At 36.7% G+C, this 57,671-nt stretch carries 57 protein-coding genes, 1 pseudogene and 1 riboswitch (2 of these 59 cut by a window edge); of the genes and pseudogenes, 7 read left to right on the top strand and 51 right to left on the bottom strand.

The window, feature by feature from the left end:
* From C1N55_RS11650 to C1N55_RS11695, 10 genes are all read right to left on the bottom strand, one after another.
* Window positions 1-933 carry the 5' portion of an aromatic acid exporter family protein gene (locus C1N55_RS11650; protein WP_240758283.1) on the bottom strand. The gene continues 78 nt to the left of window position 1, outside the view, so 933 of the gene's 1,011 nt are visible here — the first part of the coding sequence; its start codon is at window positions 931-933; the stop codon falls past the left edge of the window.
* A gap of 203 nt (window positions 934-1,136) precedes the next feature.
* Window positions 1,137-1,577: a BrxA/BrxB family bacilliredoxin gene (locus C1N55_RS11655; RefSeq protein ID WP_137728987.1), complete on the bottom strand. Its 441-nt coding sequence runs from the start codon at window positions 1,575-1,577 to the stop codon at window positions 1,137-1,139.
* A 66-nt stretch (window positions 1,578-1,643) separates the two neighbouring features.
* On the bottom strand, window positions 1,644-2,726 hold the full coding sequence (meaB, locus tag C1N55_RS11660; protein WP_137728988.1) for a methylmalonyl Co-A mutase-associated GTPase MeaB: 1,083 nt from the start codon (window positions 2,724-2,726) through the stop codon (window positions 1,644-1,646).
* Window positions 2,726-4,876 carry a methylmalonyl-CoA mutase gene (gene scpA, locus C1N55_RS11665; RefSeq protein WP_137728989.1) on the bottom strand — a complete coding sequence of 717 codons (2,151 nt, stop codon included), beginning with the start codon at window positions 4,874-4,876 and terminating at the stop codon, window positions 2,726-2,728. The genes meaB and scpA overlap by 1 nt, the downstream gene beginning before the upstream one ends.
* Window positions 4,873-6,567, bottom strand: a complete 1,695-nt coding sequence (locus tag C1N55_RS11670; RefSeq protein WP_137728990.1) for a methylmalonyl-CoA mutase family protein — start codon at window positions 6,565-6,567, stop codon at window positions 4,873-4,875. Before C1N55_RS11670 ends, scpA begins: the two co-directional genes overlap by 4 nt.
* A 207-nt stretch (window positions 6,568-6,774) precedes the next feature.
* Complete coding sequence (locus C1N55_RS11675; RefSeq protein ID WP_137728991.1) at window positions 6,775-8,082, bottom strand: dihydrolipoamide acetyltransferase family protein; 1,308 nt, start codon at window positions 8,080-8,082, stop codon at window positions 6,775-6,777.
* A gap of 14 nt (window positions 8,083-8,096) precedes the next feature.
* A complete protein-coding gene (locus C1N55_RS11680; RefSeq protein ID WP_137728992.1) occupies window positions 8,097-9,080 on the bottom strand; it encodes an alpha-ketoacid dehydrogenase subunit beta in 984 nt (327 codons plus the stop codon).
* Window positions 9,080-10,090 (bottom strand): thiamine pyrophosphate-dependent dehydrogenase E1 component subunit alpha, encoded by a 1,011-nt coding sequence (locus tag C1N55_RS11685; RefSeq protein WP_137728993.1) that lies wholly within the window; start codon window positions 10,088-10,090, stop codon window positions 9,080-9,082. The genes C1N55_RS11680 and C1N55_RS11685 overlap by 1 nt, the downstream gene beginning before the upstream one ends.
* 124 nt (window positions 10,091-10,214) lie before the next feature.
* Window positions 10,215-11,633, bottom strand: a complete 1,419-nt coding sequence (gene lpdA / locus C1N55_RS11690; protein WP_137728994.1) for a dihydrolipoyl dehydrogenase — start codon at window positions 11,631-11,633, stop codon at window positions 10,215-10,217.
* 72 nt (window positions 11,634-11,705) lie between these two features.
* A complete protein-coding gene (locus C1N55_RS11695; protein WP_137728995.1) occupies window positions 11,706-12,800 on the bottom strand; it encodes a Leu/Phe/Val dehydrogenase in 1,095 nt (364 codons plus the stop codon).
* 284 nt (window positions 12,801-13,084) lie between these two features.
* Between C1N55_RS11695 and C1N55_RS11700 the strand changes: the two genes are divergently transcribed.
* A complete protein-coding gene (locus C1N55_RS11700) occupies window positions 13,085-13,315 on the top strand; it encodes a DUF2627 domain-containing protein (protein ID WP_137728996.1) in 231 nt (76 codons plus the stop codon).
* Between the two features lie 64 nt (window positions 13,316-13,379).
* Here the strand turns inward: C1N55_RS11700 and C1N55_RS11705 are convergent, their stop codons facing one another.
* The 3 genes from C1N55_RS11705 to C1N55_RS11715 form a co-directional block, all read right to left on the bottom strand.
* The gene (locus C1N55_RS11705) at window positions 13,380-14,126 is read right to left on the bottom strand and encodes a glycerophosphodiester phosphodiesterase (protein WP_137728997.1); all 747 of its coding nucleotides are present in this window, start codon (window positions 14,124-14,126) and stop codon (window positions 13,380-13,382) included.
* On the bottom strand, window positions 14,127-15,698 hold the full coding sequence (locus tag C1N55_RS11710) for a flagellar assembly protein A (RefSeq protein ID WP_137728998.1): 1,572 nt from the start codon (window positions 15,696-15,698) through the stop codon (window positions 14,127-14,129).
* A gap of 200 nt (window positions 15,699-15,898) precedes the next feature.
* Window positions 15,899-16,663, bottom strand: coding sequence for a LamB/YcsF family protein (locus C1N55_RS11715; protein WP_137728999.1), 765 nt, complete (start codon window positions 16,661-16,663; stop codon window positions 15,899-15,901).
* Window positions 16,664-16,913: 250 nt separating this feature from the next.
* Here C1N55_RS11715 and pxpB point away from each other — a divergent pair, with 250 nt between their 5' ends.
* Complete coding sequence (gene pxpB / locus C1N55_RS11720; RefSeq protein ID WP_137730631.1) at window positions 16,914-17,654, top strand: 5-oxoprolinase subunit PxpB; 741 nt, start codon at window positions 16,914-16,916, stop codon at window positions 17,652-17,654.
* Entirely contained in the window at window positions 17,645-18,646 is a 1,002-nt protein-coding gene (locus C1N55_RS11725) for a 5-oxoprolinase subunit C family protein (protein WP_137729000.1), read from the top strand. Before pxpB ends, C1N55_RS11725 begins: the two co-directional genes overlap by 10 nt.
* Window positions 18,647-18,927: 281 nt before the next feature.
* Here C1N55_RS11725 and C1N55_RS11735 read toward each other — a convergent pair whose 3' ends face one another.
* The 13 genes from C1N55_RS11735 to nusB all read right to left on the bottom strand — a co-directional run bounded on the left by C1N55_RS11735 (window position 18,928) and on the right by nusB (window position 32,030).
* The gene (locus tag C1N55_RS11735; protein ID WP_137729001.1) at window positions 18,928-19,323 is read right to left on the bottom strand and encodes a gamma-glutamylcyclotransferase family protein; all 396 of its coding nucleotides are present in this window, start codon (window positions 19,321-19,323) and stop codon (window positions 18,928-18,930) included.
* Between the two features lie 354 nt (window positions 19,324-19,677).
* Window positions 19,678-20,391 carry a S1 family peptidase gene (locus C1N55_RS11740; RefSeq protein WP_137729002.1) on the bottom strand — a complete coding sequence of 238 codons (714 nt, stop codon included), beginning with the start codon at window positions 20,389-20,391 and terminating at the stop codon, window positions 19,678-19,680.
* Window positions 20,392-20,639: 248 nt separating this feature from the next.
* Complete coding sequence (spo0A, locus tag C1N55_RS11745; RefSeq protein ID WP_137729003.1) at window positions 20,640-21,431, bottom strand: sporulation transcription factor Spo0A; 792 nt, start codon at window positions 21,429-21,431, stop codon at window positions 20,640-20,642.
* A 294-nt stretch (window positions 21,432-21,725) separates the two neighbouring features.
* Entirely contained in the window at window positions 21,726-22,676 is a 951-nt protein-coding gene (locus C1N55_RS11750; RefSeq protein ID WP_137729004.1) for a SpoIVB peptidase S55 domain-containing protein, read from the bottom strand.
* A gap of 173 nt (window positions 22,677-22,849) precedes the next feature.
* Entirely contained in the window at window positions 22,850-24,553 is a 1,704-nt protein-coding gene (gene recN, locus C1N55_RS11755; RefSeq protein WP_137729005.1) for a DNA repair protein RecN, read from the bottom strand.
* A gap of 104 nt (window positions 24,554-24,657) precedes the next feature.
* The gene (gene ahrC, locus C1N55_RS11760) at window positions 24,658-25,107 is read right to left on the bottom strand and encodes a transcriptional regulator AhrC/ArgR (RefSeq protein WP_137729006.1); all 450 of its coding nucleotides are present in this window, start codon (window positions 25,105-25,107) and stop codon (window positions 24,658-24,660) included.
* Window positions 25,108-25,210: 103 nt separating this feature from the next.
* The gene (locus C1N55_RS11765) at window positions 25,211-26,029 is read right to left on the bottom strand and encodes a TlyA family RNA methyltransferase (RefSeq protein ID WP_137729007.1); all 819 of its coding nucleotides are present in this window, start codon (window positions 26,027-26,029) and stop codon (window positions 25,211-25,213) included.
* Window positions 26,026-27,930, bottom strand: coding sequence for a 1-deoxy-D-xylulose-5-phosphate synthase (gene dxs / locus C1N55_RS11770; protein ID WP_137729008.1), 1,905 nt, complete (start codon window positions 27,928-27,930; stop codon window positions 26,026-26,028). The genes C1N55_RS11765 and dxs overlap by 4 nt, the downstream gene beginning before the upstream one ends.
* A gap of 207 nt (window positions 27,931-28,137) precedes the next feature.
* Window positions 28,138-29,022, bottom strand: a complete 885-nt coding sequence (locus C1N55_RS11775; RefSeq protein ID WP_137729009.1) for a polyprenyl synthetase family protein — start codon at window positions 29,020-29,022, stop codon at window positions 28,138-28,140.
* Window positions 29,023-29,024: 2 nt separating this feature from the next.
* A complete protein-coding gene (xseB, locus tag C1N55_RS11780) occupies window positions 29,025-29,255 on the bottom strand; it encodes an exodeoxyribonuclease VII small subunit (RefSeq protein ID WP_255502407.1) in 231 nt (76 codons plus the stop codon).
* 3 nt (window positions 29,256-29,258) lie between these two features.
* Window positions 29,259-30,611, bottom strand: coding sequence for an exodeoxyribonuclease VII large subunit (gene xseA, locus C1N55_RS11785; RefSeq protein ID WP_137729010.1), 1,353 nt, complete (start codon window positions 30,609-30,611; stop codon window positions 29,259-29,261).
* Window positions 30,612-30,758: 147 nt separating this feature from the next.
* Complete coding sequence (folD, locus tag C1N55_RS11790; RefSeq protein ID WP_137729011.1) at window positions 30,759-31,622, bottom strand: bifunctional methylenetetrahydrofolate dehydrogenase/methenyltetrahydrofolate cyclohydrolase FolD; 864 nt, start codon at window positions 31,620-31,622, stop codon at window positions 30,759-30,761.
* Between the two features lie 24 nt (window positions 31,623-31,646).
* Window positions 31,647-32,030: a transcription antitermination factor NusB gene (gene nusB / locus C1N55_RS11795; RefSeq protein ID WP_137729012.1), complete on the bottom strand. Its 384-nt coding sequence runs from the start codon at window positions 32,028-32,030 to the stop codon at window positions 31,647-31,649.
* Between the two features lie 172 nt (window positions 32,031-32,202).
* On the opposite strand from nusB, the gene C1N55_RS11800 reads away from it, so the two are divergent.
* Window positions 32,203-32,805 carry a hypothetical protein gene (locus C1N55_RS11800; RefSeq protein ID WP_137729013.1) on the top strand — a complete coding sequence of 201 codons (603 nt, stop codon included), beginning with the start codon at window positions 32,203-32,205 and terminating at the stop codon, window positions 32,803-32,805.
* A 133-nt stretch (window positions 32,806-32,938) separates the two neighbouring features.
* Here C1N55_RS11800 and glpK read toward each other — a convergent pair whose 3' ends face one another.
* The 15 genes from glpK to C1N55_RS11875 all read right to left on the bottom strand — a co-directional run bounded on the left by glpK (window position 32,939) and on the right by C1N55_RS11875 (window position 44,489).
* Entirely contained in the window at window positions 32,939-34,429 is a 1,491-nt protein-coding gene (gene glpK, locus C1N55_RS11805) for a glycerol kinase GlpK (RefSeq protein ID WP_137729014.1), read from the bottom strand.
* Between the two features lie 245 nt (window positions 34,430-34,674).
* Complete coding sequence (gene tlp, locus C1N55_RS11810; protein WP_137729015.1) at window positions 34,675-34,902, bottom strand: small acid-soluble spore protein Tlp; 228 nt, start codon at window positions 34,900-34,902, stop codon at window positions 34,675-34,677.
* Between the two features lie 163 nt (window positions 34,903-35,065).
* The gene (locus C1N55_RS11815; RefSeq protein WP_137729016.1) at window positions 35,066-35,470 is read right to left on the bottom strand and encodes an Asp23/Gls24 family envelope stress response protein; all 405 of its coding nucleotides are present in this window, start codon (window positions 35,468-35,470) and stop codon (window positions 35,066-35,068) included.
* A 137-nt stretch (window positions 35,471-35,607) separates the two neighbouring features.
* Complete coding sequence (locus C1N55_RS11820; RefSeq protein ID WP_240758284.1) at window positions 35,608-36,588, bottom strand: LLM class flavin-dependent oxidoreductase; 981 nt, start codon at window positions 36,586-36,588, stop codon at window positions 35,608-35,610.
* A gap of 260 nt (window positions 36,589-36,848) precedes the next feature.
* On the bottom strand, window positions 36,849-38,228 hold the full coding sequence (accC, locus tag C1N55_RS11825) for an acetyl-CoA carboxylase biotin carboxylase subunit (protein WP_137729018.1): 1,380 nt from the start codon (window positions 38,226-38,228) through the stop codon (window positions 36,849-36,851).
* 14 nt (window positions 38,229-38,242) lie between these two features.
* On the bottom strand, window positions 38,243-38,746 hold the full coding sequence (gene accB / locus C1N55_RS11830; RefSeq protein WP_137729019.1) for an acetyl-CoA carboxylase biotin carboxyl carrier protein: 504 nt from the start codon (window positions 38,744-38,746) through the stop codon (window positions 38,243-38,245).
* 176 nt (window positions 38,747-38,922) lie between these two features.
* Window positions 38,923-39,462 (bottom strand): SpoIIIAH-like family protein, encoded by a 540-nt coding sequence (locus C1N55_RS11835; protein ID WP_137729020.1) that lies wholly within the window; start codon window positions 39,460-39,462, stop codon window positions 38,923-38,925.
* Window positions 39,459-39,953 carry a hypothetical protein gene (locus C1N55_RS11840; protein ID WP_205758466.1) on the bottom strand — a complete coding sequence of 165 codons (495 nt, stop codon included), beginning with the start codon at window positions 39,951-39,953 and terminating at the stop codon, window positions 39,459-39,461. The genes C1N55_RS11835 and C1N55_RS11840 overlap by 4 nt, the downstream gene beginning before the upstream one ends.
* A gap of 244 nt (window positions 39,954-40,197) precedes the next feature.
* Window positions 40,198-41,109 (bottom strand): stage III sporulation protein AE, encoded by a 912-nt coding sequence (locus C1N55_RS11845; RefSeq protein WP_137729022.1) that lies wholly within the window; start codon window positions 41,107-41,109, stop codon window positions 40,198-40,200.
* A 14-nt stretch (window positions 41,110-41,123) separates the two neighbouring features.
* Window positions 41,124-41,501 (bottom strand): hypothetical protein, encoded by a 378-nt coding sequence (locus C1N55_RS11850; RefSeq protein ID WP_137729023.1) that lies wholly within the window; start codon window positions 41,499-41,501, stop codon window positions 41,124-41,126.
* A 7-nt stretch (window positions 41,502-41,508) separates the two neighbouring features.
* Complete coding sequence (locus tag C1N55_RS11855) at window positions 41,509-41,715, bottom strand: stage III sporulation protein AC (RefSeq protein ID WP_137729024.1); 207 nt, start codon at window positions 41,713-41,715, stop codon at window positions 41,509-41,511.
* A gap of 208 nt (window positions 41,716-41,923) precedes the next feature.
* Complete coding sequence (efp, locus tag C1N55_RS11860; protein ID WP_036202010.1) at window positions 41,924-42,481, bottom strand: elongation factor P; 558 nt, start codon at window positions 42,479-42,481, stop codon at window positions 41,924-41,926.
* A gap of 15 nt (window positions 42,482-42,496) precedes the next feature.
* A complete protein-coding gene (locus tag C1N55_RS11865; protein ID WP_137729025.1) occupies window positions 42,497-43,558 on the bottom strand; it encodes a M24 family metallopeptidase in 1,062 nt (353 codons plus the stop codon).
* Window positions 43,559-43,573: 15 nt separating this feature from the next.
* Window positions 43,574-44,002 carry a type II 3-dehydroquinate dehydratase gene (aroQ, locus tag C1N55_RS11870; protein WP_137729026.1) on the bottom strand — a complete coding sequence of 143 codons (429 nt, stop codon included), beginning with the start codon at window positions 44,000-44,002 and terminating at the stop codon, window positions 43,574-43,576.
* Between the two features lie 34 nt (window positions 44,003-44,036).
* On the bottom strand, window positions 44,037-44,489 hold the full coding sequence (locus C1N55_RS11875) for a hypothetical protein (RefSeq protein WP_137729027.1): 453 nt from the start codon (window positions 44,487-44,489) through the stop codon (window positions 44,037-44,039).
* Between the two features lie 183 nt (window positions 44,490-44,672).
* Between C1N55_RS11875 and C1N55_RS11880 the strand changes: the two genes are divergently transcribed.
* Together C1N55_RS11880 and C1N55_RS11885 are read left to right on the top strand one after the other, a co-directional pair.
* Window positions 44,673-45,557, top strand: a complete 885-nt coding sequence (locus C1N55_RS11880; protein ID WP_240758494.1) for a DUF1385 domain-containing protein — start codon at window positions 44,673-44,675, stop codon at window positions 45,555-45,557.
* A gap of 128 nt (window positions 45,558-45,685) precedes the next feature.
* The gene (locus C1N55_RS11885) at window positions 45,686-46,450 is read left to right on the top strand and encodes a TSUP family transporter (protein WP_137729029.1); all 765 of its coding nucleotides are present in this window, start codon (window positions 45,686-45,688) and stop codon (window positions 46,448-46,450) included.
* Window positions 46,451-46,498: 48 nt separating this feature from the next.
* Here the strand turns inward: C1N55_RS11885 and C1N55_RS11890 are convergent.
* A pseudogene (locus C1N55_RS11890) lies at window positions 46,499-49,071 on the bottom strand (vitamin B12-dependent ribonucleotide reductase).
* A gap of 239 nt (window positions 49,072-49,310) precedes the next feature.
* Complete coding sequence (locus C1N55_RS11895; protein ID WP_137729030.1) at window positions 49,311-50,144, bottom strand: lipoate--protein ligase family protein; 834 nt, start codon at window positions 50,142-50,144, stop codon at window positions 49,311-49,313.
* Between the two features lie 104 nt (window positions 50,145-50,248).
* On the opposite strand from C1N55_RS11895, the gene C1N55_RS11900 reads away from it, so the two are divergent.
* On the top strand, window positions 50,249-50,632 hold the full coding sequence (locus tag C1N55_RS11900; RefSeq protein WP_137729031.1) for a rhodanese-like domain-containing protein: 384 nt from the start codon (window positions 50,249-50,251) through the stop codon (window positions 50,630-50,632).
* 382 nt (window positions 50,633-51,014) lie between these two features.
* Here the strand turns inward: C1N55_RS11900 and gcvPB are convergent, their stop codons facing one another.
* From gcvPB to comGC, 8 genes are all read right to left on the bottom strand, one after another.
* Entirely contained in the window at window positions 51,015-52,484 is a 1,470-nt protein-coding gene (gcvPB, locus tag C1N55_RS11905; RefSeq protein WP_137729032.1) for an aminomethyl-transferring glycine dehydrogenase subunit GcvPB, read from the bottom strand.
* Window positions 52,477-53,823, bottom strand: coding sequence for an aminomethyl-transferring glycine dehydrogenase subunit GcvPA (gene gcvPA, locus C1N55_RS11910; protein ID WP_137729033.1), 1,347 nt, complete (start codon window positions 53,821-53,823; stop codon window positions 52,477-52,479). Before gcvPA ends, gcvPB begins: the two co-directional genes overlap by 8 nt.
* A gap of 23 nt (window positions 53,824-53,846) precedes the next feature.
* The gene (gcvT, locus tag C1N55_RS11915; protein ID WP_137729034.1) at window positions 53,847-54,950 is read right to left on the bottom strand and encodes a glycine cleavage system aminomethyltransferase GcvT; all 1,104 of its coding nucleotides are present in this window, start codon (window positions 54,948-54,950) and stop codon (window positions 53,847-53,849) included.
* Between the two features lie 274 nt (window positions 54,951-55,224).
* A riboswitch (glycine riboswitch) is annotated at window positions 55,225-55,318 on the bottom strand.
* A 133-nt stretch (window positions 55,319-55,451) separates the two neighbouring features.
* Window positions 55,452-55,964, bottom strand: a complete 513-nt coding sequence (locus C1N55_RS11920) for a shikimate kinase (protein WP_137729035.1) — start codon at window positions 55,962-55,964, stop codon at window positions 55,452-55,454.
* A gap of 201 nt (window positions 55,965-56,165) precedes the next feature.
* Window positions 56,166-56,621, bottom strand: a complete 456-nt coding sequence (locus C1N55_RS11930; protein ID WP_137729037.1) for a ComGF family competence protein — start codon at window positions 56,619-56,621, stop codon at window positions 56,166-56,168.
* Window positions 56,597-56,905: a hypothetical protein gene (locus C1N55_RS11935; protein ID WP_137729038.1), complete on the bottom strand. Its 309-nt coding sequence runs from the start codon at window positions 56,903-56,905 to the stop codon at window positions 56,597-56,599. The genes C1N55_RS11930 and C1N55_RS11935 overlap by 25 nt, the downstream gene beginning before the upstream one ends.
* Complete coding sequence (comGD, locus tag C1N55_RS11940; RefSeq protein ID WP_137729039.1) at window positions 56,895-57,353, bottom strand: competence type IV pilus minor pilin ComGD; 459 nt, start codon at window positions 57,351-57,353, stop codon at window positions 56,895-56,897. The genes C1N55_RS11935 and comGD overlap by 11 nt, the downstream gene beginning before the upstream one ends.
* Window positions 57,343-57,671: the 3' portion of a competence type IV pilus major pilin ComGC gene (gene comGC, locus C1N55_RS11945; RefSeq protein WP_370452521.1), read on the bottom strand. Its footprint extends 88 nt past the window's final position; the window shows 329 of its 417 coding nt (coding positions 89-417); the start codon falls outside the window, past its right edge; it ends in the stop codon at window positions 57,343-57,345. The genes comGD and comGC overlap by 11 nt, the downstream gene beginning before the upstream one ends.

Here is a 57,671-nt window from a genome sequence, read left to right on the forward strand (position 1 = left end):
ATCCATTTCTTCAATAAATTGATAAAGTGAAGCCATAGCAAGGAACTTCTCATGGTTTTCTGGTAAAGGCATCTTTGCAAACTCTTCTTTTACTATTTCCAGTTTGTCTCTAAATCTCTTCGCAGTATTTCCTGAATGTACATTTTCTGCTAAATCCTCTATAAAATCTGCGACTAACTCCGCTTGTTGTACCATAACAGGCAATGTTGTAATTTTGGGTAGAACCCCTTCAATAATTTCAAATTGTTTCTCACGCATATCGAAATAGAGATAAAATTCATTTTGTTTTCGTGTTAAATGGTTTTCAACATCTTTGAAGGCTAAAGATTTCGCTCTATTTATAAGATTTTCTGCTTCAATTATCTCTTTCCCATCCCAAGAGGTATCACCATTACGCAAATATTTTACGATTTCGGAAAAAATCGAACGGTAAATTTCTTCCAATTCTTCAATATATCGTTCAAGATCTTTCTGATAATCTCCCATATACATATTGACTGCAAGTGCTGTACCAAAGCCAATTGCCATTAAGGAAAGCTCATTTAGAAATAAATCGAGAGTAAAGTTCGCTTCAGAGTACAAATGCATAATAATTACGACACTCGATATAAAACCTGCCGAAACATTAATTGAGACAATTGTTGGTATAAATAACAAAATCATAATTCCAAGCACAATGGGGTTATAAGCAATTTCTTCAAATAAAATATAGGCAAAACCCATTCCTATTAGACTTGCTACCAATCTTGTATATACTGCGTGTACCGATTTCCTTTTAGTAGTCTGAATACAAAGTATGGTAAGAATCGCTGCTGAGGATGCAAATTCTAAATTAAAATAACTCGCGATTGCGATAGCAATTGTGGCGCCTACTGCTGTTTTAATTGTTCGATAGCCGATTTTATACTTTTTAATATCGACTTCCCCCTTCAAGCATTTAAACTGAAAATTAAGATAAAACGAAAAATTAGAAAACTAGGCTGATTGCCAAGCTTTTAAGCAATCAGCCTATGTTGCACTTAGGTGGATAAGAAAGCCAATTCTTTCTATCCATGAACATATCCCTAAAGCCTGAGCTCTTTGGAGTTATCGTTCATCTAAGTATCAATTCTGTTCCTTATGAAAGTGGATGTTTATTACACTTCTTCACAGTATTCTTCAAAATTACCTTGAAGGTTTGTAACAACTGACATTGGGTCATGCCCTTCAATTTCATGGCGACCGATATCTGCCACAATTTTTCCGTCTTTTAATAGAACGAATGCTGGTGATGATGGAATGTGATTATCCCCAAATAGATGACGTGCAGCGGCAGTCGCTTCTTTATCTTGACCAGCAAATACCGTTACTAAGTGATCTGGGCGTTTATCATAATGAATAGCATTCGCAGCAGCTGGACGAGCAATTCCTCCTGCACAACCACAAACTGAGTTCACCATTACCAACGTTGTTCCAGTACGAGCAAATGCTTCCTCAACTTCCTCTGGTGTACGCAGTTGTTCGTAACCTGCACTTTCAATTTCAGCGCGTGCTGTTCTTTTAATTTCTTCCATAAATAAATCGTAATCCATATTCATGATTTATCGCTCCTCTCAACTATTCATTTTAACATAAAGACATAAAATTGTAGATTTTCTTGCTCCTTAGGAAAACAGCTTTGAAACTCCTTGTGTGACAGTAATTTCTCCTCTTAGTATGGCCTCTTCAATCGACTTTACTTCAATTTTCCGATTAGAATTTTGGAAAAAAGAGTCTATCAAAGTATCGCGTATCATTGTGTGGAACCATTCTTTTGTTTGTTCGAGTCTTCGTGATTCCCAAACATTCGAACTTTTAATGGTTTGTTCAAATTGACAAATTATTTCCCAAACCTCCATCAGACCAGTTTTTTCATGCGAAGAGGCAGGGATAGCTCTACTCATCCATCCTGGCGTTGCTGGCTGGAGAAAATGCAGGATTTGCATGTACTCTCGAACAGTCCTCCTTGCCTTTTGAACATTATCTCCATCACTTTTATGAACTACAATTCCATCAGCGAGTTCCATTATTCCTTTTTTCATCCCTTGTAATTCATCACCCGCACCTGTCAGCACTAGTAAAAGAAAGAAATCAACCATTCCGCGGACATAGGTCTCACTCTGCCCGACCCCAACAGTTTCAATCAGAATGACATCATATCCCGCCGCTTCGCATAGCAGCATTGTTTCTCTAGATTTTTTATGGACACCACCTAATGTGCCGGCACTTGCAGATGGTCGTACAAAGGCACTTTTGTTACGACTCAATTCTTCCATTCGAGTTTTATCCCCCAGGATACTTCCACCAGAAATTGTTGAACTCGGATCGATTGCTAATACTGCTACTCTTTTCCCCATATTACACAACATTGTTCCGAAGGTTTCAATAAAAGAACTTTTCCCTGCCCCTGGAACACCCGTAATTCCTATTCGGATACTATTTCCCGTATATGGCAGAAGCTCTTGTAGAAGCTTTTGAGCCTGCTCTTTATGATCAGTATTGGAACTTTCGATAAGGGTTATAGCTTTAGAAAGAGAAGTTCGCTGACCAGATCGTACATCATCTGCCAACTTAGAGATATCAATCTCATTCTGCTTTTTTTTCTTGAATTTTTTCGGTTTAATGGTCATTCCGTCATGGCCACCGTTTACCCCAAGCCTAACGTTTAAAGCACCCACGTCTTGCTGCAAGTTCTCATTACGTTCCATTAATCAGACACTTCCTCGTATCCCAAACGTCTATAAATTTCTTCAATTATTTTTATAGCTGAGACGGGAATTACTGTCCCGGGACCAAAAATTGCTACTGCACCAGCATCATAAATAAATTGGTAGTCTTGAGCTGGAATTACTCCGCCAACAATGACAATAATATCTTCTCGACCTAGTTTTTCAAGCGCTTCAATTAATTCAGGTACTAATGTTTTGTGACCCGCTGCAAGGGATGAGACACCTACACAATGAACATCGTTCTCTACAGCCATTTGTGCTGCTTCTTCCGGTGTCATAAACAAAGGAGAGATATCTACATCAAAGCCAAGATCAGCATAGCCTGTTGCTACTACTTTCGCTCCACGATCATGTCCATCTTGCCCCATCTTCGCCACCAGAATTCTAGGTCGGCGGCCCTCATTTTCTAAAAATTCATCGGTCATTAGCTTCACTTCTTTAATAAGTTCATCATCCGAAAAATTAGAAGAATAAACACCGGAAATGGAACGAATTACCGCCTTATGGCGACCTGAAACTTTTTCAATCGCATCAGATATTTCTCCAAGTGAAGCACGGGCACGGGCCGCGTCAATAGCAACTGCTAATAAGTTTTCTTCCCCTATTTTTGCTGCATCTGATAAACGTGCTAATTGTTTTTGAACTTCTGCTTCATTTCGTTCAAGTTTCAATTTTTCTAAGCGTTCAATTTGTTTTTGACGAACAATTGAATTATCGATATCTAAAATGTCGATTGGTTCTTCTTTATCTAAAAGGTATTTATTTACCCCAACGATTGTTTCAGTTTTTGAGTCGATTTTAGCTTGGCGTTTCGCTGCAGATTCTTCGACTTTCATTTTTGGTAGGCCCGTTTCAATTGCTTTTGCCATCCCGCCCAGTTCTTCAATTTCATCAATCAATGTCCACGCTTTTTCAATAAGCTCTTCTGTCAACTTCTCAACATAATAAGAGCCGCCCCATGGATCAATGACTTTCGTCATCCCCGTCTCTTCTTGTAGGAACAATTGTGTATTTCGAGCAATGCGAGCAGAAAAATCGGTCGGTAATGCAATGGCTTCATCAAGCGCATTTGTATGAAGTGATTGAGTATGTCCCATTGCTGCAGCATTTGCTTCTATCAATGTTCTCGTTACATTATTAAAAGGATCCTGTTCTGTTAATGACCATCCCGATGTCTGTGAATGTGTGCGTAAAGCCAGGGATTTTGGGTTCTTCGGATTAAATGTACTCATCATCTGTGCCCAAATTCGTCGAGCAGCGCGCATTTTGGCAACTTCCATATAATAGTTCATTCCAATAGCCCAGAAAAATGAAAGTCTAGGCGCAAATGAATCAATATCGATACCCGCTTTAAGACCTGTCCGAACATATTCTAGTCCATCAGCTAATGTATAAGCTAACTCGATGTCATTGGTAGCACCAGCTTCTTGAATATGGTATCCAGAAATTGAAATGGAATTGAATTTAGGCATAAATTTACTTGTGTACTCAAAGATATCAGCAATAATCTTCATCGACATCTCAGGTGGATAAATATACGTATTACGAACCATATATTCTTTTAAAATATCATTCTGAATTGTACCCGCAAGTTGTTCTGGTGATACACCTTGTTCTTCTGCAGCTACGATATAAAATGCCATGATTGGTAGTACTGCACCATTCATTGTCATAGATACGGACATTTGGTCTAACGGAATTCCATCAAATAAAATTTTCATATCTTCAATCGAATCAATGGCCACACCAGCTTTCCCTACATCCCCTTTTACCCGAGGATGGGTAGAATCATATCCACGGTGTGTAGCTAAATCAAATGCTACAGATAACCCCTTTTGCCCCATCGCTAAGTTGCGGCGATAAAATGCATTTGATTCTTCTGCCGTTGAAAAGCCTGCATATTGTCGAACTGTCCATGGCCGAGCTACATACATAGTTGGATATGGTCCACGAGTATTTGGTGCAATGCCTGAAACATCAGTTAAATGTTTTACATTTTGGATATCTTCCGCATTATAAAATTCATTTACTTCAATTCCTTCATTTGTCATAAATTTACCACTTGGTTTCAGGTTTTCATTCATTAAAACTTCTGTAATCTGAATTGATTCAAAATTTGGCTTACTCATTGTTGTACCCCCTTCAAGCTTTCAAGTACCTCTGTCAGCTTTTCAACAATATTTTGACCCGCAAATATAAAGCCGTTTAAACCTTTTGCTTGCCATTCTTCTTGTTCTTCTTTATATTTGCCTGCTACATCCAATAGTAAGCCTTCAGGTATAGTATCCAGAAGTGCAGGGACTAGTAATTTTGCATCCTCATCTTTTGCAGCGATTACTACATAGTCATAATTGCTATTTTCCAGCCATTTTTTAGCTGCTTCCAGGTTTAGAATTTCGCCAGACTTCTCGGGAACAATCCCAGCAGTAGCCAAAAACCCTTCTACAAAATCAGCACGTGGTTTGAAGTCTTTTAATGCGCCAAATGTTAAAATGGCAATGCTCGGTTGAAGCAATTTATAGTTCGACCTTAAGTTTTCAAAAGGAATAGCTAAACGCTTTATATGAGCAAATAAAGCATTTGTTACTGTAGATACTTCATCAGAGGGATTTGCATAAATGTTCGTCCCAATAAGAGAGTGTTTTCGTGTTTTAACCGCATTAAGTCTACTTTCATATGCATCATTTAAATCGGCTTGTAATTTACCCGATTGGATATATGCATCAATCCCACCAGCCTTCTCGATAGATAAGAATAGCCCCCATGCTTTTTTTACAAATTCAGCTGTCAGTGATTCGATAAAGTAAGATCCACCTGATGCATCCAGAACATTTTCAACATAGGACTCTTCTTTCAACACAAGTGAAACATTTCTTGCAATACGAATCGATTTTTCAGTTGGATTCGTTAAGCAATCATGAGGATGTACTGTAAAGTATTCTGCACCGCCAATTAATGCTGCTAACGCTTCATTTCCCGCACGTAATAGGTTTACATATTCATCTGCTTTTGTATAACTACGTAAAGAAACTTCTGCCAGCACAGGAATACTTGCTGCCTCCTCAACTCCATACGCTTTTGTAAACGCTTTCCAAAGTACCTTAAATGCACGCAATTTTGCAATCTCCGAGAAGAACTGTGTATCAATGGCAAAGTTGACAAAAAATTTGTTCGTGAAGCTTTCAAAATCCCCTTCTTGCTCCGCATATTTGGAGGCTAACGCAAGGGATAAAGCCAATTCTTGAATAGCATTTGCCCCATCATTATGAAACGGTACGGTATTTCCAGAGACCGTTCTTAATTTATGAGATGCACGTTGTGTAATTGGTTCCTTAGCAATAATAAAGCCATTACCAGTCGGTTCTTCTAATTTATTTAAAACTTCTGAAATTGGATCATTCTCATTTTCTACATATATTTTAAATGAATTTTCAGTTAAAAATTTCGCTAATTGTGTTAAGTTTTCTTCATTCCAGGCAAAAGAAACACGGCTATCAATGGTTAAACAGTCGTTTCCTTTTTCAATACTATCTTGTAGTAATTTAAAAAACTCTGAGGAGGTTTTCCCATAAATTTGTTGTGCAACTTTAAACCCCTTTGTTGCCTTCAATGAGCGAATAGTGGAAATTTGCTTTTCTAATTGCTCGCCTAATTTGTCCACTAGCATTTCTTGTGTATAAAGAGGTTCTAGTGTTACACCTTCTACAGTTTTAGTGAATAATGTTTCGAACGGCTTCCCCTTTAGTGCTTTTATTGCCTGTTCTTTCCACTCTTCATAACTAGCTGATGGAAATTGAATATCTTTCATTTGAATTGACATATTCTCGCTAAAAAGCTTCCCCCTTTAACTATATCCCGCTTTGTTTGTAGGACTCTTTTAAAGTCCCTTGATGAAACTAATAATTATAGAGCTTGAACAACTCCTCTAATTCAAGTTTCATTTTATAATTTAATTCTACATTAGAAAAGCATCCCAATAAAGTAAAAAAAGTAAAAGAAGCCTTATATGACAAGGCTTCTTTTACTTTCAGTAGACTGACATCGAGTCTTTATTTACATTTTCGAGAATTTCTTTCACTCGATTCAGAAATTTCCCACAAATGAGTCCATCTAATATTCTATGGTCAAGAGACAAACATAAATTTACCATATCACGAGCAGCAAACATGCCACCTTCCATAATGACTGGTCTTTTTACAATCGACTCTACCTGAATGATTGCAGCTTGAGGATGGTTTATAATCCCCATAGACTGGACAGAGCCAAATGAACCTGTATTGTTTACAGTAAATGTGCCACCTTGGATATGCTCTGAACGAAGTTTTCCATTTCGCACAATTGTTGATAGCTCGTGGATTTCTTTTGCGATTCCCTTAATCGATTTCTCATCGGCATGTTTAATGACAGGTACAAATAGGGCATCCTCCGTTGCTACTGCAATTGAAATATGAATATCCTTCTTTTGAATAATTTTGTCATCAGCCCAAACAGAATTCATCATCGGAAACTCTTTCAATGCTCTTGCTACCGCTTTTATAAAGAAAGCGAAATAAGTTATATTAAAGCCTTCTTTAGCTTTAAATTCATTTTTAATGGAATCTCGGTAACTCACTAGATCGGTAACATCTACTTCCATCATCATCCATGCATGTGGGACCTCTTGAGAGCTACGGACCATATTTTTCGCAATTGCGCGGCGTATAGACGAAACAGGGATTTCAATATCACCAGCTCCAACAGCACTTTGAACAGAAACATCTCTAACCTTTGCCTCTGTTTTTACCTCTTCAACTTGAGGTACAGTTTCAACAACCGAAGTATCTTTTTGCGGCATTTGCCCATTTTCTATGAGTTTTTGCAGGTCTTTCCTTGTAATGCGACATTCTAAGCCAGTGCCTTCAACTAACTCTAAATCGATATTATGTTCCTGTGCTAATCGTAAAACGGCAGGTGAATAGCGTTTTTTATTAGATGAATCAGATGCAGTCTCCTTTATCTCATTCTCTTCTTTTTGTTTAGGTATATTTGCGTTTAAAATAGCTGAGCTAACGTTAGACTCCTCAGGCTGGGCAGTTGCTTGCTCAGTTGAACCATTAGTTACTTCAACAGAACAAATGATTGTACCAACCTGTAGTGCCTCACCTTCATTTGCAATTAGCTCTTTAATTGTCCCTGTAAAGGAAGAAGGAATTTCCGCATTTACTTTGTCAGTTACCACTTCTGCTATTGGATCATATATGTTGACTTTGTCACCAGGTTTAACTAACCACTTTTCGATTGTCCCCTCGGTTACACTTTCTCCCAGCTGTGGCATTAAAATATTTTCAATAGACATTTAATATCCCCCTTTTAGAACGCAGCCAAGCTTCGCATTGCTTGTTCTATTTTTTCAGGATTGATCATGAAATATTTTTCCATTGTTGGTGCATACGGCATAGCCGGAACATCTGGTCCAGCTAGTCGTTTAATAGGTGCATCTAAATCAAATAAACAGTGTTCTGCAATAATTGCAGCTACTTCACTCATAATGCTGCCTTCTTTATTATCTTCAGTAACTAATAAAACTTTCCCAGTTTTACTTGCTGCTTCAATGATTGCTTCTTTATCTAAAGGATAAACAGTCCGCAAGTCCAATATATGCGCCTCGATCCCATCATCTGCGAGTCGTTCTGCTGCTTGAATGGCAAAGTTTACTGCTAAACCATAGGTAATAACCGTGATATCCTCACCTTCACGTTTTACATCAGCTTTTCCAATAGGTACTACATAATCATCAGACGGTACTTCTCCTTTTATTAAACGGTAGGCACGTTTATGCTCGAAGAATAATACTGGGTCTTCGTCTCGTATTGCCGCCTTTAACAAACCTTTTGCATCGTAAGGATTAGAAGGAATGACAATTTTCAGTCCAGGAGTACCAGCAAACAATGCTTCCACGGACTGAGAGTGATACAGTGCGCCATGTATTCCCCCACCAAATGGTGCTCGAACAACGAGAGGGCAATTCCAATCATTATTTGATCTATAGCGAATTTTTGCCGCCTCTGAGACAATCTGATTCACAGCAGGCATAATGAAGTCAGCAAATTGCATCTCGGCAATTGGACGCATTCCCACCATTGCTGCACCTATTGCAACACCTGCAATTGCACTTTCTGCTAATGGAGTATCGAGTACACGATATTCCCCAAACTTATCATACAGTCCAGCAGTCGCTTTAAATACGCCACCTTTGAGGCCAACATCTTCACCTAAAATAAAGACACGCTCATCTCTTTCCATTTCTTCCTTCATTGCCATTTGAATAGCTTCAATATATGAAATCACAGCCATTAGCTCTCTTCTCCTTCCTCGTACACATATTTCAGTGCATCCTCTGGAGCTGCATACGGAGCATTTTCCGCATAATTTGTAGCTTCATTGACAATCGTCATCACTTTCTCGTTGAGTTTTGTAAGATCGTCCTCTGTTGCTACCTTCGATTCAATTAGATAGTTTTCAAACAATTTAATCGGATCATTTGCCTTACCTTCTGCAATATCCTCAGCCGTACGATATTGACGATCATCATCATCTGATGAATGCGCTGTCAATCGATACGTGACTGTTTCAATCAAGCTTGGTCCTTCACCACGTCTTGCTCGATCTGCCGCCTCTTTTACAACCTTGTATACTTCTAATGGATTCTTGCCGTCTACTGTTACCCCGGGCATTCCATATCCGATTGCTCGATCAGAAACCTTTGCACAGCCTAATTGCTTTTCAATTGGAACAGATATCGCATATTGATTGTTTTCTACCATAATAATAACTGGCAGTTTATGAACTCCCGCAAAATTAGCCCCTTCATGAAAGTCTCCTTGATTTGTTGAGCCTTCCCCGAGAGTGACAAATGCTAAGTAATCCTGATCTCTCATTTTACCTGCTAGTGCTACACCAACAGCATGGGGAATTTGTGTCGCTACAGGTGATGAACCTGTTAAAATGCGATTTTTCTTTTGTCCAAAGTGACCAGGCATCTGGCGTCCACCCGAGTTTGGATCATCCGCCTTTGCAAACGCAGAAAGCATTAAATCCTTTGGTGTCATGCCAAAGTGTAAAACTACTCCCATATCGCGATAATATGGAGCTATATAATCCTTCGAATGATCAAGAGCAAATGCCGCTCCTACTTGTGCTGCTTCTTGTCCTTGACAAGAAATAACAAATGGAATTTTACCAGCACGATTTAGCAACCACATTCTCTCATCTAGTCTTCTTGCCGTTAACATCGTTTCATACATTTGTAGTACCTGTTCATCAGAAAGTCCTAATTGCTGATGTTGAACCTTTTCTACTCCCATATAAAACATCCCCTTTCAATAAAGTGGAAAGCTTCATTTAATAGTCATTGATAATATTTATTAGTAGATTATCGATTGGATGCACGATTCACATTGATACGCGAGAATCTATTAACCTAGTCTCTTAAAAATGAATTGCTCTTCCCTCTACAGCAAGAGCAGCTTCACCAATAATCTCACTAAGTGATGGATGAGGGTGAATCGTCTCTCCAATTTCCCACGGTGTAGCATCTAGTAACATTCCCAGTGCTGTTTCTGAAATAAGATCGGTTACATGTGGTCCGATCATATGAACACCTATCAGATCATTTGTATCTTGATCTGCTATTATTTTAACAAATCCTTCAGCATCCCCATACACTAAAGCTTTACCAATGCCTTTAAACGGGAACTTTCCTACTTTTATGTTGATCCCTTTATTTTTTGCTTGTTCCTCTGTTAAACCAATACTTGCGGCTTCAGGATAGCTATAAATACAACGTGCAACGTTAGTATAATCAAGCTGTTTTTTTTCTCCATTAGCAATATGTTCAACTGCCGCAATTCCTTCATGTGACGCGATATGAGCTAACTGCATCCCCCCGATAACATCACCAATCGCGTAAATATGCTTTTCTTTTGTTTGATAGACATCATTCACTTTAATAAAATTCGAGTCACATTCAATCTCTGTATTATCTAATCCAATACCATCGATATTACCCACACGACCAACGGCTACTAAAAGTTTCTCTGCAAATAAGGATCGATTCTCTCCTTTTGTATGCACAGTAGCTCTAATACCGTCCTTTAATTCAATGGATTCTGAAAGTAATTCAGCATTTTTTATAATTTCCACACCTCTTTTTACAAGGTGTTTTTCCATTTCATTTGACACTTCTAAATCTTCGCTTGGCAGAATTCTATCGCCATACTCTAAAACTGTAACCTTTACCCCAAAATCTGCTAGCATTGAAGCCCATTCAATTCCTATGACTCCTCCACCAACAATAATGATGGAAGAAGGCAGGGCTTCTAATTCCAAAGCGTGATCTGATGAAAGAATCGTTTGTCCGTCAACATTTATCCCATTTAAATCTCTTGGTTTTGATCCTGTTGCTATAATGACATTTTTCGGAAGCAGCATTTCATTTTCTTGACCTGACATTTCAACTGAAATTGTTCCTGGCATCGGCGAGAAGATAGAAGGACCTAATATTCTACCTATTCCATGATAGACATCGATTTTCCCCTTTTTAATCAATGCTTTCACGCCATTATGAAGCTGCTCTACGATTGATTTTTTTCTATCTTGAACTTGCCCAAAATTCAGCATCACTTCTGGTGTTTCTACCCCAAAACTTTTTGCATTGATTGTTTGACGGTAAACCTCCGCACTTCTAAGTAACGCTTTACTTGGGATACATCCTTTATGAAGGCAAGTACCACCTAATTGCTCTTTTTCAACTATGGCCGTCTTAAGTCCAAGCTGAGAGGCTCTAATTGCTGCTACATAGCCCCCTGTTCCACCACCCAGAATGACTAAATCATATTCATGAGCCAAATAAATCCCTCCTACCCAAATTGGGAAGCAAAGAAATTCTTCACTTCCCACATTGACTTTCAAAACTATATATTATCTTCCGTTTAATATATTTTTCCCATTCTTTAAAAATTGAGAGCGGGATTTTGCTAAACGCTCAATTCGTTCCTCTGCAAGACGATTTGCCGCTAGATATGTCGGAATACTATCACGTTTTGAGATTTCAAATATCTTCTCAATACTATCATAGATTGTTTCTACTCGTTTCATTGCTCTGTCTCTATTATAACCATATAATTCATCTGCAACATTAATTACTCCACCTGCATTAATAACGTAATCAGGTGCATAAACGATACCCATTTCGTGAATTATATCGCCATGCTTTGAATCTTTTAGCTGATTATTCGCAGACCCTGCAATCACTTTTGCCTTTAATTGCGGGATTGTTTCATCATTGATGATTGCCCCTAGTGCACAAGGTGAGAAGATATCAACTTCTTGTTTATATATATCATTTGGTTCCACCGCAATAGCATCAAAGTCAGTAACTACTCTATCAATTGCTTTTTGATTGATGTCTGTTACAACTAATTTTGCGCCTTCTTTATATAAATATTCGCATAATGTATAAGCTACATTACCAAGTCCCTGAACTGCAATTGTTCGACCTTGCAGGCTATCATCGCCAAAGGCTTCTTTTGCCGCAGCCTTCATACCAAGGTAAACCCCATATGCTGTTATTGGAGAAGGATTCCCTGAAGAACCGAATGTAGGAGATATACCAGTTACATAATCCGTTTCTTCATGAATTAAATCCATGTCAGATACTGTTGTTCCAACGTCTTCAGCTGTAATGTATCGTCCATTTAGACCTTGAATAAAACGACCTAATGCACGAAACATTTCTTCATTTTTGTCTTTAAAGGGATCTCCGATAATAACAGTTTTACCTCCACCAAGGTTTAGACCTGCAGCCGCATTTTTATAAGTCATTCCTCGAGCAAGTCGAAGTGCATCTTCAATTGCTTGCTCTTCTGATGCATAAGTCCACATTCTACAACCGCCTAACGCAGGGCCAAGCGTTGTGTCATGAATAGCAATTATTGCTTTCAGTCCAGAAGATTTATCTTGGCAAAAAACTACTTGTTCATAATCGTATTTTTCTAAGTATTTAAAGATTTCCATTACAATCCCTCCAAGAAGTAAGCGTTTTCTTTCTCGAATATTACTTAAATTAACTCAAATTATACAGATACTTCTAAAAACCATTCTAAAACATTTTGAAAATTTCTTACCTATATTAAACATACTTTTAATTCTGGAAATAGGCAACCATAATTCCTAAAATTGTTATATTGAGAATCTTTCGAACTATCAGAAATATTTTTCTCCTTTAAGTAAAGTTTTGTGTTTCTTGACTTTCAAATTGACCATTGTACAATAAAAGAAATAGAGAGGTGTTAGGACAAATGGCAAGAATGTTAGCGTTTATTGTTATGTTAATTCCCGCATTAATGGCTGGAGCTGGAATCAAATTTATGAGGGATACATTATTCGGCAAATTAATCTCACCATTTCCTTGGTTATGGCTACAATTTATCATAGGCATCATTTTCTTAGTTGTTGGGCTAGGATTTTTTGCAGGCTTTTTGTTCCATAGAGATCGAAAAAATGGGAAAATCCCACCTAAGGTGCAATAAGTCCGAAATTTCAAATTTTTTTGAAATAAAAAACAGACGTTCAATATTAGGATAACCAAATTCCTTATAATTGAACGTCTGTTTTATTATTTTTACTTTTTTCTGCGTTAGCAACAGTATCAGGAAAATCAGTAATCCACCCGATTACCGAGGTATCAGGATTCGCTAAAAACTTTTCTTTTCCAGTTATAGCGTAGTAACGTAATCCCTTCCCGACACTAGAGCATGCCTTAAAATATTCAGGTTTATAGTATTTTTTATGTGCATGAACAGCATCAATATGGGATTGTTGCCGTAGTTCCTGCCAGTTAAATTTTTTTGTTACAATGATGGCAGTTTGGGCATCTGGTCTTTGCATTTTAACCAGTTTTAATAATTCGTCATGGAATGAGGAAAAATGGCTTCCTTTTGGTAAAGCCAATCCTTTTAAGCCGTCAATAATTGCTTTTTGATTATTTAACAGTGATTCCTTCAATTCAATGTTTAAAGGCATACTGTATAGATTTGCCCACTCCACTACTTTCTGTAATGTAGGTATCCGTTCTTTTGAAAATTTTCTGAAAAAGTGCTTTCCAAGCGGATAGCTTAATAATTCTTCATAAGTGCATTCAGTGATTTTCTTTTTTAAGCCAGTCAAACGAAACAAGTCTAAATCATGATATACAACCAAACAATTATCCTTTGTACATTGAACATCCAACTCAATACCATCAGCACCTAGTTTTCTAGCTTTTTCGAAGGCTTTCAAAGTATTTTCCAAAGCATAACCAGATGCTCCCCGGTGTGCAAATATAGGGATTCGGTTTGTCATTTATACATTCAACTCTCCAAATTCTATCAAAAACTTCCCCTTTGTACTTTTGTTAAGTAAAGAGGATTTATTGCCAATCTGAATAGAGGTACCTGGGTTTGCCTCTTTCGTGATCATAATTTCTTCTTTTCCAATTTGCTTAAGATCGATAATAAGTTGTTGTATCTCTTTATCGATTTGCTCACAGTATGATTTCTTTTTTTGTAAATCTTCTTCTAAAATGCGTAAACTTTGAAGCTGCATTCTGTTTAGATTACTTTTATGTTTATTTACTTCATTTACTTTGACTGTTAACTGTAACGCTTCTTCACGTGAGCTCTTCAACAAGGCAGCCTTTTCTTGGATTATGTCATGGGCTTCCTGTTTGCTTAAGCTTTCAATAACCAACTCAGTACGCCTTTCTAATCGGTTTCCTGAAATTGCGGTTACAATTGTATTTTTGGCGACAGCTTTTCCACCAATAATTTTTCCTTTATTGGCATCAAGCAAAATCGTGTTTGCAACTAAATAGGAGCCTAAAGAATAAAAGCCAATAACAATTTCGTTCTGTGCAAACAAATTCGCATCGTTCACATGTCTTACAAAAATGCTGCCGCCTGCTTTCACTTCCGTTTCACCAAGCCCAAAAATGCCACCCTTTATATAGATATCACCATTTTCCGACTTAATTAATTTCGCCCCGGTTACCCCTTCAGGACTTTCAATTGAGATATCTCCAGTGGCATATACAGAAAACCCACTATTTACTGTACCACGGATGGAAACCGAACCATCAAATTCAATGTTGCCTGTCGCTATTCCTACATCACCATCAATATTCAAATGATTATTAACAGTAAGTAATCCTTGATGGTTTTCTACAGCCCCGTTCTTGGCAGCATAGAGCACAATTTTGTTATTTTCTGCTACCTCATAGGCAGCTTGTGGATCATAATGAAGAGGTTCATCATTTCCAAATGGTGCAGGAACACTTTCTCCCAGAATATTTTTCCCTTCTATTCCAGGTTGAGGTGGAATTTTTTCTCCCAACCAGTCTCCTTCTTTGATTTCAAAAATAAAGTTCATTTCAAAGTAATTTGCTTTTCCATCTTCATGAATGACTGGTTTTCTTTCAGGAATTTCTAAATAGGTTATTTTTGCATCTTCCCCCTTCGTAGGTTGTGTACCTTCAGCTATGCAATATGACTTTCCTGTAATTAACTTGTGAAGATCAATATCTTTAATGCCATGAATAATTTGATGTCTAATTAATAGTTCATTTAGATTTTGCTTGATTGTATCTTGATTATTTTTAACTTCTTCGTTCGTCTCATTCAACGAAATATTGGCTGACATTTTGTCCCTTGATATTTCTAATTCAATGACAGGAAGCCATTGACCAATTTCAACCGGTTGAGCTGATTCACTCCCTAATGCATTTTTAAGGAGTGCAAAATTGGTTAATCGAATTCTTGGATACTTACGTAAAAGTTGATCGAATTCTTTCAACTGAAAATTAGGTTGCATTGTTTTTAAGAACACTTTTTTGTTTTCTTCAATAATCTCTACAAATTCGTTTGCAAAAATAAACATACGTAACACCCCTACGAACTAGTATAATTATAATATGCCAGTTTGTTTAGGGGGAATGTTCTAAAATAGTAAAATTATAACTTTCGATTCACTCAAACTTTGTTATTTCTAAAAAAAATATATTTTGTAATTTATTCTACCTATTCTTTTGGAATTCTTAATTTATGTATAGTTTTTTATTCTACTGGCTCCCACATGAATTACCCCTCTCTTATTGCACGAACTGCTATTTCCTGTTCTCGTAATACAGCTTTAATATTTCTTGCAAATTCAATCGCATGTTCTCCATCCCCATGAATACAAACTGTATCTGCCTGTAATGGGACTTCAATTTGTTGAAGTGACATGACACTACCTTCTTTCACCATCTTCACAACTTGGTTTCTGGCTTGCTCGTTGTCAGTTATTAATGCATTGAGCTGTCTACGTGGGGTTAATGTGCCATCTTGCTGATAAGTACGATCTGCAAACACTTCATGAGCTGTTTGAATCCCAATTTTACCTCCAGCCTTTGTTAATTCACTTCCCGCTAGACCAAATAACACGAGTGACGGTGAAATATCATAAACAGCTTGTGCAATTGCTTCAGCTAGTGCCGGATTCTTCGCAGCCATATTATAAAGAGCTCCATGAGGCTTTACGTGCTGCATCGTCTCATTAAAAGTCGTCAAAAAACCTTGCAATGCTCCAACTTGATAAACAACCATGTCATAAGCTTCCTGTGGGGTAATATTCATTTCTCTTCTGCCAAAACCATTTAGATCGGGTAATCCAGGATGTGCACCAATCCTAACACCGTTTCTAATGGCAAGCTGAACCGTCTCCCTCATGACTGTTGGATCTCCAGCGTGAAAGCCGCAAGCGATATTGACAGAGGTAACATATTTTAAAATCTCCTCTTTCTCACCTAATCGGTAACGACCAAAACTTTCGCCAAAATCACAGTTTAAATCAACACGAAACATCAACTTTCCCCCTAACGAAGTATATATCCTTTTGTACCGAATTTCGGAATTCTAGTTTCTAAATTTCAAAAGATTGTATCATAGTTTATTTATGACAGAAAGACTAAGTTCTAAATTTAAAGAAAAATCTATTTTGTTTTTATTTTCATTTAATTTAATATTGTTTTTAAACATTATTAATTTATACTATTATTTAATTCGTTTTACTAAACTATCTTACCGAATTTCAAAACTAAAGGAGGTGGTTTACATGGTAAATTTAATAGAATATGTAAAGATAAGACCTTTGGGGGACTCGGCTCTTGTGATACAGCTGGGGGATGGAATCGATGAAGCAATACATAAAAAAGTGAAATATATGATGAGTCTTTTTGAAAAACAACCCTTTGAAGGATTGATCGAAACTGTGCCAGCTTATAATAGCCTTACAGTATATTACAACCCAGTGGAGGTCTATAGTTCAAATAAACTTAACGAAAACATAATACCTTACGAAATTGTTCACTCAATTGTTCTAAAATTACTTGATAAATCTTTTGTTGCCGAATCAACGAAAAACCGTATTATAAATATTCCTGTCGTCTACGGTGGTGAGATGGGACCCGATTTGGAATATGTCGCTTTGTATAATGGGTTAACACCAAGTGAAGTCATTTCAATTCATTCAAGTAGAGACTATCTCGTGTACATGCTGGGCTTTGCTCCAGGTTTTCCTTTTATGGGAGGCATGGACCAACAAATTGCCACACCACGTAAAGATACACCACGTTTAGCAGTTCCACTTGGATCTATTGGCATTGCAGGAAATCAAACAGGAATCTATCCATTAGAAACCCCAGGTGGATGGCAAATTATCGGACGTACTCCTCTTCGTTTGTTTCTTCCTGAGCTATCTCCCCCGAGCCTTCTCCAGCCGGGCGATCGTATTCAATTTACTTCAATTTCTATGGAAGAATATCGGCGGGATTGGGAGGTGATCAGATGGGAATAAAAGTTATACAGCCTGGCTTACTGGCAACGATACAGGACAATGGAAGATATGGCTTGCAGAAGTATGGCATCATAGTAGGCGGTGCAATGGATACGATTTCCTTACGAATTGCAAATTTACTTGTTGGGAATTCTCAAGATGAAGGAGCACTTGAAGTAACCTTGTATGGTACTTCCCTTTCATTTGAAAGTGATGAATTGATTTCAATTACGGGGGGAGATTTACAACCAACCGTTGACGAAAAAGTAGTGCCCATGTGGCGCCCATTATTGATACGAAAAGGCTCCGTTTTAAAATTTAATGCTGCCATTAGTGGTAGTCGAGCCTATGTGTCATTTTGTGGTGGGATTCAAGTGCCCATCGTGTTTAATAGTAAAAGTACCTACTTACGGGCTGGTATCGGTGGCTTTCAGGGAAGGAAATTACAAAAAAACGATTATTTTGAAAGCGGGAAACGAACAGAATTAGGAGAAAAACTTTTTCATCACCTTCTAAATAAACCATTCAATGCTTTTTCTTGGTCAGTAAAATACACGTCCTTTGTAAAGTTTAATAAATCGAAAACTATTCGGATTATTAGAGGTTCGGAGTATGAGCGTTTCAAAGAGGAGAGCATCAAAAACTTCCTGTCAACGCCATACATCCTCTCCACACAAGCAGATCGAATGGGGTACAGATTAAGCGGAGAAGCAATTCAATTAAAAGAGCCATTTGAATTATTATCTGAAGGTGTTACATACGGTACAATCCAAGTACCATCCAATGGTCATCCAATTATTTTAATGGCAGATCGCCAAACAACTGGAGGATATCCAAAAATAGGTCAAGTCATTTCTGCAGATTTACCATCCCTTGCACAAATGCAGCCAACCGATATCATTAACTTCAAAGAAATAACCCTTGAAGAAGCGCAAATGGCGTTAATTGAGCAAGAGAAACAACTTAATGAGTTGTCATTAGGTCTCCATATAAAACGGTACCAACTGCAATGAAAAAGGCTGTCCAGTAAAATAAGATTCTGGCCAGTCTTTCTGGTTCACTAGGTTTTTGGTAATGCTGCTAACTCAATGATTTCTTGAAATGATAGTTCTGTATGTTCAATAAATAGATTTAATATGTCCATTGAGCGAACAACGGTTTTATTTTTATTTGTCACTTCAGGTTTGTCTTCCTTTCGTACCAAATTTTTATGTATTCATGATATATCTTTTCCGTCATGTAAGCTATTGCATCTTGGCTGGGTAAATTATTTTAAAAATTATGAAATCTCCTATTACATACCTCTACTTTTTAATAATCTATACTCTTTCCAATTTCCGCTTGTTATTTCTTCTTTTAATAGATCATCATTATTTGAGATATACACAAAGGCTAAAGTTACACCATCCATTGTGAAAACTTCTTGTTCGACACGTTCATATAAGTTATTTGTTCCACCCTCCGTATAGTCTTCTAATTCATCTAGTAGTTTTAGTTCATTTTGTGTAACTTCATAAAGTTCCCCGACAGTTCGATGGGTTGCTGATGGTAGCAAGGCTGGATAGCCATAGCCTGAGTCAAAAAGTAAACCATGTGTCCAGCAGTTCTCCTCAATACAAGTTGCGTATTTTAATAGATGGGCATTTACTTCCCCTTTTCTTAATGTTCCATAAACAAAAATTTTTTTCATTTATCATCATTCCCATTTATTTTTTTTATGACCTAATTTTACACCCTCACAAAGGACAATATGTATAAGTCTATTTAAGGTAGAAAAAACTTTTAAAAAAGAGGCATGAAGAGAGCGAAAAAAAATGAATCTGTTCCGACAACTGCACCTAATAAGCCGCAAATAACATTTATAGTCCCTTCATTCCCAAATACTAGAAGAAAAAGTTCAACTATCTTTTTTCTAGTAGTTGGGATATGAATGATAGATAAAATCGGTTTTACTAATTCGAATAACTAATTTTCTTCGTTCGCCGTTACTTACCATCATTGTTTACTGAACGAGTTATTTCACAATTTGGTTGGCAGTAGGTGATTATAGTTTCCTTTGTATTAAAGAACCCACTAATTTCACACGGTTACCTACTGTATTAATTGGGATAGCATATCCAATGCCAAGATTCAAATTTCGTTGCATTTGCTTCATCAAAATTTGAATAATTTTAACAACATTACTACTGCCGATCAACTCAATTTCTTTTGGTTTTGCCTGTTGAACTTCTGTCAAAAAATAGGACAGCCCTCCATGTTTTGCGTTTACAATGCCTACTAAATCACCATCTTCATTAAATAACGGCCCTCCCGAATTTCCGTGGTTGATCGATGAATCAATTCTAATTAATTCAGCACCATTTACCGTTTCAAAACCAGCGATATTTGCTGAAAGGGCGGTTATTTTTTTTATATTTAGAGGGAATCCCACAACAAATGCCTCCTGCCCAATTTTTACCGTCGAAGAATTTCCTATACGAACCCCTTTCCCAATGGACTTGTCGACTTCTAAAATAGCAATATCTTTAATTGGGTCATTAAAAATTACTTTGCATTCTTTAGCATTCTCATTTCCTGAGAATCTAGCAATATTTAAAAGATTAGGCTTAATACAGTGGGAGCAAGTAATGATCTTAGTGCCATCTCCAATTATTACTCCTGAACCTGATGTCATTATTTTCTTCTCTTCAGCATTATTTAAAACACAGACATTCACCACGGAGTCTTTTATTTCATCGAATTGCTTTGAAAAATTCATTTTCAATCCTCCTAAATAATCGTCTAGCCTTGATTAATAGTATATGAAAGAATGTGTTTTCGGTTTTTCCCAATAAAATACCGATTGTCACATTTTACAGCTGAACAATTCCGATAAAAAAAGAATTTATCGCAAAAAAATACGCCTTCTTTACAGTCGTAGAACTGTTTAGAGGCGTAATAATTTTCGATAAAATTTGCTAGGTATGATTTCGCTTAAGTTTATACTACAGACAAATAGCAGTACCCTTACGAAGCTACCAATTCAATGCGAATTTTGTCCGCAATCATGGCGATGAATTCGGAGTTCGTTGGCTTTGATTTTAGGTGGTGGACTGTGTAGCCGAACATTTGCGAAATGGATTCGTAATTTCCGCGGTTCCAGGCCACTTCGATGGCATGACGGATTGCTCGTTCAACACGTGAAGGCGTTGTCCCGAATTTTTTCGCGATTTCAGGATATAGAATTTTTGTAACTGAGCCTAACAACTCAATATCATAGTACACCATTTGGATAGCTTCTCTTAAATAAGAGTAACCTTTAATATGTGCTGGGACACCAATTTCTTTGATAATTGCAGTAATTGTTGTATCTAACTGACGTTGATTCACTTTAGCTTGTCCTTCTGGTTGAAGGATGCTTTGTCTTTTTACACTCTCTGTTTTTTGTCCAGCACAGTGTAAGATTTTTTGTACAAGCTGATCAAACTCAAAAGGCTTTAACATAAAGTATGAAGCACCATATGTAACAGCTTGTTTCATAACATCTTCTTGTCCAAAAGCAGTAAGCATAATGACTTGCGTTTTAGCAAAGGCATCATCGCTATACATCGCCTCAAGAACACCAAGGCCATCTAAATGAGGCATAATAATATCTAGAAGTAAAACGTCTGGATGAAATTCTTCTAACATTTTAATACAAAGTTTACCGTTAGGAGCAGTTGCTACTACTTCAATATCAGGATGATTTTCAAAAAATTGTTCCATCGTTCTGACTAAATCGCGGTTATCGTCGGCAATTGCCACTCTTACTTTCGCCAAAAAAATTCCCCCTTAGATTATAAACAACACATATTCTACTTTAATAGTATCCCATTTCAATTTATGCCACATATTTACCATACTTGACAACTCTAATTTCGACAATAATAAGGAAAACCCTTTTTTTTAACGAAAAATAATTATGTAGTACGAAGGTTTCTTTTCAAATCGACATTTTTCTAACAAAACCAACCCGTATAGTAAGTAATTCTTTAGGTACTTGCTTTATTTTAATAAAAAAAAAGGAAAAAGACTATAGTTTTTAAAAATTATAGTCTTTTTACCTTAGATTCCTTATTTTGGTTTTTTCTTTAACATTTCATTTACTGTTATTGCCGCACCCTTTGATGGCTGTTCGACAAACATATGGGTCACTGCCCCAACAAATTTTCCGTTCTGTATTACTGGGCTACCACTCATTCCCTGAAGTATACCACCTGTTTTTTCGAGTAGCTCTTTATCCGTTACAACGAATTGTAAAAAATTATCCTCAAGTTTTACGATATCAATATCAAACGCTTCAACTTCCGAACCTTCAATAGCTGTATAAATCTCAGCTTTCCCTAATGCAATTTCTTCATCCTTCATTATTTCAATTGGTTTACGTAAATTATTTTTAATTTCGCTTTCCCAGCTGCCAAAAATACCATACAAATCATTCGATTTTACATTTCCCAAGCGAATGTTGTTATTTTCAATAACCGAGATTTTATAGCCAGGATTCCCGGGGCTGCTTTTCTTGATCTGCTCAATGGAGGCTAAAAAAATTGAACCATCAGTAAAGTTTGGTGGCTCATTTAATACACCATCAATTATTTGATGGCCCAACGCACCGTATTGTTTCGATTCCGGATCTATAAAGGTTAATGTCCCAATGCCATCCGTTTCATCTTTCAAAAAGGGCAAAATATTATTTGCCTGCTCGCTTGTCAATGAAATATCACGTTGCTCATGTGCTTTTTGTTTTACGGATAACGTTAGCTCTTGGGAGTTTATCTGTTGTTTAATTTTATCAACCGATGTTACTTCTGAGCCGTTTACTCCTTTGATTACGTCACCTTTTTTTAGCCATTGACCATTTGGCAACAAAACATCATGGGCGACGTAAACAAATGGCAATTGTAACTGTATCCCAATTGATTCACCCATTGGAATTAATTTTCTCGCAAAGGCTTCTGCATTTGGCGATAAAATGAACACCATGAGTAATAGAAAAGTCAACAGATTACGCAAATGGCACTTCATAGTCCACCTCCTTTAAGATTTGTACATTTACTATGTGTCACTTGTACATCAATAATGAGAGGTAAATATTTGTCGTGTGTAAACTAAAGAAAGGGGGAATAAAGGAGTAGCCTTGTCATTGCTACTCCTTAAACTGTATTTGACAAATATTTTAGTCGAAAAATCTTTTGCCGTTAACCAAACAAGTTTTTCATTTCCTGTTTTCGTAAGTCGGCAAGTTTCAAAAGTTCCGAAGCATGTTGTAAAGTGAGGTCAGTTATTTCAGAACCACTCATCATACGACTGATTTCTTCTACCCGATTTTGGATATCGATATTAGAAACCGTTGTATATGTTCTATTTTGTTCCACCTGCTTACGAATTAAATAATGCTGATCTGCCATTGCCGCAACTTGTGGTAAATGAGAAATACAAAGTACTTGTGAGGAAATGGATATTGCTGCAATTTTTTCAGCAATCGCTTGTGCAACTCGGCCGCTAACACCAGTATCCACTTCATCAAAAATAATAGATGTAATGCCATTAGATGAAGAAAACATCGTCTTAAGTGCTAACATTATTCGAGATAACTCTCCACCTGATGCAATTCTTGGTAAAGATTTAGGTGGCTCACCAACATTGGTTGATATATAGAATGATACATAGTCTTTCCCATTGGAATCAAAACTATGTAAGGTTTCAAAATTAACAATAAATTTCGCTTTTTCCATATGTAAATCACGCAATTGCTCCATGATGGCTTCACTTAATTTTAATGCGCTTTGCTTTCGAATTTTCGTTAATGAAAGCGCTAGTTGTTCTAGTTCTTTCTCCATGTCACTTAATTTTTTCTCGTAATTTTGAATGGTTTCGTCGCGATTTTGCAATTGAATTAATTCATCCTGAATTTTTTCAAAATATGTTAAAATATCCTCGACAGTATTTCCATACTTCCTTTTCATTGTTTGGTATTGTGCCAATCGATGTTCGACTTCATTTAATCTCTCCGGATCAAACTCCAGCTCATCCAGTACATTTTTGATTTGGTAGGCTGCATCCTGTAATGCATAAAAGGCTGAACTAACTGTTTCAGAGGCTTCATTAAATTGTTCATCTATCTCGACGATATCCTCTAAGGCATTCATTGCATCACCTATATTATCAAGGCCCTTTAATTCACCTGAAATGGATTCGTAGGCAATATTAGCCCGTTCAAAGATTTTATGAAAATTAGACAATCGTCTACGTTCTTCAACTAGCTGCTCTTCTTCGCCCAATTTCAAATTCGCATCTTCCAATTCATTAATTTGGAATTGATATAAATCAATACGTTGTGCAAGTCGTTGTTCATCTAGGTTGATTGAGGCAATTTCACGTTTAAATTCTCTATATGCCTGATATTTTTCTGTATATTTTTCTTTGACTGAAGTCAGTTCATGATGGGCAAAATGATCAAGTAAATCGATATGTCTTTTTTCATCCATTAACTCTTGACTTTCATGCTGACCATGAATATCGATTAATGTCGAGCCTATTTCCCTGAGTATGGAAAGCGTTACTAACTTGCCATTCACACGACAGACACTTTTTCCATTTTCGTTAATATCTCTCCGAAGAATAATCATTCCTTCTTCACTTTCAATCCCATATTCCTGAAGTTTTTCATAGATTGGATGACTCTCGTTTAAAATCATAAACAATCCTGTTAACTCGGCTTTTTTAGCACCATGTCTTATAAATTCAAGAGAAGCTCGTCCACCAGCGAGTAAATGAACGGCATCAATTATAATGGATTTTCCTGCACCTGTCTCACCGGTTAGGACAGTTAATCCTTCTGAAAAGTCCACAGTTAATTCATCAATGATTGCGAAATTACGAATACTAAGTTCTTTTAACAAACATACATCACCTCTTAAGTTTGCTTAAATTGCAGAAAGCTAAACATAAATACTAATTTAATCATTGCAAATTATCTATACTTTTTTAGCCAAGCTAAATAAGCTTAGATTAACCCCATAATACGTTCTTTAATATCCTCGCGATCTTCTTCACGACGACAGATGATGAGGATTGTATCGTCCCCTGAAAGAGTTCCCAAAATTTCTGGCCATTCTAAATGGTCTATTAAGACTGCTATTGCATTTCCGTTACCTGGTAAGGATTTAAGCATTAAGAAATGTGCAACACCATCAATACTGACAAATGAATCTGCTAGAGCTCTCTGTAATTTTTGTAAGGGATTAAATCGTTTATCTGCAGGTAAGCTGTACTTGTACCGACCATCTTGAAGTGGTACCTTTACAAGATGCAATTCTTTTATATCACGGGAAACTGTTGCTTGTGTTACGTTATATCCAGCTTGTTTTAAACGATCTACTAACTCGTCCTGTGTTTCAATTTCGCTATTCGTTACTAATTCCCTTATCCGCATATGGCGTTGACCTTTGTTCATGGGATTCACCTCTTATGAATATTTATGTATATTTATACTAACATTTCATAAATAAAACCACAAGAAAAAGTGGATAGCCCTAATCCTAGAGCCATCCACTTCTTTATTTTAATTCATTATGAGCTGATTCTACTACTTCTTTAAACTTCAGAAATGCTCCGATTTCCTGACCTTCTTTAGGGTTGACTAAATGGAATAAAAACTCGATATTCCCTTCTCCGCCCGTTATTGGAGAATACGAGGCATCCTTTACAACAAAGCCTATTTCAGTTGCCATTTTTGCCGTTTCTTCGAGTACATCTAAATGTACTTTCGAATCACGTACAATCCCTTTTTTCCCAACATTTTCTCGCCCAGCTTCAAATTGTGGCTTCACTAAAGCCATAACATTTCCACCAGGAACTAAGATTGTTTTTAAAACAGGTAAGATGAGCGATAACGAAATAAAGGATACATCGATTGTTGCAAAATCAGGTAAGCCTTCTGTAAAATCTTCCGGCTTCGAATATCGGAAATTTGTCTTTTCCATCACCGTTACACGATCGTCCGAGCGAATTTTCCACGCTAACTGATTAGAGCCTACATCAAGTGCATAACAATGTTTTGCGCCATTCTGCAATGCACAGTCGGTAAATCCACCTGTAGAAGAACCGATATCGAGCATTAATTTATCTAAGACAGACATATCAAAAACTTCTAATGCTTTCTCTAATTTAAGACCCCCGCGGCTTACATATTTTAACTGAGAGCCCTTTACTTGAAGAGGTGCATCAATTGAGATTTTTTCGCCAGCTTTATCAATTCTTGTTTCATTTGAATAGACAAGTCCAGCCATAATAGAACGCTTTGCTTTTTCTCGAGTTTCACATAAGCCTCTTTCGACTAGCAAAATGTCTACTCGTTCTTTCATTTGCTTCGTCATACTAATTTCGATCCCATTACCTTATTGCTTTTCGCCAATTGTTCAATACGAGCAATTGCATCCTCTTTTGTTAAATGAATTTCTTCCAATAACTGGTCAACATTACCTTGTTCGATAAACTGATCAGGAATACCCATACGGTCAACAAACACATCACCATACTGGTTTTCACTTGCAAATTCTAGCACCGCACTACCAAAACCACCTTGCAGAATAGCTTCTTCAATTGTTAAAATTGGCATTTTCTTAGCAAACAATTCGTGCAGCATGTCCTCATCAAGAGGCTTAATGAAACGGGCATTAACAATTTTAACGTCAATCCCTTGAGTAGCAAGTTCTGCTGCAGCTTCCATTGCCATAGGAATTGTTGTACCAAAAGTTAGGATACAAGCATCTTTTCCTTCCTTTAATACTTCCCAGCTGCCAATTGGAATGGTTTTCATTTCTTCATCCATAAGAACGCCTAAACCATTGCCCCGTGGGTAGCGTAATGCAATAGGTCCATCATTATATTCAAACGCTGTTTTCACCATGTGCTGGCCTTCATTTTCGTCTTTAGGCATCATTAATACCATATTAGGTAAATGACGAAGGAAAGAAATATCAAATACACCTTGGTGAGTTTCACCATCCGCACCAACTAAACCTGAGCGATCTATACCAATAACCACGTTTAGGTTAGGTCTGGCGATATCATGTAGAACTTGGTCATATGCACGTTGCAGGAAAGTAGAATATATAGCTAAATAAGGTTTCATACCTTGTGTAGCAATACCAGCTGCCATTGTCGTTGCATGCTGTTCTGCAATCCCCACATCGAAGAATCGATTTGGAAAGTCTCGTTGAATCCCTTCCATTTTTGAGCCAACCGGCATTGCAGGTGTAATGGCTACAATTCGTTCTTCATTTTCCATCAGCTTACGAACAGAATCAGAAATTAAATTACTCCAGCCTGGTCCCTTCGCCTTAGATTTGACAAAATCACCAGTCTCCATTTTATATGGACCAGTTCCATGCCATGTACCAACAGTATCTTCTTCTGCAGGTTTGTAGCCCTTCCCTTTTTTCGTAATAACATGCACAATTACGGGGCCTTTTACTTTTTTCGCGTATTCCAGTGTCTTTTCTAACGCTTCAAAATCATGACCATCAATTGGACCCAAATATTTAAAGCCCATTTCTTCAAAGAATACTCCAGAAACGACTAAATATTTTAAGCTATCTTTTACTCGTTCAGCTGTACTAGCTACTTTTCCACCTAATACAGGAATCTTCTTCATCAGAACTTCCAATTCTTCCTTGGCTTTGGAATATTCTTTTGCTGTACGCAGACGACCTAAAATACTATGAAGTGCACCAACGTTTGGTGCAATCGACATTTCGTTGTCATTTAGAATAACGATCATATTCTTTTTTTCATGGCCAATATGATTTAGTGCTTCTAGAGCCATCCCACCAGTTAGAGCTCCGTCTCCAATAATCGGTACAACATAATTTGATTCCTTTTTAATATCACGAGCAATAGCCATACCCATCGCAGCAGAAAGTGAAGTAGAACTATGACCAGTTTCCCATTCATCATGTTCACTTTCTAATCGTTTAGGAAAACCACTAAGGCCTTTATATTGACGTAAAGTATCAAATTGATCTGCACGCCCAGTTAAAATTTTGTGAACATAAGCTTGATGGCCTACATCCCATAAAAATTTATCTTTTGGGCTGTTGAATGCTTTATGCAAAGCAATTGTCAATTCAACAACCCCAAGATTTGGACCAATATGGCCTCCCGTTATCGAGCATTTTTCAATTAGGAAAGAGCGAATTTCACTGCTTAATGATTCCAGCTCTTTATTAGTCATATTTTTTAAAAAGGATGGACTAGTAATTTTAGTTAAATCCATCTCTCACACACCTTTTCATCAAAATTTCTTTGTAAAAGAAAAGCGACTTAATTTAACTTTTACAGAAACTAGCGCTTCTGACTTGCAAACTTGCATGCTTTAAGAAAGCTGAAGATTCCGAAGAGTTAGCCGCCATAGTTAGACAACTAAGAAAACGTATTTACTATTATAGCAGTGTAAACACGGTTTCAAAAGAACTTCCTATAATTAGTTATTTCTTTTCACTATATAACTGGCAAAATCTTCCAAAAGAGATGTATTCTTCTCAATTTTTGCGAGCGCAGTTATGGCCAAATTGTAATGTTCTTCCAATTTCATTTTAGCTCCCTCTAATGTTAAAAGGGCAGGATATGTGCTTTTTTGGCTTTCGAGGTCTTTTCCAGCTGTTTTCCCTAGTTCCTCAGTTGTCCCAACAATATCTAAAATATCATCTTGAATCTGGAATGCCAAGCCTATGTGGTGTGCATATTCTACTAAAGCATCTCTCTCTTCTTTTGTAGCATTCGATAAAACTGCACCAGATTCAATACTAAAGCGTAAAATTGCACCTGTTTTATTAATATGAACATGTTCTAGTTCAGGAAGATCTAAACGACGACTTTCACCGTCAATATCCAATACTTGACCCCCAACCATTCCTTCTGCACCTGAAGCAATGCTTAATAAGTTTATTAACTCCACTAATTTTGTAGGCTCAACGTTTTCCATTCTTGCAAGAATGCCAAAACTCAAGGTATTTAATGCATCCCCAGCAAGAGTTGCTAATGCCTCACCAAATACCACATGGTTTGTCGGTTTACCACGTCTCATATCATCATTATCCATACTTGGGAGATCATCATGAATAAGAGAATATGTATGAATCATTTCAACTGCAGCGCCAACTGTAAAAGCTTCTTGTTGCTTATTATGAAACAAATCGCACACAGCTACTACAAAAAGTGGTCGAATTCTTTTCCCACCTGCTTTTAGGGAATAGAGCATGGATTCTTTCAAGCTTTCCGGCGCTTTGATACGCTCAACTAAGTTATAAAGCTCCGCTTCAATTTTAGGTAAATGGTCATCGATGAATTGCTTTAATTGATTTGTCATAACTAGTCCTCTCCGTTTACAGGTTGAAATGGTTGTTTTTCACCTTTGTCATTCACTATAGAAATCAATTGATTTTCTGCGTTTGAAAGCTTTTGGTGACAGTAATGGGATAATTCCATACCTTTTTTATATAAGTCAATGGCTTCTTCTAAAGGCACATCACCAAGCTCTAGCTTTCTTACAATTTCCTCAAGCTCTGACATGCTTTGCGCAAATGATTGTTGCTTTTCCACGAACTATTTTCCTCCTTTTTGTTCCAGCGTATTTAAGATTTTAGCCTGTGCTTTCCCATCATGGAAATGAATCATGATTTCATCATCTTTTGAGAGTTTCGTTATTGAATTAACTACTTGTTCATCCTTGTAGGCAACACTATAACCTCTTGTCATAATAGATAAAGGATTTAGTGCTTCTAAAGTACGAAGATTCGATATATAAAGATTTTTCTTTTTGTCTAAAAGTGACGAGATGGTACGAGTAAGCATTCTCGTCATTTGTTCAATTTGCTTATGATTCGATTGAATGGCATAAAGCGGTGAATGAAGCTTAATAGCCGTTACATGTTTTGCAAGCTCGTTGGACTTTTTCATTAAATACATCTGAGATGCTCTACCTAATTGCATATCTAATTGAATGACCTTCTCTGTAAAAGGACGATAAAGTCGTTCAGGTGTTGCTAATGGATAAGCATTTTGCAGCTTATTTAGACGATGTCTTTCATACTGCAATCTTTGTGAAGTCATTTGATGTAACTGAGATCTGCTTCTTAATAATTGTTGTACTAGTTCCTGTTGATTCGGAACAGCTAATTCTGCTGCAGCTGTAGGTGTTGGCGCTCGAAGATCCGCTACAAAATCTGCAATTGTTGTATCTGTTTCGTGACCAACTGCACTAATTATCGGTATTCGGCTTTCAAAAATTGCTCTGGCTACAATTTCTTCATTAAATGCCCATAAATCTTCAATTGAGCCTCCACCACGTCCTACTATTAAAACGTCACAAAGCTGTTGTTTGTTCGCTACTTTAATATTTTCTGCAATATTTGGGGCAGCATAATCGCCTTGAACAATTGTTGAATAGATAACAATTTCGGCCAAAGGATATCGACGTGAAATAGTGGTACATATATCTCGTATAGCCGCACCTGTTGTAGCCGTAAGGACTCCAACAGTTTTAGGGAATTTTGGAATAGGTTGCTTAAAATTAGGATTAAATAATCCTTCTTTTTGGAGCTGTTCTTTTAATTGATTGAATGCAACAAATAATCCGCCTACGCCATCTGGTTCCATCACCTGAGCGTAAAGCTGATAATTGCCCGATGTTTCATAAACTGTGACCTCACCACGGATAAAAACTTGCATCCCTTCTTCAGGTTTAAATTTTAATTTACTTGCTTGTGTCCGAAACATGGCAGCATTAATTCTTGCCCCATCATCCTTTAATGTAAAGTAAATATGGCCAGAACTATGTATTTTCACATTCGAAAGCTCTCCTTTTACATAAACTTCACGTAAATGGGGATCTGCATCAAATTTTCTTTTTATATATTTCGTTAACGCTTTAACGGTTAAATAAGAAGACGTTGTCATATGTACGGCTCCTTCATCGAAAGATTGGAAATTCATATCATTAGAAAAATACGAATTTCACTTATGCGCGAAATTCGATATTCTTCAATAGAAAAGCTGTTTCTCATTTGAAAAACAGCTCCTGTTTATATTCTACATGTTTTTATACTATTTGTCCTGTAGTAGAGATTTTTCTGCTGACTGTACAGTGTTGTAAAGTAACATTGTAATCGTCATTGGTCCAACCCCACCAGGAACAGGTGTAATGTGCGAAGCTAATTGCTCAACCTCTGCAAAATGAACATCACCTATTAATTTATTATTTTCATCACGATTTATCCCTACATCAATTACAACAGCACCTGGTTTAACATGCTCTTTTGTTATAAAGTTTGGTCGACCAACAGCAGCTACAATGATATCTGCTTGCTTTGTAATTGATGGTAAATCAGGCGTTTTTGAATGTGTGTATGTAACAGTGGCATCTTTTTGAAGTAAAAGTTGTCCCATTGGTTTCCCAACAATATGACTTCTTCCAACGATTACTGCATGTTTTCCTGCAATGTCTATTCCCGTATATTCCAATAATTTCATTACGCCAAAAGGAGTACATGGCAAGTATGTTTCCTGCCCTAACATCATTTTCCCCACACTAACTGGAGAAAACCCATCAACATCTTTTTCAGGTGAAATTGTCGCAATAACCTTGTCCTCATTAATGTGTGAAGGTAATGGAAGTTGTACTAAAATACCATGAATACCCTCGCTATTATTCAATAAACGAATTTGTTCAAGTAATTCTTCTTCTGATACATCTTGAGGTAATTTAATAAGTTCAGAAAAGATTCCAATTGCTTCACATGATTTTTGTTTATTTCGCACATAAGTTTGTGATGCTGGATTGTCACCAACTAAAATAACAGCTAAACCAGGTGTAACACCTTGGTCTTTTAACTTTGTTACTCGTTCAGCTACAGATTTACGTATTTCTTGCCCAATCTCATTTCCTTTAATAACCATTGCACTCGACATCTTCTGTTACATCCTTTCAAACGACTATTGTTGTGTGAATTTAGATAGTACACCATTTACGAATTTACTTGATTTTTCATCACCGAATGTTTTGCAAAGCTCAATGGCTTCATTTAATACAACACGGTTAGGAGTATCCTGCATAAATTGTAATTCGTATAGAGCAATTCTTAATACTGTTCTTTCTATTTTAGGTAAACGGCCTAATGACCAGTTTTCTAAGTTTTGAGTAAGTTGTTCGTCAATTTCTTCTAAGTTTTGAGTCACACCATGTACTAGCTTTTCAAAAAAAGAATCCGATTCCTCTTCGTTTAGTACGTGGCCGATTGCTTCCTGTAATGTTAGATCTGTATTATCTAACTGAAACAGTACTTGCACTGCTTTTTCGCGCGCATCATGTCGTTTCATGTATAAATCTCCTTCATTGGTAACATTAGTTTTTATAATAACATATTTTAGCTATTCAAACACTGCTTCAATCATTTCATCCAAAAAAATGAACAAAATTCCATTAAAACCTGAATTTTATTGACCTTGTCCTGTGATTTACTTACGATAGATATGAAAAGAGGTGTCGAATTTGTGGAAACAGTATTTATGTGCTGTCTTAGTTGGTGTAGTATTTGCCATTTTTGAACTACCATTTTGGATGGCCGTTGTTCTACTTTTGATTATTACGCTCTGGATTATTGGTGAATTTCTTTATCTGGTCTATGGCACTACAAATATGAAAAAGGTTGAAAAATTCATTATTGCCAAGCAAAAAGAACCAATCTATCGCTATGTCTATAGTCAAGGGTTTGGTACATTGCAAGATCAACTCATAGCTATCGATAAAATCCTTCAAAAATATAAACAACCGCATATCCATCAGTACTATTTAGCCATTCAGCAGTTATTATCTGATAATTTCGATGAAGCATTAAAAGTAGCAAATCAAATTGGAAAAGAACCTTTCATGAGCTATACTAAAGCTCTTATACTTGTTGAAATGGGGAACATTGAAGAGGCAAAATCCTTCAAATTCGAAAAGCTGTGGATGCATGAAGCAATATTTGCAATGATAGCTGCAAAGAAAAAGGACAAGGTTTCTTTTGATTTACACTCTTCCAAAGCGATAGCTGCTTCTAGGGGTATACAAAGGCTGAGTCTAATCTATTCTTTTAAAGCGCTGGAAATATAATACTACATAACTTTTTTGCTTTTAATAAATCAATAATTTTTCAATAATTTCGAGCAATAAAGAAGTGCCATCTACTAACTGATGGCACTTCTTTTAACTTGTCAATCCCAAGAAACTTAAACTTCCACTAACCTTATTTAAAAGCCTGTGCAGCTTTCACTGCTTTTTTCCATCCACTATATAATTCTGTTCTAGTTTTCTCATCCATCTTTGGTTCGAATTTTTGGTCTACATTCCAATACTGACTTATTTCTTCTTTACTTTCCCAAAAGCCCACCGCCAAACCAGCCAAATATGCTGCGCCTAAAGCAGTTGTTTCATTAATTGCTGGCCTCTCAACAGGAACATCCAGAAGATCTGATTGAAATTGCATAAGGAGATTGTTTTTAACAACGCCACCATCAACACGCAATGATTTTAAAGATAGCTTTGAGTCTGCCTCCATTGCACTTAAAACATCCTTCGTTTGATATGCTAAAGATTCCAAAGTTGCTCTTATAAAGTGTTCCTTCTGTGTACCACGAGTTAATCCAAATATTGCTCCCCTCACCTCACTATCCCAATAGGGGGTTCCTAAACCGACGAATGCCGGAACGACATAGACCCCGTCCGCACTTGTAACTTTTTGAGCATAGCGCTCACTCTCAGAAGAATCTCGGAGCATCCGTAAACCATCTCTTAACCATTGGATGGCAGATCCGGCAACAAAAATACTACCTTCCAGGGCATATTCCACCTTCCCATCAATGCCCCAAGCAATGGTTGTTAATAATCCATGATTAGAGTGAACAGCTTTTTCTCCAGTGTTCATCAACATAAAACATCCTGTTCCGTATGTGTTTTTAACCATTCCGGATTCAAAGCAAGCTTGACCAAACAATGCTGCCTGCTGATCACCTGCAATTCCAGCGATTGGGACCTCTACTCCAAAGAAATGCTTTTTTGAAACATGCCCATAAATCTCGGATGATGGTCGAACCTCTGGCAGCATAGATAATGGGACTCCTAATAGTTTTAATAGCTCTTCATCCCATTTTAACTCGTGAATGTTATACATTAACGTTCGAGAAGCATTTGAATAGTCTGTAACATGCACCTTTCCTTCTGTTAATTTCCAAATAATCCAAGTATCGATTGTTCCAAAAAGCAATTCCCCTCTCTCACTTTTTTCTTTTGCCCCTTCAACATTCTCTAGAATCCATTTCACCTTAGTCGCTGAAAAATAGGCATCAATTAACAAACCAGTTTTTTCATGAAATAATTCCCCTAATCCTGCATCGTTCAATTCGTTACAAATTTCAGCTGTTTGACGAGATTGCCATACAATTGCATTATAAATTGGCTTTCCCGTTATTTTATCCCAAACAACCGTTGTTTCCCTTTGATTTGTTATTCCGATGCCAGCAATTTGTTCTGGTCGGATATTTTTTTCCGTTAAAACCGTTGCAATGACAGAAAGAATCGAGCTCCAAATTTCGTTTGCATTATGTTCAACCCAGCCTGCTTGTGGAAAATATTGCTTAAATTCTCTTTGTGAAATATGCTCAACTTTCCCTTCTTTATTAAATAAGATAGCTCTTGAGCTCGTTGTTCCTTGATCTAATGATAGAATATATTGTCCCATCCGTTTTCCCCTTCCAAGTCAGATTTATGTAAAAAATAAGTAAGTTTTATTCATTATCTATTTACATTCTATTATTAATAATAAATAGACAAAAGTAAAAAATATAAACACAAAAAAGAGCATGACATTTTAGACATACTCTTTTTTTCATTATGTTTCCACTTTGAAAATTTTGGTATAAAGTAGTGTGGCTACTTCAAAAATAAAAAGATTCGTTGCTAAATCTTTTGTTTGGATGATTTTATTTATTGATTTCTATTGGCTGCTTCATCTTTAACTTCTTCTCTTAACCCTTCAACAGCCTCTTTACGTCGGTTATTTTTCGATTGTATTTTCGCTTTTTCCTCTGGGCTTGAAAAGGCAAGTGTTTCTTCTGCAGCTTCAATATTTTCTATAGTATTGTGGATTGTTGCTTGTAGTTTCTCGACATTATCAGATCTGTCATCAGGTTTCGCTTTTTTGTAGTTTGCCATTTAAATGACCTCCATAGTAAAATTTTTAAAAGACGATGTTTAGTTTGGTTGCATTTGATAAGTTTATACGCTCATTATTGAATAATTTTGCGTAAAAAAATACCACGAAAGTCGATTTTCAACTTTTGTGGTATTTTGATTTTTGTTTCTAATCAAAAAGAGATTACTCTTCTTCTTTAACTTGTTCAAATTGAATGGCTGTAATATGAACATTTACTTCGTTCGTATCAATTGATGTCATATTCAAAATAGCTTGTCTAATGACAGTTTGAATTTCCTTTGCTACTTTTGGAATGGAAAAACCATATTTTACTGAACAATATACATCGATAACAATTTGTCCATCTTCAGTGATTGTAGCCTTAACCCCTTTAGAATGAACTTTTTTACCAAAGCGTTCCGCAACGCCCGATGCAAAGTTTCCACGAGTTGCTGCAACACCTTCGATTTCCGTAGTTGCGATACCTGCAATTACTTCAATTACTTCCGGAGCTACCTCTATTTGACCAAGTTCTTCTTTTCCAGAAGGAGTTGGTTGTATGAAAGCTTTTGTTACTTTCTCAGCCATCTTCTTCATCCTCTCTTACTTCATAAATCTGTCTATTGAACATAAAAACACAGTGATTTATAAAGACTTCTATTTAACTTTCATTATACACCATATTTCTCCAGAACGCTTAAAAGGAACACATATTTTATAATATATTATGCGTTCTTCCAAACATTCGAAAGTAACTCATATGATTTTTTTCGATCTTCTATATTATAAATCGGGCTATTTATCATTAGTTCATCAATTTCCCGATTGCGTATAAATTCAACTAATTGATTATTTACTTTTTCAGTTGAACCAAAGAAAGTATATTTTAATTGTTGAAGCACCACGTTCTTTTGATCTTCTGACCAAAGATCATCCATATTACGAGGTGGTTGAGTTTTCCCTCTTTTTCCTTGGATAATTCCCAAGAACTGTTGGAATAAGGTACTTGCTAAAAACTCGGCTTCATCATCTGAATTTGCTGCAATTGCATTGATGGCAACCATCACATACGGCTTATCCAGCACATCTGAAGGTCTGAAATTTCTTCTATAAGTAGCAATGGCTTCATCCATTAAATCAGGTGCAAAGTGGCTTGCAAAGGAATAAGGCAACCCTAATTGTCCTGCTAGCTGCGCACTATAAAGGCTTGAGCCTAATAGCCAGACCGGAATTGACATACCTTTTCCTGGTACTGCGATTACAGGTCGTTCAGTATCCTCAAAATATCCTCTTAACTCTTCCACCATTCGATCAAATTCATATGCCCCTCGATCATCTCGACGTAATGCACGAGCAGTTAGCATATCAGAACCAGGTGCTCGCCCTAACCCTAAATCAATTCTCCCAGGATACATGGATTCTAATGTACCAAATTGCTCTGCAACCATTAAAGGCGAATGATTCGGCAGCATAATACCACCTGATCCTACACGAATTGATTTTGTGCTCGCTGCTAGATACCCTATTAAAACAGCTGTAGCTGAGCTCGCAATCCCTTGCATATTATGATGCTCGGCTACCCAATACCGATTGTACCCAAAGCTTTCAACCGCTTGAATTAATTCTCTACTATTTTGAAATGATTCAGCAGGCGTACTACCCTCTAATACTGGTGCTAAATCTAGAACTGATAATTTCGGTAACAAAATATGTTTCCCCCTCTCATACCTACTCAGTATAAAACGAACTCCATAAGTAAGCATTTATTTTGGCTCGAGAAGAAAATAGTTACAACCTACTGTAAAGTGTGCATTTGAATTAGATAGTTTAGAAGTGGTAAATTTTTGATAGGAGAACTCACAATTGTCTTCTTATTTTAAAAGTATCTCTCACTATTTATGCATATTTCCTTTCCACGAAAAAAAGATCGCCTCTTTTTTCGAGACGATCTTTTCAATAGAATTAGTTATTTTGAAGAAATTTCTTCTTTTTTCGAAACATGTAAAATATCGTTTTCTTCCAGGAATTTTGTATTAAAATTACCTGATTGGAAAACTTCATTATTCATCAATGCTTCATGGAATGGAATCGTTGTGTGAATTCCTGGTCCATCCACTTCAAACTCACTTAGTGCACGATTCATTTTTGCAATTGCTTCTTCACGTGTATCTGCATGAACAATCAATTTTGCAACCATTGAATCATAATATGGCGGAATCGTATAGCCTGCATATACCGCAGAATCAATACGTACTCCATAACCACCAGGAGTTATATATGTTTCAACAGTACCTGCTGACGGCATGAAGTTTTTATAAGCGTTTTCTGCATTAATTCGGCATTCGATTGCCCATCCATTCATCTTGATATCTTCTTGGCTGAATGGAAGAGCTTCACCAGCAGCAATTTTTAACTGTTGTTGAACTAAATCAACACCAGTAATCATTTCTGTTACAGGATGTTCTACTTGGATACGCGTATTCATTTCCATGAAGTAGAATCGATCGGCTAAGTAGTCATAAATGAATTCAATTGTACCCGCACCTTCGTAATTACAAGCTTCGGCAGCCTTAACTGCAGCTGCCCCCATTTCTGAACGACGTTCTTCAGAAAGTGCAGGAGATGGAGCTTCCTCAACAAGTTTTTGCATACGGCGCTGTACTGTACAGTCACGTTCACCTAGATGTACTACGTTACCGAACGAATCAGCTAGCACCTGAATTTCACAATGGCGGAAGTACTCAATGAATTTTTCTAAATAGACACCTGGATTACCAAACGCTGCAGCTGCTTCTTTTTGTGTAATTTCAATGCCCTTTATTAAATCCTCTTCTGTACGAGCGACACGAATCCCTTTACCGCCACCACCAGCAGTCGCTTTGATGATTACTGGGTAACCAATTTCACTTGCCCACTTCTTACCTGTCTCGATGTCCGGGACAATACCTGTACCCGGCACAAGTGGTACCCCTGCTTCTTCCATGGAACTACGAGCAACGTCCTTAATGCCCATAATTTTAATGGAATCTGAAGAAGGACCGATAAATTTAATATTTGCATTTTCACAAGCCTCTGCAAAATCAGCATTTTCAGCCAAGAAACCATATCCAGGGTGAATACCATCCACACCTGTTTTTTGTGCAACTCCTAACACAGCTGGGAAGCTAAGGTAAGAATCCTTAGATAATTTAGGTCCAATACAATAAGCCTCATCTGCTAATTTAACGTGAAGTGCATTGCTATCAGCTTCTGAATAAACAGCAACTGTTTCAATACCTAGTTCTTTACATGCACGAATAATACGTACGGCAATTTCACCGCGGTTTGCTATTAATACTTTTTTCATGATGAAAGCACCCCTTACTCAGGTTTCACTAGGAATAGTGGTTGACCGTATTCAACTAATTGACCATCTTTTACTAGCACTTCAACGATTTCGCCTTTGATCTCAGCTTCAATTTCGTTGAATAATTTCATTGCTTCAACGATACATACAATCGCTTCTTCAGAAACTTTGTCCCCTGCTTTTACATAAGCAGGTGCATCTGGTGATGGTGCTTGATAGAAAGTTCCAACCATTGGCGAAGTAATCTTATGTAAAGATGAATCCTCTACATTTACTGGAGTTGTCGGTTCCTCTACTTTTACTTCTTCTACTTTAGGAGCTTCTGTCACAACAGGAGCTGCGACTGGAGTGGCTTGTTGTACGACAGGAGCAGTTTCTTTTGGTAAAACTACTTCTGAGATAGCTCCATTATTCTTTTTAAGTTTTAGTTTAGCCCCATCGTTCTCGTAGACGAATTCGTCAATTGATGAATTGTGCACTAATTTAATAATTTCTCTTAATTCTTGTACTTTAAACATGAAAACACCCCTATTGTTTTAATTACTACAAATACTATTTTATATTTTTTTAATTCTTTTTGAAATACATAAATACATTTTTCTAGAAAAACATGAAAAAACAGTGCTTTCGTTGCTCAAACGAACGCACTGCGTAATTTCTGTTTGAAAATAATATTATACTAAGAATAGCTTTTTTAATAGTAATTCGCTGTATAATCTACTTGTACATCACTAATATCTTCATTTTCTGAAAGAACAGTGAAGACAATTTCATTCACTTGGGATGTTGAGATTTCGTCTGATAGAACAGTTACTTTAGCTTTATCATCGTTAATGCGAACGAATGCATCTGAATAGCCTAGGGATTGGATTAGCATCTCTAACATAGACTCAGAGGATTCTAGCTTAATAAGCTTGTTCATTTCATTGTATGCTTCACTTTTTTCTTCGGCTGTGATATCATCAGCTGCAATTTTGTCTGTTAACTGAGTTCTAAGCTGATCGCGTTCAGCACTAACTTCCATCCGCATTTCATCGAATAAATAGCTTTCTGAACTAGTAGTTGTAAGCTCCTCTTCCGATACACCTGTTAAAGTTGTTTCTTGTAATGTGTCGTCTGTAAAGATTGTTGCTAAATCCACATTGCGATTTGGTTCAAATACATAATAAACTGAAATGACTGCCGCTAAACTTAGTAGCGTTAATAACCATACTGTTCTTCTTTTAACTTTCATTGTTCATCTCCTTTGTTCTCCATAGGTACAATCATAATTCTGTGAGTAGGCATTTGCATGACTCTACTAATAGTTTCTAAAAGTTGCTTTTTAATAGCTGGGTTAGACGCCCCTTCCGATACAACGAGCAATCCTGATACATATTTTTCTTTATCACTTGAACTTAAATATCCATTCAGCAAGCTGTCTGAGTCATTTGCTTTAGGAGGTTGGTTATCATAGTGGAAATACACTTTTACTTGTCCAACGCCTTGAATCTGACCGAGAGCTTGTTCAAGTCTACTTTCTTCGGTTGATGATTGATATTGCTCTTCACCTGACTCGTTCCACGTAACAGAAATGTACGCAATGAACACTAATACTGCAATCGGAATAAAGATTAATTTTTGTTTTTTCCATTTATTTTCCACCTCACGTTCTCTAAGCGCCCCCTTTCTATGGAAATACGCCTCGGCGTATTGCCGAAAGGCTTTTACTTTGTTCAGCATCATAAATCATTTTCATGATTGAAATTAACAAGCATCTAGTTGAGTACAGCTACCTTACTGAACAAAGTTTACTGTTTCAACACATTGTATGAAGCTAGTCCCAACTCTATGCTTTAGAGTTTTAGAAAATCTAATATTGTTGTTAAAAAAATTAATAAGGTTGCTAGTTTTACATAGACCAAAATGTCTTTTTCATCTGCCAGAAGTAGTAAACATTTTCCTATTAAAATAATTGCGATTAGTTTGATCAAAAGCTTTTTCCCACCCCTAATTGCATAATGACCATTAATATTAACCAGATGAAGACAAAGGCAATTCCTAAAAGAATGGCAACTGCACAAAGCAATAATAATGACTTTCCTACATCATCCAACAAACCACTTATAGTACTTCCAGTAAATGGTTCAACTACCGCAGCAATAAACTTAAATGTTAACGCATGAATTAATAGCCTTCCTGCAGGATAGAATGAAGCCCCCCAAAATGCACTCATAGCTCCAAAACCAACTACCGTTGTAGCAGTAGATTGATATTTATGAAAAATGGAAAATCCTTCTACAATAAGTGAACCAACGATTGGAACAGTCTGCTCAATTACCTTTTTTATAGGGCTAGCGATGGCTTGGTCAATTGTGAAAAAAGCGACACCAGTAAATGAAAGCACTGTAACCATCGCGATTAGTGATGCAGTTATTAATGTCATCACTGATCCCCGTATCAATTCTGAAGCCTTTGAAAATGATATTTCTTGAAGGAATCTTGTACAAAAATCAAGTATTAGCGCCACCGTGATGGCTGGTATCAAGATTTTTTTACAAAGTAAGATCAATATCTCAAAAATAAATAAAATCACCGGACTCCATGCAATAAACGAAAATACTGAGTTCAACACCACTAAAAGCGATGTTAATATTGGCGTAATGGCTAAAAAGAAATCAGATGCAATGTTGACTAAATCTCCCATTAAGGAGAAAGCATCCATCACAGTTTGTCCAAGCGTTAACACGAGAATTATTACAAATAATGTATCTGCCCATGGTTTGAATTTTGGTACAAACGCTTCAACAATTAAGAACATGATGGTATAGATCAAGATTAAAATGATGGATTGTCCAGCAATTTTCAATGGGTCTAAAAAGATATTTAGTATGTCATGCATTGGTACAGAGCCCCTTACTGAAGCTTTTCTAAAATTGACGATAAGTCTGACAAAATTTTTCCTAGTTCGCTAGTCCAATAAAATAACAGTACGATACGAATTGAGAACATTACGAGTTCGCCAAATGTTTCATATTCCTCTTCTTCAAAAATTGATTGAAAGAACAAGCCGAGCTGATAGAAAAGTGCAGAGTACACAAGTTGAGGTACATAAGGCACTGAATGAACATATGAAAGGAGCTGCTCTAAAAAAGGAATAGTGAGCATCGACAATAAGAAATAGAGTAGTACGAAAAAAAAGATTACGACGATTATTCCATGTAGTTTACTGATGGTTTCTTTAATAAATATTAAAAGTAACATTAAAATTACAGCGTAAATTAAGAATGTCATAGTGTACCTAATTTAAATTAAGCCATTGGAAGAATGTAAGAATATCGCCAAAGAAAAGCCGTAAAAATCGTATTAATTCTGCTGTAATATACAAATATGCGATAAAAAATATAAAAAATGAGAATTCCTTTTTGCCGATTTGCTCGAAGAAAACATGAAGTAAAGCAATGATTAACCCTACCCCAGCTACTCGCAAAACGTCCTGTAACTCCATCACGACGCCTCCTTGTGTAAGGCAATATATGAGCTTGTTCAAAAAAATAGACCTCAACCTAAAGAAAAAAGGCATCTAATAGTTAGATGACCATTTTTTATAACTTTATTATGAACTTCACTGAATTATTAATCGGTAAGACAAAAAAGAGTGCAAACAAAGCCAAAATGACTTTATCTGCACTCTAAAATATCAAACTATTTCCTGCTTATGCACGTGATACGTATGAACCATCCGTAGTGTTAATAATTAATTTGTCTCCTTCGTTAACGAAGAATGGTACGTTTACCATTAAACCTGTTTGCATTTTCGCAGGTTTTGTTCCGCCAGAAGCTGTGTCACCTTTGATACCTGGTTCTGTTTCAGCAACTTCAAGAACAACTGTATTTGGTAATTCTACACCTAACATCTCACCTTGGTAAGATTGAATGTGAACTTCCATATTTTCTAGAAGATATTTTAACTCTTCTTCGATTTGTGCTCCTGCAAGTTCAGTTTGTTCATATGATTCCATATCCATGAATACGTGAGAATCACCTTGTGCATATAAATATTGCATTTTACGATTGTCAATTTGAGCTTTCTCTACTTTTTCACCAGCACGGAAAGTTTTTTCTGTTACGTTGCCATTTCTTAGGTTACGTAATTTTGAACGAACGAATGCTGCACCTTTCCCTGGTTTAACGTGTTGGAAATCTAAAACACGGTATAATTGGCCATCGATTTCAACTGTAAGGCCAGTACGGAAATCATTAACTGAGATCATAGTTGTTTTCCTCCATTATAAAATAATTAAATCTTTCGTTGAATGAGTTAACTTTTCATTACCTGTTTCTGTGATTAATATATCATCTTCAATACGAACGCCGCCAATTCCTGGTAAATAAATACCCGGTTCAATTGTTACAACCATATTTGGTTCCAAAACTGAGCTAGATCTTGATGAAAGTGCTGGACCTTCATGTACTTCCAAGCCAATTCCGTGTCCTGTAGAATGTCCAAAGGCTTCACCATAGCCCTTAGATGCTAAATAATCACGAGCAAAGCTATCTGCTTCAACCCCCGTCATACCCGGTCCTACTTTTGATAATGCAAGTAATTGTGATTCTAAAACCGTATTGTACATTTCAACAAGCTTCTCGGAAGGTTGTCCAACTGCAATTGTACGTGTGATATCTGAGATATACCCATTATATAATGCACCGAAATCAAGCGTGACGAAATCACCTTTTTCAATCACTTTGTCTGTAGCAACACCATGTGGTAATGCGCTACGCACACCACTCGCTACGATTGTGTCAAAAGAAGATGCAGTTGCCCCTTGTTTGCGCATGAAAAACTCTAATTCATTCGAAACTTCAAGCTCAGTTAAACCGGGCTTAATAAATTCTAAAATATGTGTAAATGCGTTATCTGCAATTTCACATGCAACCTTAATAATATTAATCTCTTGTTCAGTCTTTATCAAGCGAATTTTTTCAATTAATCCAGAAAGCGGTACTAATTCAGCAGATATTAACGATTTATAAGACTCATACATTGAGTAAGTCATTGTATCTTTCTCAAAACCTAATGCTTTGATACCCATTTTTTCAACGAAGTCAGCCACTTCTTTAAGTAGATTGCCTTCATGTTGAATAACACGAAAATCTTGAATTTGTTTATTTGCTTGCTCAGTATAGCGGAAGTCTGTAATAAAGACTGCATCATCCTTCGATACAATCGCTACGCCTGCTGTTCCTGTAAAACCAGTCATATAACGACGATTAAATCCATTTGTAATCAGTAATCCATCAACATTTTGTTCTACTAATGCTTTACGTAACTTTTCTAATTTAATCATATTGAGCTCCCCCGTTTACTGTTCTAAAAACTTTCTAAGAGCTAATTCATAGCCAAAAGTTCCTAGACCGCATATTTGTCCAACACATTCTGCCGCCAGCTTCGATTCATGACGAAACGCTTCTCTTTTATGTATGTTTGAAATGTGCACTTCAATAACAGGCACATTTACAGCAGCAATTGCATCCCGTAACGCAATACTTGTATGAGTAAAAGCGCCAGGGTTAAAAACAATTGCATCAACATCCGTATCTTCAGCTTCGTGAATCCAATCGATTAATACACCTTCATGATTGGATTGTTTAAAATCAATTGTGGCATTGAATTTTGAGGCAAGAATGATGCATTTTTCCTTTACATCATCCAAAGTTTCACTTCCATAAATTTCAGGCTCACGTTTTCCTAGACGATTCAAATTCGGTCCATTTAGCACTAAAACCTTCATCAACATTCTCCTCTATTAACGGAAATTACCACTTTTATTTTACCACAGAGTCCTTATACGGCAACTTATTTCGTTCACTATGAGCTCTATAGTGGAAAACAGCCGTCTCAAATACGAACCTTGCCGTGATCACCACAGTGACCATGAAAGGAATTGATAGTTTTTTAAACGATGAAAGCTCCGCCGGTAAATCAAAAATAACCCACTCACATATAAGCGCTACTATTGAACCAATAATAAGGGAAGTTAGAAAACTAGGAACCATTTCAACAAATTGCATTGCAAAATAAAAGAGCAAAATAATTAAAAAGATAATAAACAGTAAAAATAGCCATTTCACTGACCAATGGCTTGTCTCCAAGATATTTAATTTCTTTGTATAGCCAACGGGACTCCACTTAATAAAATGAAAAATGGATAATAGCTTTAAACTAATTGTTAGAAGAATAGAAGCAAATAAACTTGTTGTAACAGCTAAATAAATCACAGACAGCACCTCTTTTTTAATTAAGTTTCGCCAATATTTAAAATTCGTATGCGTAAACGTAGAGGTTTCGACAAAAATTTAGTACAATGGACTAGCTATAAGTTTTATATTTTGAGAGAGTGGTGTAGAACCTTGGGTAATGAAGCACCTGTATACGGCGGACAAGCACTTCTAGAAGGTGTCATGTTCGGAGGAAAGGATCATACCGTAACAGCAGTACGTCGAAATGATGATTCCATTGAATATTTTTATGCAAAAAAAGCGAAAAAGCCAATTTTTCAAAAACTGAAAAAAATCCCTTTTATTCGAGGTGTTATTGCATTAGTCGAGTCTTCTGGACTTGGTGCCAAACATCTACAATTTGCAAGTGAACGCTATGATATCGATCCAGGTGAGGAAGAAGAGAATCAAGAAGAAGCTTCCAAATTACAAATGATCCTGGGAGTAGCTGTTATTGGAGTTATCTCATTCATATTTGCAAAATTCGTCTTTACATTAGTACCAGTATTTCTGGCAGAATTATTTTCTCCTTGGATTTCAGGGAAATATCCACAAATCTTCTTAGAAACATTTTTCAAACTTATCTTACTTTTAAGTTATTTATATGTTATATCGATGACACCATTAATAAAACGAGTATTTCAATACCACGGTGCTGAACATAAGGTTATTAATTGTTACGAAGCTGGTTTGGATATCACTGTAGAAAATGTGCAAAAGCAGTCAAGACTGCATTACCGATGTGGGTCGAGCTTTATTTTATTTACAGTAGTAATTGGTATGTTTGTTTACTTCTTTTTCCCAACCGATCCTTTATGGTTACGTATTGTGATACGAATTCTATTAATACCTGTAGTTCTTGGAATCTCATTTGAAGTCTTACAAGCAACGAATGCCCTTAGAGAGATACCATTATTAAAATATTTAGGCTACCCTGGTTTATGGCTTCAACTGCTAACAACAAAGGAACCTAAAGATGAAATGGTTGAAGTAGCCATTGCTTCATTTGAAAAATTACACGAAGTAGAAAAAAATCCTGATATTGCGATGCAATTACATCACGATTGAGACAACGCGTTTGGTAGAAATACCAAATGCGTTTTTAGTATTTTCCATTTTCTAAAACGAACTATTTACAATTTCCGACAGATTCGATAAGATGTCCACATTACATTATGATCATAGGGGTCTTGCAAATGGAAATAGATTTAATGAAAGCAATAATCGTTATCTTTTTTGGCTTTGTGGGGGCTTTTATAAATGCTACAGTAGGTGGAGGGGGTTTGATCACTCTTCCCGCCCTATTATCTGTAGGCCTCCCTCCTTCAGCTGCCATTGCAACTAATAAACTAGCAGCTTCCATGGGAAACTTAACAAGCTCTTTAACGTTTTTTAAAGCTGGTAAGGTAGATATCAAACTACTAGGTCCTATTCTCCCTTTTGTCTTTATTTTCTCCATGCTAGGTGCTTGGACAGTGCATTTAATAGATTCAGAGCTTTTAAGACCATTAATTATCATTATGTTGATCGTCGTATTAATTTATACACTCTTAAAGAAAAATTGGGGGCAGTTAGAGGAGAGAAAACCATTAAATTGGAAGCGAGGCACACTCTTTGTTGCTGGTATTCTATTATTAGGATTCTATGATGGTTTTTTTGGACCAGGTACAGGTTCCTTTATCATGTTCATCTTTTTAATTGCAGGATTTGATTTTTTACAAGCTGCAGGTAATGCGAAACTGTTAAACTTTATAAGTAATATTGCAGCCCTCATTATGTTTTTAATTTTAGGGGAAGTAGTTTTCACTTATGGATTCATAATGGGGATTTCAATGATTGCTGGTGCTTTCTTTGGTACGAAATTTGCCCTTAGTAAAGGGACCAGCTTTGTGAGAATGTTATTTATCATCATGACGGTCGTTTTAATTATTAAAAATAGTTATGATTCTATTTTTGCATAAGGAAAAAGGCAATCTCCACCCTTGGAAATTGCCTTTTTAAGTATCTACTTATAGACCGCATTTTAGTTGGGCACCGCAGCCAGTACATGTGTTACAGCCGCCCAGCTCTTCCACTGTCCCTTGACGACAAACCGGACATGTATTTCCAACTTCTGATCCGATTGTTACGTTTGTCGTTGAAAGTGGTGCAATTGTATCAACTAAAACCACTGTTTGCTTGTCTTTTATTTCCTCTTCAAGCACTTCGTCAAAGGCTAATTGCTCATCATGCGAGGATTCAGCTTTTAATGTAAGTACTTGTGAGTCACGACTTCCATCTACGTAAACAGTACCACCTTTTGCGCCACCTTTATATAGGCGTTCATACACTTTTTGAACTTGTTCCACAGTGTAACCTTTTGGTGCATTCACTGTTTTTGAAATCGATGAATCTACCCAACGTTGGATAACACATTGTACATCTGCATGTGCTTCCGGTGAAAGTTCCATAGAAGAAACAAACCAATCTGGCAAATTATTTTCATCAGCATCTGGATGTGCTTCTAAATACTCTTGAACTATCTCTGCTTTCACTTCGATAAATTTACCAAGTCGCCCTGAACGGTAATAAACGAATGAGAAATATGGTTCAAGGCCTGTCGCAACCCCTACCATGGTACCAGTAGATCCTGTCGGAGCAACTGTCAGTAGATGCGAATTACGAATACCGTTTTCAAGAACACCATCGCGCACATGCTCTGGCATTTTTTGCATATAGCCTGTATTGATGAACGCTTGTCTTAAACGATTCGTTTCTTCTTCTGTTTCGCCTTCTAGGAACGGGAAACTGCCTCGTTCTTTTCCAAGTTCAATCGATGTCTCATATGCTGCTACAGCAATTGTTTCAAAGATATTGTCTACAAGCTGGTTACCTTCCTGAGAACCATATTCTTTTTCACAGTAAATCAGTAGATCAGCAAGTCCCATAACGCCAAGGCCAACTCGACGCTCACCTAAAGCTTGTTTACGATTTTCCTCCAGGAAATATGGTGTAGCATTAATAACATTATCTTGCATACGTACTCCGATACGAACTGTCTCGCGTAGTGCATCGAAATCGACTGTTTTTGTGTCCTTTTCAGCAAACTGCGCCAAGTTCACAGCAGCTAAATTGCAGACTGAAAATGGTGCCAGTGGTTGTTCTCCACACGGATTTGTGGCAACAACTTTTTGACCATAGCTTCGTGCATTAGTCATGTCGTTTGCATTATCGATAAAGAAAATTCCTGGCTCTGCAGCATAAGTTGCACAGATATTAATAAGGTTCCATAACTCTCTTGCTTTAATTTTTCTATATGTGCGAACTCCATAACCAAGAGCCTCCCATTCACGTACATCCCCTACTTCATGCCATTTTTCATTGTAAATAGTCATTTCTTCAGGAGTATAGTTTGCAACATCTGGGAAACGCAATTCATAATCACCGTCATTCTCAACAGCTTCCATAAAGTCTTTTGTCAACGTTACTGAAATATTAGCACCAGTTAAGAATTCCGGGTTGTGGACACTATAAGTTCCACCATCTCGCAATTTAGTTTCAGCTTCCTTGATGATAGATTCGTTGAACCCACCTAAACCAGGGATCGCTTTATAATTAACAATGCCTTGATACATTGCTTCTTCTTGCTGAGTTAAAGGCTTGAATTTCAATTTTTCGTTAGCTAAGCGTGAGATTAGTTCATCATTCGTATTTTCAATTAGGAAACGAAGAATACGTGGATTTTGCATTTTTGAAATAATGAATTCTATAATGTCCGGATGCCAATCTGCTAACATAATCATTTGAGCACCGCGACGGCTGCCCCCTGTTCAACAAGATGTGTCAGCTTTGCAATGTCATCTAGCCATGATACGGAACCACTCGACTTTCCGTTTACCCCGCGAGCTAAAGTGTTACGTGGACGAAGAGTTGAACCATTTGTTCCTACTCCACCACCACGACTCATAATTTCCATTACTTGCTTACGGTGATCACTGATACCTTCACGACTATCTGCAACAAATGGCATGACATAACAGTTAAAGAACGTCACATCTGTCTGAGAACCCGCTCCATACAGTACTCGTCCAGCTGGAATGAATTTTAATGATACGAGTTGTTCGTAAAACTTCATGAACCATTTTTGTCTATTCTCTTCTGTATCTTCAACAGAAGCTAATCCAAATGCATTACGTTTTGCAATTTGTTCATAGAAAACTTCTAGAGGCTTTTCGATTACGTCTAATGAGCGAACGATAATACCAGTTTGCTGTTCTGTTGCATTATCTAATACATGGCGGTATTCTTCTTCAATTAGAATCTCAGCTTTCTTCGCTTCAGCATCAATTGACTGAATAAAACCTAAACCACGTGCAGGAAATTTTGGATCTTCTTTAATCGTTAATACGACAAAATCTCCAGCCTTAAGAGTTTTCTTTTCGGTGTCCTTAAATGAATAACGGTCAATCATTACCAATCTTGAAACACCTTTATGTGTAATATGCATGTCCGGTGTAATTGGATGTACTTGAGGAAATTTCTCGATGTCTTTATTGAGTTGTTGTACGAGGATGGTTGTTTTCGTTTCTTTAGCCAATACCATCTGCCAGCCTCCCTTAATAGATAATACATCTAGTATAATCTATCTCCTCATTCACCACAATATATAGTGTTTAGGAAATAAAATTAACACTAGATGTAGATAATTTATTTACTAGAAAAGATTACCTTATAAAAAATATCATTTCAAGGGGTTGATTTTTTTAAAAGTAGTTAAACTCCTTTAGATTAAAGAGTTTCACCTTTATAAAAAAATTTCTGGCATGCAAGAAACGTACGTTCTTATTTTCTAAAGTTCCATTCATCATTTAAATATTTTGTTTTTTCTAGGTTTTTTACATATTGCAATTGTTCATCAGTTAATTGATAAGGTACTAACTCAATCTCTAACGCTTTCTCAAATCCTTCTTTAAACGCCTTGATACATTGTGAAATGGTAATATCCTTATCAGTTAATCTATTAATCGCAACTGCCTTTTCCGGGAGCTTTTTGCGCATTTTATCTTTTGCCTCAGGTGAAGGAAATTTAAATACAGATAATAGTTTCTCTTCATCTAGATCAAGTAAAATAGCTCCATGCTGTAAAATAACACCTTTTTGACGAGTTTGAGCACTTCCCGCTACTTTTTTTCCTTCAACAACCAATTCGTACCAGCTTGGGGCATCAAAACATACAGCACTTTTAGGTTGCTTTAAATCTTGTTGCTTTTCTTCCGTATCAGGGATACTAAAATAAGCATCCAACCCTAAATTTTGAAAACCTAGTAGTAATCCTTCACTCAGCACCCGATAAGCCTCTGTCACACTAACAGGCATGTTGGGGTATTGTTCGGTTACGATAATGCTATAAGTTAACTCGCTCTCATGGAGAACAGCTCGTCCACCAGTTGGGCGTCGAACAAATCCTAAGTTGTTTGTTCGTAAAACTTCTAAATCAATATCTTTTTCTGCACGTTGAAAATAACCAATTGATAGTGTAGCTGGATTCCACTCGTAAAATCTTATTACTGGAGGAATTTCACCTTGGCTATGGAAGTCTAGTAATGCTTCATCTAAAGCCATATTATACGATGGACTACATGGTCCTGAATTAATAAAATACCATTTTGATTTCATTTCATCATCTCCTCAAGTCTAAATATCATTTTATCAAACTGATTGGACTAACGCCACTTTCTCTTTTATAATGGAATATGAAGAAAGAAAGGAGAAATATTGCAGTGGCTGTACTTTATACAATTGCTATCATACTAGGTGTTATCGTCGTATACGTTCTAGTAAATACACTGCGTCTTAAAAAGGCAGTGACAAACTTAACTCAAGAACAATTTATCCAAGGCTATCGAAAAGCACAACTTATTGATGTGCGTGAAGTTAAGGAATTTGAAGCGGGTCATATTTTAGGTGCACGTAATATCCCCTCAACCCAACTTCGCCAGCGCTATAAAGAAGTTCGTTCTGATTTACCGGTTTACCTTTATTGCCAAAATTCTGGCCGTAGTGCACGTACTGCCCTTTTCTTAAAGAAAAAAGGCTATAATCAGGTCTACCAATTACAAGGCGGCTTCAAAACTTGGACAGGTAAAGTGAAAACAAAAGCATAAGCACTTTAGAAAAACACGGCTTGGGCAATAATTGGTCAGGTTATGTTTTTTCTTTTGCGGGTAATCCTCGAAATCTTAAAATTTTCTATCCGCTAAAAAAGGGACGTCTCGCAAAATATGAGATGTCCCTTTAAAAATGATTCGATATATTTATTTTCATCTTCACATTTATCATTTATCACTCTTGAAAACATCTCAAAAAACCGCTATCTATACAATAAAAAACATGAGTTTCTTCCTATTAAATAGGAATTTTTATTTTAACTTTTTTGAACAATTCTAAATCCTGCTAATTCTACTAATTTTTTTATCTGTTATCACTTTTTTGATAAATTGAACACCCACAAATAAATAGACGCCTCATAAAAGACGTCTAAATCTATTAACCTTCATTTTTTGTAAAACGAAGAACCGGTGTACGAGCAGCACGAGTTTCATCTAAACGGCTTATTACTGTTGTATGTGGTGCCTCTTGTACGATAGAAGGGTTTTCTTCCGTTTCTTTTGCAATTTGTATCATAGCGTCACAAAATGCATCTAAGGTCTCTTTTGATTCTGTCTCTGTCGGTTCAATCATCATTCCCTCTTCAACATTCAATGGGAAGTAAATTGTTGGTGGATGATACCCAAAGTCTAAAAGACGTTTGGCAATATCCAAAGTACGAACACCCAATTTCTTCTGACGTCGGCCTGAAAGAACGAATTCATGCTTACAATGACGGTTATATGGAAGATCAAAGTATGGCTCTAGGCGACGCATCATGTAGTTCGCATTTAAAACTGCATATTCAGTTACAGCTTTTAAACCATCTGGCCCCATTGTACGGATATAAGTATAAGCACGTACATTGATACCGAAGTTACCGTAATAAGGCTTAACACGACCAATTGATTGAGGACGATTGTAATCAAAATGGAATGAGCCATCTTCTTTTTTCACTAAAACAGGTTTTGGTAAAAAAGGAATTAAATCCGATTTCACACCAACTGGACCAGAACCTGGCCCACCTCCACCATGAGGACCTGTAAATGTTTTATGAAGGTTTAAATGTACACAGTCAAAGCCCATGTCTCCAGGACGTGCTTTACTCATAACTGCATTTAGATTAGCGCCATCATAATATACTTTACCGCCAACACCATGAATGATTTCAGCCATTTCCAAAATGTTTTCCTCAAATAAACCTAGTGTATTAGGATTTGTTAACATTAACGCTGCTGTATCTTCTCCAACTACTCGGCGCAAATCGTCTAGATCTACTAATCCATCTTCGTTTGATTTCACGGTAATCGTTTCAAAACCTGCAACTGTTGCTGATGCCGGGTTCGTTCCATGAGCAGAGTCTGGCACGATAACTTTGTTACGATGACCTTCTCCATTCGCTTCATGGAATGCTCGGATCATCATTAATGCTGTCCATTCTCCATGAGCTCCGGCTGCCGGTTGTAAAGTTACTTCATCCATACCTGTAATTTCTACTAATGAAGTTTGAAGTTCATATAACAACTCCATAGCACCTTGTACAGTAGCTTCATCTTGTAGAGGATGGATATTGGCGAAGCCTGATAATCTCGCTACATTTTCATTAATCTTCGGATTGTATTTCATTGTACAAGAGCCTAATGGATAGAACCCTGAATCTACTCCGTGGTTACGACGAGATAGAGCTGTATAATGGCGCATAATGTCTAGTTCTGCAACTTCCGGTAATTCCGCAGCTTCTTCACGAACATACCCTGCTGGCAGTAAATCAGATAGATCAAAATCCTGTACATCTAATTCTGGTAAGCTGTAGCCTACACGACCTTCTTTGGATAATTCAAAAATGAGTGATTGATTTTCGTTATGCATTGTAAGCCCCCATTTTCTCAACTAATGCGTCGATTTCTTCTTTTGTACGTAATTCAGTAACAGCAATCAATACATGATTTTCTAACTCTGGATAAATTGTGCCTAAGTTAAAGCCGCCAATAATACCATCCTGAATAAGTTGTTCATTGATTTCGGCTACTGATTTGTTTGTTTTTATGACAATTTCATTAAAGTGTGCCCCTTGGAATGCTACTGTGAAATCTGCTGCTTCAAAGGCATTTTTTGCATAACGAGTTTTCACTATGTTTTGTTTCGCCATTTCTTGAACACCTTTTTTACCAAGGGCAGTCATTGCAACAGACGCTGCAAGAGCTAATAAAGCTTGGTTTGAACAAATATTGGACGTCGCTTTTTCTCTACGGATGTGCTGTTCACGAGCCTGTAAAGTTAAAACATAGCCACGGCGACCATCTTGATCTACAGTTTCTCCTACTAAACGACCTGGTACTTTACGCATTAGCTTAGTAGTTGTAGCGAAATAACCGCAATAAGGACCACCAAAGCTTTCAGAAATACCAAACACTTGAGCATCCCCTACAGTTATATCTGCACCTAATTTGCCTGGAGGAGTTAGGATACCTAAAGCGAGCGGATTCGCTGACACGATAAATAATCCCTTCGCTTCATGAGTAATGTCACCAATTGTTTGAAGATCCTCGATTTGACCAAAGAAGTTTGGATACTGCACCATTACTCCTGCTGTATTGTCGTCTATTAATTCTTTTAACTTATCGATATCTGTAACACCGTTAGTAGTTGGTACTGTTACAATTTCAATAGATTGACCATAAGCATAAGTAGCTACTACATCACGATATTCAGGATGGATTGCCTCTGAAACTAGTAATTTCTTGCGACGAGTATGACCGGCGGCAAGCATTCCAGCTTCTGCTAAGGAAGTACCTCCATCATACATTGATGAGTTTGCTAGATCCATTCCAGTAAGTTCTGCAATCATTGTTTGGAATTCAAAGATGGCTTGTAATTCACCTTGTGAGATTTCAGGTTGATATGGTGTGTAGGCAGTATAAAATTCTGAACGAGAAATAACATGATCGACAATTACTGGTTTATAGTGGTTATAAATACCTGCACCCAGGAAAGACACATTTGAATCTGTGTCTTCATTTTTAGCAGCTAGTTGTTTTAATTCTTTCAATAGAGCAGATTCTGATTTTGCCGGTTTTATATTATATAAGCCTTGGAAACGAACACTTTCAGGAATATCCGAAAATAATTCGTTAATACTTTCAACACCAATCGTCGAAAGCATCTCTTTTTTATCTTGTTCCGTCATAGGAAGATAACGATGTACCATTCGATTAAGCCTCTTTTCACGATTTAATTTGAGCGTTTATAAAAAGGAGTTGCGACAGTTTGCGCCTTTACTTTTTTATTTCGAATTTCAACTTCTAATTCAGTTTCTAATTGAGCAAATTTTGCATCAATTAAAGCTAAACCAATGTTTCTCTTTGTTAATGGCGATTGGGTTCCTGTTGTGATCTCTCCGATTTCAATCCCATCTTTAAACACTTTATAGCCATGACGAGGAATCCCTTTGTCAACCATTTCAACACCGATAAGTTTTTGAGCAAGACCATTTTCCTTTTGGGAAATTAGAGCTTCTTTTCCGATAAAGTCACTTTCTTTTTGAAGCTTTACTGCAAAACCAATTCCAGCTTCAAGTGGTGAAATATCTTTTGAAAGCTCCTGGCCATATAAAGGAAGACATGCTTCAAAGCGTAAAGTATCACGAGCTCCTAATCCAGCTGGTACTACTCCCTTGTCTTTTCCTGCTTCTAAAATTTTTGTCCATAAATCAACGATTGCTTGAGGCTCACCGTAAAGTTCAAAACCATCTTCCCCTGTATAACCAGTACGCGAAAGTAATACTTGGTTTCCAGCAATCTGAGCGTTTTCTATAAATTTAAAATATTGCAAAGAGTTCAAGTCCACATCAGTTAAAGTTTGAAGTACTTCTACAGATAACGGACCCTGTAAGGCAATTTGTGCATATTCATTGGATTTGTTTATTACAGTAACATCACCTTGAACGTGTTTATTCATCCATTCAAAATCTTTTTCAATATTAGCTGCATTCACACACAATAAATATTTCTCATCTTCTAGTCGGTAAACTAATAGGTCATCAACAACTCCACCAGTTTCATAACACATCGCATTATATTGAGCTCCACCAATTTGAATTTTTGAAATATCATTAGTTAATAAAAATTGTAAGTATGTTAATGCATCTTTGCCTTCTACAATAATTTCTCCCATATGGGATACATCGAAAAGGCCAGCACGGTGACGAACAGCATCATGCTCTTCTTTAATGGAAGAGAATTGGACCGGTAGATCCCAACCTCCAAAATCAATTGTTTTCCCGCCGTAGTTTGCATACTCACAAAAAAGTGGCGTTCGTTTTAATTCATTTCCCATTCTTGGTCCCCCTAATATTATCCATAATTTTGCACATTGGAAAACACATCTCAACTCAGAAGAGGTCGAGATTTTGACGCATTTTTGCCGGATATTCTTTAAAACCCTTTCTTATCCGCAAAAAAAGGACAGACGAATCCTCTAGTTACTTGAGGAATCCCCTGTCCTTGCACCTGAAAGTTACACCAAATCACTCTTAGTAATTCGAATTAAAATTGGCTTTCCCCTTTGGTGGCTGATTCAAACAAGCTGAAAACAGCACTCTCCAGAGATGCGTCCTGTACGAGTCTTTTTGCCTGAGAGATTCATAGCTCTTCACTACTTGCTCCTTCGGCGACGCTTTTCACGTTCTCTCCCCGCACAATCATCCGCGCGATATTCTAAATTCAATGTACTAAATATAACATCTCTTGGCTATATCCTAACATTGGTGGTCATGAAAAGGCAATCTTTTTTTAAATTAAGTTTAAAAACGAACATTCTAAATAAAAAATACAATTATCATTCGCCTTTTAAACGATTCACCTGAAAGCCTATATATTCAACAATTTGACGTAGAGTTCGACTTTCAGTCAATACTCGAATATGACCACAAGCTCTATAGAACTTTCTTCTCGTTTGATACAATTGCTCTAACTCTTGTTTAGTAGAACGTTGTACGATTGGTCGATTTTTATCATTTTTAATACGCACATATATATCTTCGAATGTTGCATCTAAAAAAAAGACCAATCCGGAACGACGCATGATATTACGGTTTTCTTCGCTCATTGCTACTCCGCCACCAGTTGCAATAATACATGCTTCGTCTCGGAAGTTAAGAAGAAATTCTCTTTCTAATGTTCTAAAATGAGCTTCTCCATACACCTCGAATATTTCGGGAATTGACATTCCTTGTTGCCGAACAATCTCATGATCCATGTCGTAATATGGCAGTCTTAAAAAATAACTTAGCCTTCGTCCGATAGCGCTCTTACCACATCCCATGAAGCCTACTAAATATATTTTTCGCATGCTATCACCTTCTTTGACTCTCCAAAATCTATCTACTACTTACTACCAATTTCCCTCAGTAGGTTTATCGTAGCACGAACATTGGCGAATTCCAATGAATTATACACTTTTATTTGTGATTCGTACGATAAACAATAGAAAGTAATAAAAGAAGTTGTGACAAATAACAACATGATAGCAAGTGCAAAAGTTGCTCCACTTTCATTGCGTAATTTTTTGAACAAAAAACCTCCTCTCCTTTTCTACCCCATTGTTAAAAATAACTGATAACGTGAGAAATTGACCATCCCAATTAAACAAAGCACTGCGAACTCCGATTAATAATGGAGTATTACCTTGATTGTTTATAATTAATCTAAGCACATCGCCACTTCGATTTATTTTTTTTACATCATTTATATAAAATACATCTACTGTTTTGGAGTCATTTGATAATTTAATCTCTTTAACATTTACTAAAGATTGTTGAAAGTCGTACACAAAGAATTCCCAAGCTGTATCTTCATTTGTAAAATAGGTTGTATTCATTTGCTGTATCCAAAAAAGGACGACTAATAATATTTGAGCGAGGATCACAAATACACTAAAGGAAAAAAGCGCTTCAAGCAGGGTATATCCCTGACTATTATGAACTACTCTCCATTTCGATTGATGCATTTCACTTGTTCTCCACTTAAGTTTTTAAATTGAACACAAATTTGATCTCCATCAAATTTCCACTGATAGTCATTACCTTCAATTGTTTTTGTACCAGTTAGAGTTAAGGATTCCCTAATCAGCTTTACAGCCTCAAGAGCTGTTTCTGAAGCATGCAGTTCAACTTTTTCATTATACAATGTAGTTTTCAATCGGTAGCTTAGTGGAAGCAATGAACTGGTTATGATTAAAACGATAGCTACCGATAATAATGTCTCAACAAATGCTATTCCTCTACAATTCAACTAGCCTCATCCGTCCTTCTTTGATATAAATAATCAAATTCGCATCTCCAAAAGGTGTGTGAAACCGAATAGTCCCAAAATTAGAAACATCACCATTTGGATAGACCATAAAATATTTTAAATTGCTAGTCACGTCTAACTTAATGTTTTGAGGGAAATCTCTTTCAAATATTATTTCTCCTGAGAAGATGCCGTACCCTTTATAATGATTATTATATAATTGGATATTAAACGGCTCATTTTTCGCTATTGCTAGTGCTTGAATTTCTTGAATATCTAACATCACCTGCTCAAAAAATTGATCAACTACACGCCGTTCTGAAAGTGAAAGGGTTATTTGAAAAACGATAGAACTTATTAGAAGAACGATAGAAAGCACAAGAAGCATTTCAATCAGTGTAAATCCATTACTATTTTTCATCACTTCTCTATGCAACTTAACTTCCATCTGAACCTTCAGTGGTAGTTCGTTTTACTGCTATTACATTTCCGTCACTTTGTATCTCGATCAAGTCGCCGTTTGGACATTCAGTTGCTTGATCATTCTTTAAGTAACCATCTGTTTTAAGCTGTGTTAAAGTGGGCAATGACTGGTTATCAATTTTGTAGGCTTCTACCTGTCCCTGCACCATTTTTAAATACGCTTCACAACCTTTGTTATCAATCGTTGTAAAGTGTTTTGTAACATTTGGTATCGTTACTAGTATTAGGATCGAAATGATCAGAAGTACGATTAACATTTCTATTAAAGTGAACCCGGATTGCA

The organism is Lysinibacillus sp. SGAir0095 (assembly GCF_005491425.1).
In the GTDB taxonomy this organism is placed as follows: domain Bacteria; phylum Bacillota; class Bacilli; order Bacillales_A; family Planococcaceae; genus Ureibacillus.

Excerpts from the sequence above, each read along its gene's own strand:
- C1N55_RS11705 (WP_137728997.1), bottom strand. The coding sequence starts at position 14,126 with ATGACAAACCGAATCCCTATATTTGCACACCGGGGAGCATCTGGTTAT.
- dxs (WP_137729008.1), bottom strand. The coding sequence starts at position 27,930 with ATGGATTTAACTAAAATTACTAGTCCATCCTTTTTAAAAAATATGACT.
- C1N55_RS11680 (WP_137728992.1), bottom strand. The coding sequence starts at position 9,080 with ATGGCTGTGATTTCATATATTGAAGCTATTCAAATGGCAATGAAGGAA.
- C1N55_RS11675 (WP_137728991.1), bottom strand. The coding sequence starts at position 8,082 with ATGTCTATTGAAAATATTTTAATGCCACAGCTGGGAGAAAGTGTAACC.
- C1N55_RS11725 (WP_137729000.1), top strand. The coding sequence starts at position 17,645 with ATGGGAATAAAAGTTATACAGCCTGGCTTACTGGCAACGATACAGGAC.
- meaB (WP_137728988.1), bottom strand. The coding sequence starts at position 2,726 with ATGGAACGTAATGAGAACTTGCAGCAAGACGTGGGTGCTTTAAACGTT.
- accC (WP_137729018.1), bottom strand. The coding sequence starts at position 38,228 with ATGAAAAAAGTATTAATAGCAAACCGCGGTGAAATTGCCGTACGTATT.
- nusB (WP_137729012.1), bottom strand. The coding sequence starts at position 32,030 with ATGAAACGACATGATGCGCGCGAAAAAGCAGTGCAAGTACTGTTTCAG.
- C1N55_RS11750 (WP_137729004.1), bottom strand. The coding sequence starts at position 22,676 with ATGAAGTGCCATTTGCGTAATCTGTTGACTTTTCTATTACTCATGGTG.
- C1N55_RS11685 (WP_137728993.1), bottom strand. The coding sequence starts at position 10,090 with ATGGGAGTAGAAAAGGTTCAACATCAGCAATTAGGACTTTCTGATGAA.
- C1N55_RS11920 (WP_137729035.1), bottom strand. The coding sequence starts at position 55,964 with ATGCGAAAAATATATTTAGTAGGCTTCATGGGATGTGGTAAGAGCGCT.
- aroQ (WP_137729026.1), bottom strand. The coding sequence starts at position 44,002 with ATGAAGGTTTTAGTGCTAAATGGACCGAATTTGAATCGTCTAGGAAAA.
- C1N55_RS11710 (WP_137728998.1), bottom strand. The coding sequence starts at position 15,698 with ATGTTTATTTTTGCAAACGAATTTGTAGAGATTATTGAAGAAAACAAA.
- gcvPB (WP_137729032.1), bottom strand. The coding sequence starts at position 52,484 with ATGCATAACGAAAATCAATCACTCATTTTTGAATTATCCAAAGAAGGT.
- C1N55_RS11740 (WP_137729002.1), bottom strand. The coding sequence starts at position 20,391 with ATGAATTTTTCAAAGCAATTCGATGAAATAAAAGACTCCGTGGTGAAT.
- C1N55_RS11840 (WP_205758466.1), bottom strand. The coding sequence starts at position 39,953 with ATGATGCTGAACAAAGTAAAAGCCTTTCGGCAATACGCCGAGGCGTAT.
- scpA (WP_137728989.1), bottom strand. The coding sequence starts at position 4,876 with ATGAGTAAGCCAAATTTTGAATCAATTCAGATTACAGAAGTTTTAATG.
- C1N55_RS11885 (WP_137729029.1), top strand. The coding sequence starts at position 45,686 with ATGGAAATAGATTTAATGAAAGCAATAATCGTTATCTTTTTTGGCTTT.
- xseA (WP_137729010.1), bottom strand. The coding sequence starts at position 30,611 with ATGACAACGTCTTCTTATTTAACCGTTAAAGCGTTAACGAAATATATA.
- accB (WP_137729019.1), bottom strand. The coding sequence starts at position 38,746 with ATGTTTAAAGTACAAGAATTAAGAGAAATTATTAAATTAGTGCACAAT.
- C1N55_RS11930 (WP_137729037.1), bottom strand. The coding sequence starts at position 56,621 with ATGCATCAATCGAAATGGAGAGTAGTTCATAATAGTCAGGGATATACC.
- ahrC (WP_137729006.1), bottom strand. The coding sequence starts at position 25,107 with ATGAACAAAGGTCAACGCCATATGCGGATAAGGGAATTAGTAACGAAT.
- gcvPA (WP_137729033.1), bottom strand. The coding sequence starts at position 53,823 with ATGGTACATCGTTATCTTCCTATGACGGAACAAGATAAAAAAGAGATG.
- C1N55_RS11655 (WP_137728987.1), bottom strand. The coding sequence starts at position 1,577 with ATGAATATGGATTACGATTTATTTATGGAAGAAATTAAAAGAACAGCA.
- C1N55_RS11765 (WP_137729007.1), bottom strand. The coding sequence starts at position 26,029 with ATGACGAAGCAAATGAAAGAACGAGTAGACATTTTGCTAGTCGAAAGA.
- C1N55_RS11775 (WP_137729009.1), bottom strand. The coding sequence starts at position 29,022 with ATGACAAATCAATTAAAGCAATTCATCGATGACCATTTACCTAAAATT.
- C1N55_RS11735 (WP_137729001.1), bottom strand. The coding sequence starts at position 19,323 with ATGAAAAAAATTTTTGTTTATGGAACATTAAGAAAAGGGGAAGTAAAT.
- glpK (WP_137729014.1), bottom strand. The coding sequence starts at position 34,429 with ATGGGACAATATATTCTATCATTAGATCAAGGAACAACGAGCTCAAGA.
- C1N55_RS11670 (WP_137728990.1), bottom strand. The coding sequence starts at position 6,567 with ATGTCAATTCAAATGAAAGATATTCAATTTCCATCAGCTAGTTATGAA.
- C1N55_RS11815 (WP_137729016.1), bottom strand. The coding sequence starts at position 35,470 with ATGGCTGAGAAAGTAACAAAAGCTTTCATACAACCAACTCCTTCTGGA.
- efp (WP_036202010.1), bottom strand. The coding sequence starts at position 42,481 with ATGATCTCAGTTAATGATTTCCGTACTGGCCTTACAGTTGAAATCGAT.
- C1N55_RS11700 (WP_137728996.1), top strand. The coding sequence starts at position 13,085 with ATGGCAAGAATGTTAGCGTTTATTGTTATGTTAATTCCCGCATTAATG.
- gcvT (WP_137729034.1), bottom strand. The coding sequence starts at position 54,950 with ATGGGAAATGAATTAAAACGAACGCCACTTTTTTGTGAGTATGCAAAC.
- C1N55_RS11850 (WP_137729023.1), bottom strand. The coding sequence starts at position 41,501 with ATGACATTCTTAATTTACGCTGTAATTTTAATGTTACTTTTAATATTT.
- pxpB (WP_137730631.1), top strand. The coding sequence starts at position 16,914 with ATGGTAAATTTAATAGAATATGTAAAGATAAGACCTTTGGGGGACTCG.
- C1N55_RS11845 (WP_137729022.1), bottom strand. The coding sequence starts at position 41,109 with ATGCATGACATACTAAATATCTTTTTAGACCCATTGAAAATTGCTGGA.
- C1N55_RS11855 (WP_137729024.1), bottom strand. The coding sequence starts at position 41,715 with ATGGAGTTACAGGACGTTTTGCGAGTAGCTGGGGTAGGGTTAATCATT.
- tlp (WP_137729015.1), bottom strand. The coding sequence starts at position 34,902 with ATGGCAAACTACAAAAAAGCGAAACCTGATGACAGATCTGATAATGTC.
- C1N55_RS11835 (WP_137729020.1), bottom strand. The coding sequence starts at position 39,462 with ATGAAAGTTAAAAGAAGAACAGTATGGTTATTAACGCTACTAAGTTTA.
- C1N55_RS11695 (WP_137728995.1), bottom strand. The coding sequence starts at position 12,800 with ATGGAAATCTTTAAATACTTAGAAAAATACGATTATGAACAAGTAGTT.
- C1N55_RS11895 (WP_137729030.1), bottom strand. The coding sequence starts at position 50,144 with ATGAAATCAAAATGGTATTTTATTAATTCAGGACCATGTAGTCCATCG.
- C1N55_RS11880 (WP_240758494.1), top strand. The coding sequence starts at position 44,673 with ATGTTCGGAGGAAAGGATCATACCGTAACAGCAGTACGTCGAAATGAT.
- C1N55_RS11715 (WP_137728999.1), bottom strand. The coding sequence starts at position 16,663 with ATGTTTCGTGTTGATTTAAACTGTGATTTTGGCGAAAGTTTTGGTCGT.
- folD (WP_137729011.1), bottom strand. The coding sequence starts at position 31,622 with ATGTCGAGTGCAATGGTTATTAAAGGAAATGAGATTGGGCAAGAAATA.
- comGD (WP_137729039.1), bottom strand. The coding sequence starts at position 57,353 with ATGGAAGTTAAGTTGCATAGAGAAGTGATGAAAAATAGTAATGGATTT.
- C1N55_RS11865 (WP_137729025.1), bottom strand. The coding sequence starts at position 43,558 with ATGATTAAATTAGAAAAGTTACGTAAAGCATTAGTAGAACAAAATGTT.